This is a genomic window from Citrobacter sp. MGH103 (assembly GCF_001034475.2).
In the GTDB taxonomy this organism is placed as follows: domain Bacteria; phylum Pseudomonadota; class Gammaproteobacteria; order Enterobacterales; family Enterobacteriaceae; genus Citrobacter; species Citrobacter freundii.
The window spans coordinates 1,267,594-1,325,264 of the sequence record NZ_CP073043.1 but is presented as its reverse complement, the minus strand read 5'-3'; the positions used below and the strand labels follow the sequence as shown (position 1 = coordinate 1,325,264).

Below are 57,671 nucleotides of genomic sequence, written 5' to 3'. Positions count from 1 at the left end.
ATGGCGGCTGGGAAGGTACCCGTCCTTTCCGCATCGTGGCAAAAACCCCACGCAGTGCACTGATCACCAGCTTTGAGTTTGAACCTGTCGATGGTGGCGCAGTAGCTGAATATCATCCGGGACAATACCTGGGCGTCTGGCTGAAGCCGGAAGGTTTCCCGCATCAGGAAATTCGTCAGTACTCACTGACCCGTAAACCTGATGGCAAAGGCTATCGTATTGCCGTTAAGCGTGAAGACGGTGGTCAGGTTTCCACCTGGCTGCACAACTATGCGAATGTTGGCGACGTTGTTCACCTGGCAGCACCTGCGGGCGATTTCTTTATGGACGTCGCGACCGACACCCCGGTATCTCTGATCTCCGCAGGCGTGGGACAAACCCCAATGCTGGCGATGCTGGACACGTTGGCGATAGCGAAGCATACGGCGCAGGTTAACTGGTTCCACGCGGCAGAAAATGGCGATGTACATGCCTTCGCTGATGAAGTAAATGAACTCGGCAAAACGCTGCCACGCTTTAGTGCGCACACCTGGTATCGTGAGCCAACCGAAGCCGATCGCGCGAAAGGTGCGTTTGATAGCGTAGGTCTGATGGATTTGAACAAGCTGGAAAGCGCAATCAGCGATCCGGCGATGCAGTTTTATCTGTGCGGTCCGGTTGGTTTCATGCAGTTCGCCGCGAAGCAGCTGGTCGGCCTGGGCGTGAAAAACGAGAACATTCATTACGAATGCTTCGGTCCGCATAAAGTCTTGTAATGTATTACGCGAGTAGGCCGGATAAGGCGTTTACGCCGCCATCCGGCAATCACTCGGCCTGATGCGCTACGCTTGTCAGGCCGACAAATTAACGGCGCGGCTTAGATTGCCGCGTCGTCTTCTTCACCGGTACGAATACGAATAACGCGAGCCACGTCGAAGACAAAAATCTTACCGTCGCCGATCTTGCCGGTCTGGGCAGTACGGATAATGGTGTCGACGCAGGTATCGACGATGTCGTCGGTAACCACAATTTCAATTTTTACCTTCGGCAGAAAATCCACCATATATTCCGCGCCACGGTACAGCTCGGTATGGCCTTTCTGACGGCCAAAGCCTTTCACTTCCGTTACCGTCATCCCGGTGATACCGACTTCTGCCAGCGCTTCGCGGACGTCGTCCAGCTTGAAGGGTTTAATAATCGCATCAATCTTTTTCATGCTATTCCTTGAAAAGGTCGCCTGTCTTTTGATCGAATAAAGCTAACATAATCCGCAGATTTATTCTTTGAAATCGTTTGCATCCAGCTCGTGTCGAGAAAGCAACTTATAGAATTCGGTGCGGTTGCGCCCCGCCATTCTTGCCGCGTGAGTCACATTGCCCTTGGTGATTTGCAGCAGCTTACGCAGATAGTTGAGCTCAAACTGGTTACGCGCCTCAACAAATGTCGGCAGCGCGGTGTTTTCCCCTTCCAGCGCCTGCTCCACCAGCGCGTCGCTGATCACTGGCGAAGAGGTCAACGCCACGCACTGCTCAATTACGTTGACCAGTTGACGCACGTTGCCCGGCCAGCTGGCGGTCATTAACCGCTTCATGGCATCGGTTGAAAAGGCGCGTACGAACGGTTTGTGCCGTTCAGCAGACTGGCGCAGCAGATGGTTCGCCAGCAGCGGAATATCTTCCGTACGCTCGGCCAGAGCAGGGATCTTCAGGCTCACCACGTTGAGGCGATAGTACAAATCCTCGCGAAATTCGCCCCGAGCCATCGCTTTGGGTAAATCGCGGTGGGTCGCAGAAACGATCCGCACATCAATGTCGATATCGCGGTTACTGCCCAACGGTCTGACTTTTCGTTCCTGCAATACGCGCAGCAGTTTCACCTGTAACGGCGCAGGCATATCGCCAATCTCATCGAGAAAAAGCGAGCCGCCTTCCGCGGCCTGAAACAGCCCTTCACGATTACTCACCGCGCCGGTAAAAGCGCCACGCGCATGACCAAACAGTTCAGACTCCAGCAGTTGTTCCGGCAGCGCGCCACAGTTAATGGCAATAAAGGGCTTGTGGTTGCGCGGGCTGGCGTTGTGAATAGCCTGGGCGAAAACTTCTTTCCCGGTTCCGCTTTGGCCGTTGATCAAGACACTAACATCCGACTGCGCCACCATTCGCGCCTGTTCCAGCAGACGTAGCATCAGCGGGCTGCGGGTGACAATGGACTCACGCCAACTGTCATCAGTAGCAGGCGCAGACTGTTCCAGCGCCCCGTCAATCGCGTGATATAACGCATCCTTGTCGACTGGCTTAGTGAGAAAACTGAAGACCCCTTGCTGGGTCGCCGCAACGGCGTCCGGGATGGAGCCGTGAGCGGTCAGGATAATCACCGGCATGCCCGGCTGCACTTTCTGGATTTCAGTAAACAGCTGCATGCCGTCCATTTCATCCATGCGCAGATCGCTGATAACCAGATCCACTTTTTCACGGTTCAGTACCCGTAACCCTTCCTGCCCACTTTCCGCGGTCACGACGCTGTAGCCTTCGCTGGTTAGTCGCATTCCAAGTAATTTCAACAGGCCCGGATCGTCATCCACCAACAGCAGATGCGCGGGCTTACGGCTTATCATGGCGTAACCTCATCGGCAGACGGCGCTGCGCCTTCTTCGTTATCAGGCATAGTGAGTTTATCGTTCCCGTGCGGCGCATCAGGATTGTAGTTACCGGCGGGTTTGCGCGTTGAAAGCTGGCGCTCAATATCGGTCAGATTCTCCAGCTTGCGGGTCGTGAGATCGAGCTGGGACTGCAAATGCTGTTGCTGTTGCCGCAGCGTATCGAGATCGCTGTCTGACGACTGCTGGAGCTTACTGTAGCGCAGGCGCTCTTCGGCAAGCTGTAACTGCAACATTTGATTACGGAACCAGGCCTGATAAAGCGGTCGAACCTGACTCGGAATTTGTGGGCTTAACGCGTCGAGACGCGTAACTGCCTCTCGCCGTTCAGGCGGGGTAATGCGGGCGTTATCAAGCAGGATCCCGCGTTTGAAAGCGCCCTGCCAGGTATCCGTGAGCTGAGCACTGGCTTCACTGCGCGCCTGTACCGGCATCATGCGATCGGCACAGTCCATCGCCCGCAGCCAGTACAACGGGTTGGTTTCTGTGGACTGGCCAGACAGCGACCAGATATCCGTACAGTCGGTTGCAAGGTAGTCCGCCAGTTGATTAGGCGGAATTTTCTCCTGCGAAGGATCGCCGATAATATGATTCACCGCGTTCGGGACGCAACCAACCAGTGCCAGGCACGGCAGGCTTGCGAGGATGACGCGATGAAGAAAATGTCGTTTAAGCATTCGGGCAACAACGTATGGCATACTCACCAGACTTAGGTTTATTTTAGTGATTTTTCGCAGCAGCTAGCGGCAGTTCTATGCGAAAACAAACGTTTTGCGCATGGTCATCAACCAGATACAGTTTGCCCCGCATACGGCGAATGCAATCTCTGGCAATGCTTAGCCCCAACCCGCTTCCTTTTACCGCCCCTTTTCGCTGATGGCTACCCTGGAAAAAAGGCTCGAAGATCATGGTCTGTTCTGCTTCTGGGATCGGTGTGCCGGTATTCATTACATCGATGTATACCATTGATCCATGCAAACTGCTGCGGATCCAAATGTTACCGGATTCAGCGCCGTAGTGCACCGCATTGGAATAAAGATTGTCCAGCACGCTCATCAACAGCATCGGTTCTGCCAGGCAGACGTTCACCGCAAGCGCAACATCAGTATGTATCATTTTGGCGCGAGCGGGCAGGCTATGCGCAGAAACAACGCTTTCCACCAGCGGCGCGATTTCCACACTTTCAAGCTCAGCCTCGTCATCCGCCAGCTTGCGGTTGTAATCGAGAAGCTGCTCAATCAGTTTTTGCAAGTTGCGGCTGCTGTCATCGAGGATGCCGACCACCTCTTTTTGCTCCGGTGTTAACGGGCCCACTACCTGATCGGCCAGCAATTCGGTACCTTCACGCATACTCGCCAGCGGTGTTTTCAGCTCATGAGAAAGATGGCGTAAAAACTGATGCCGCTGCGACTCAAGCCAGGAGAGGCGTTCGCTTAACCAGATAATACGCTGCCCCACGGATCGCAGCTCACGGGGCCCAGTTAATAATACGCTATCGCCCAGCGAGCGCCCTTCTCCCAGACGATTGATCATCCGTTCAATGCCCTTCACCGGACCGATAATCATACGGGTAAACAACAGCACCATCGCCAGGCTAAGGAGAAACAGCACCAGTGCCTGCCAGCCAAAAAACTGCCCGCGTTCGGCTATTTCCTGCTGTAACTGCTGGCCACGAGAAAAGACGACGGTACGCGTCGCTTGCACCATCTCGGTATTGGCATTAGCGAACGCTTCCAGCCGTGCAGCCGACACACTGTCAGGGCCGCTGTTTTTACACTGCAACTGCGCGAGATCGTTAAGATCCTGACGCAACGCCTGGTAGAGCTTGGTATCTGGCAACACCCCCGCATGCGCATCCAGCATATCACTGTAGCGTTTACGCTGACTTTGGTAGACCTTGGCCAACGTTGAGTCATCAAGCACACAGTATTGCCGATAGCTGCGCTCCATCTCCAGCGCAGCATTGGTCATCGCTTCACTGCGTCTGGCGTCAATCAGCGTGGTGCGGTTCGTCAGCGCAGCCTGCGCGCTCAGGGCATTCAGACTTTGCCATGCCTGCCAGGCCAAAACTAACAACGGCAACAGGATCAGCAAAAATGCCAACATCACCAATTGACGTAAAGATCGGGGGAAAACTGACCAGCGCTTCAAGGCGTTACTCTCAATGGACAGGAATAGGTTGATGCTAACTGAGGGGAACGCCAGATACAACAAAGCCAGGATTAACCCGGCTTTGTTGCGGAATAAGGCGGTGCCTAACTCGACGTTTCGCCCGGAGGTTGATATGAGCTTCGCTAATATCAGATGTTGGACGGCAGGCACCTTGTTGTGCGTCATTCGAAGTTTATGTAGCACGTCCCGAAGGGGCTGACATAAGAAGGTGAATGAGCCACTGGTTAATATTATGCAGCATCTGTGCCAATATTCAAAACACTTTATTAACACAATGATAAATATAGAAAATATGATTATTTATATGAGAAATGATATTGTCTATTTTTCGCCCACACCGTCGCCAATCAGCAACACCCGTAACACTTAAAAATAAATTCGTTTTAAATCAAATAATTAAATGTCTCTTTTTGGCGACAATGTAACCTTACCTATGTCGGCATTTCCCGACACTTTACTTTTAGGTGCAAGCGCTGAGTTTATTGCCGGATAGCGGCGTGAACGCCTTATCCGGCCTACAACCGCATTTCCCCGTAAGCCTGATAAGCGTAGCGTTATCAGGCAGCAGACAAAAAAAAGCCCCTCACAAGAGGGGCTTGATGATCATAGGCTAATTATCCAAGCTGTTTACGCGCGTTGCGGAAGATACGCATCCACGGGCTGTCCTCGCCCCAGTTTTCCGGGTGCCAGGAGTTGCTCACGGTACGGAACACGCGTTCCGGGTGCGGCATCATAATGGTGACGCGACCATTTTCAGTGGTCACAGCAGTAATACCATTCGGCGAACCGTTCGGGTTAGCCGGGTAAGCCTCGGTCACCTTACCGAAGTTATCGACGTAGCGCAGTGCCACCAGACCTTTGCTCTCAAGCTGAGCCAGATGCGCACCGTCACGCACTTCCACACGACCTTCACCGTGAGAAACGGCAATCGGCATCATCGACCCCACCATATCGGCAAGCAGTAAGGACGGGCTTTGCGTCACTTCGACCAGGCTGAAGCGGGCTTCAAAGCGGTCGGAGTGGTTACGCACAAAGCGCGGCCACAGGTCGCTTCCTGGGATTAGCTCACGCAGGTTAGACATCATCTGGCAACCGTTACACACCCCGAGCGCCAAGGTTTGCGGGCGATGGAAGAAGGTTTCGAACTCATCACGCACGCGGTTGTTGAACAAAATTGACTTCGCCCAACCTTCCCCTGCGCCGAGTACATCGCCGTAAGAGAAGCCGCCGCAGGCTACCAGCGCCTGGAAGTTACCCAGGCCGATGCGTCCCCCCAGCAGATCGCTCATGTGTACATCGATGGCGTCAAAGCCCGCACGGTGGAAAGCTGCCGCCATTTCGACGTGGGAGTTAACGCCCTGCTCGCGCAGCACGGCCACTTTCGGACGCGCACCGGTGGCGATATACGGCGCGGCAACATCGTCGTTAATATCGAACGTCAGTTTGACGTTGAGACCCGGATCGGCATCGTTGGTTTTAGCGTCGTGTTCCTGATCGGCGCATTCCGGGTTATCGCGCAGACGCTGCATCTGCCAGGTGGTTTCCGCCCACCACATACGCATCGTGGTGCGACTTTCGCTGAACACCGAATGTCCATCGGCTTCGACCACGAAGCGGTCGCCCTGCACGGCTTTCCCCAGATAGTGCACGCAATCGGCCAGGCCATGTTGAGCCAGCAACGCCTCAACCGCTTCACGATCACCTGCGCGAACCTGAATCACCGCGCCCAGCTCTTCGTTAAACAGCGCCGCCAGACGATCTTCACCCAGAGAGTGGATATCAGCTTCAATACCGCAGTGACCAGTGAAGGCCATTTCCGCCAGCGTCACCAGCAAGCCACCGTCGGAGCGATCGTGGTAGGCCAGCAGCTTACGCTGTGCGACCAGCGCCTGAATGGCGTCGTAGAAGCCTTTCAGTTGCTCTACGTTACGCACATCGGCAGGCTTATCCCCCAGTTGACGGTAAACCTGCGCCAGCGCCGTCGCACCAAGCGCGTTGTGACCCAGACCAAGGTCAATCAGCAACAGGGCGTTGTCTTCAGTAGAAAGCTGCGGGGTAATGGTGTGGCGCACATCTTCCACGCGGGCAAAGGCGGTGATCACCAGCGACAGCGGCGAGGTCATTTCACGCTGTTCGTTGCCTTCCTGCCAGCGGGTTTTCATCGACATAGAGTCTTTGCCCACCGGAATGGTCAGGCCAAGCGCCGGACATAATTCTTCCCCAACGGCTTTTACCGCTTCGTACAGTCCGGCGTCTTCGCCAGGGTGACCCGCAGCCGCCATCCAGTTGGCCGACAGTTTAATGCGTTTGATATCGCCAATCTGCGTTGCCGCAATGTTGGTCAGCGCCTCACCGACAGCCAGACGCGCAGAGGCTGAGAAGTCGAGCAATGCGACTGGCGCGCGCTCGCCGAGAGACATCGCTTCGCCGTAGTAGCTATCGAGGCTTGCGGTAGTGACCGCGCAGTTGGCGACCGGGATCTGCCATGGACCAACCATCTGGTCACGCGCCACCATACCGGTAACGGTACGGTCACCGATAGTCACGAGGAACGTTTTCTCCGCGACAGTCGGCAGATGCAGCACGCGGTTAACCGCATCTGCAATCGAGATTTCACTACGATTCAGTGCATCGCCTTTGGCTTTCAGCGTCTGCACATCGCGGGTCATTTTCGGTGTTTTACCCAGCAGCACATCGAGTGGCATGTCGATCGGCTGGTTGTCGAAGTGGCTGTCGCTCAAGGTCAGATGCTGTTCTTCGGTTGCTTCACCGATGACCGCGTACGGCGCGCGCTCGCGCTTACACAGTTCGTCAAACAGCGGCAATTGATCGGCAGCAACCGCCAGCACGTAGCGCTCCTGGGACTCGTTACACCAGATTTCCAGCGGGCTCATACCCGGCTCATCGCTGAGGATATCGCGCAGCTGGAACTTACCACCGCGACCGCCATCGCTTACCAGCTCCGGCATGGCGTTAGACAGACCTCCCGCGCCAACGTCATGGATAAACAGAATTGGGTTCGCATCACCCATCTGCCAGCAACGGTCGATAACTTCCTGGCAACGACGTTCCATTTCCGGGTTATCACGCTGTACAGAAGCGAAATCAAGATCGGCATCAGACTGACCGGAAGCCATAGAGGAGGCTGCCCCGCCGCCAAGGCCAATGTTCATCGCCGGGCCGCCGAGGACGATCAGCTTGGCGCCAACGACGATCTCGCCTTTCTGCACGTGATCGGCACGGATGTTACCGATCCCGCCTGCCAGCATGATCGGTTTATGGTAACCGCGCAGCTCTTCGCCGTTATGGCTGTTGACCTTTTCTTCATAGGTACGGAAGTAGCCGGTCAGCGCCGGGCGACCAAATTCGTTGTTAAACGCCGCGCCGCCCAGCGGGCCTTCGGTCATGATGTCGAGCGCGGTGACAATACGATCCGGCTTACCAAAGTCCTCTTCCCAAGGCTGTTCAAAGCCAGGAATACGCAGGTTGGAGACGGAGAAGCCTACCAGCCCGGCTTTCGGTTTTGCACCACGACCGGTTGCACCCTCATCGCGGATTTCTCCGCCGGAGCCGGTTGCCGCACCTGGCCACGGAGAGATAGCCGTCGGGTGGTTATGAGTTTCTACCTTCATCAGGATGTGGGCTGGTTCCTGATGGAAATCGTAGCGGCCGGTTTTGTGATCGGCAAAATAGCGGCCCACTTCAGAACCTTCCATTACCGCGGCGTTGTCTTTATAGGCAGACAGCACGTGGTCCGGCGTGGTTTCGAAGGTATTCTTGATCATCTTGAACAGCGACTTAGGCTGTTGTTTACCGTCGATAACCCAGTCGGCGTTAAAAATCTTGTGGCGGCAGTGCTCGGAGTTGGCCTGCGCAAACATGTACAGTTCAATGTCGTTCGGGTTGCGCCCCAGTTTGGTGAACGCATCCTGCAGATAGTCAATTTCGTCTTCCGCCAGCGCCAGACCCAGACCCAGGTTAGCGTCGATCAGCGCCTGACGTCCCTCACCCAGTAGATCAACGCTGGAGACCGGCGCCGGTTGGTGATGGACAAACAGTTTTTCGGCATCGTTCAGCGCAGAGAAAACCGTTTCCATCATGCGGTCGTGCAGTTCGTCGGCCACCATCTGCCATTGCTCAGCGGTCAGCGTAGAGGCTTCTACATACCAGGCAATGCCACGTTCCAGGCGGCTAATCTGATGCAGACCGCAGTTGTGGGCAATATCAGTCGCTTTAGAAGACCACGGGGAGATGGTGCCAGGGCGAGGCGTAACCAGCAGCAGTTTTCCTTCCGGGGCGTGGCTTTGCAGAGCAGGACCATATTTCAGCAGGCGTGCAAGCTGCGCGTGCTCATCTTCATTTAACGGTGCATTCAGATCGGCAAAATGGACGTACTCGGCGTAAATATTGTGGACCTGGAGGTTGGCAGCCTGAAAACGTGCCAGCAGTTTGTTAATACGGAATGCAGACAGTGCAGGTGAACCACGCAGAATTTCCATCATAAGTCTCTCGTCTTCTAAGCTTTCGGTGTGCCCAAGTGGGGAAACGGGCGTCATTATAAAGAATCTACCGCGCCGACGAAACCGTTTGCGTCGAAATAAAATCACGACCGTCACTTATCATCAAATGCGGTCAGATTTCTGAATAAGTTGCCAACTGACGCAAGTTTAAGCAAAATGCCGTTCATTAATGACGACTTCACTTCTTAATCAGCACCACAGCAGGCAGAGAAAACGTACGGTTCAGAGAATTAACTAATTGAAAAAATTAAAGATTAATTATCTGTTCATCGGCATATTGACGCTGTTGTTGGCAGCGGCCCTTTGGCCATCTATTCCCTGGTTCGGTAAAGCCGAAAATCGTATCGCCGCCATTCAGTCGCGGGGAGAGCTGCGCGTCAGTACCATCGACTCGCCGTTAACTTACGCGACCCTCAACGGCAAAAAATTCGGCCTGGATTATGAACTGGCCCAGGAATTTGCCGACTACTTAGGCGTGAAGTTAAAAGTTACCGTACGCCAGAACATCAGCCAGCTTTTTGACGACCTGGATAACGGCAATGCCGACCTGTTAGCCGCAGGCCTGGTCTATAACAGCGAGCGGGTGAAAAATTACCAGCCAGGCCCGACCTATTATTCGGTTTCACAACAGCTGGTGTACCGGGTTGGGCAATATCGCCCGCGCACGCTTGCCACCGTGAACGAAAGCCAACTGACTATCGCCCCGGGGCACGTGGTGGTTAACGACCTCCAGCAGCTAAAAGAGAAAAAATTTCCCGATCTGAGCTGGAAAGTTGATGACAAAAAGGGCACCACCGAATTGCTCGATGATGTAATCGCCGGAAAGCTGGATTACACCATTGCAGATTCTGTCGCCATCAGCTTATACCAACGCGTGCATCCTGAGCTGGCCGTGGCGCTGGACGTCTCTGACGAACAGCCGGTGACCTGGTTTAGTCGTCTGGACGATGACAACACGCTGTCTGCCGCCTTGTTGGATTTCTTTAACACCATGAATGAAGACGGTTCTCTGGCACGGCTGGAAGAGAAATATCTCGGGCATGGCGATGATTTTGACTATGTCGATACCCGCACCTTTTTGCGCGCCGTAGACAGCGTGTTGCCGGACCTTAAGCCGCTGTTTGAGAAGTATGCGCAGGAGATAGACTGGCGACTGCTGGCTGCTATCTCATATCAGGAATCACACTGGGACGCGCAGGCCACCTCTCCAACCGGCGTACGCGGACTGATGATGCTGACCAAAAATACTGCTCAGAGTCTCGGGCTGACTGACCGTACCGATGCCGAACAGAGCATCAGCGGCGGCGCGCGATACTTGCAGGATATGATGAGTAAAGTACCGGATACCGTCCCCGAAGGAGAACGCATCTGGTTTGCCCTTGCAGCCTATAACATGGGTTATGCGCACATGCTTGATGCGCGGGCGCTAACGGTGAAAACCAAAGGCAATCCGAACAGTTGGTCCGACGTAAAACAGCGGCTACCGCTGCTCAGCCAAAAGCCGTATTACAACAAGCTGACCTATGGCTATGCGCGTGGCCACGAAGCTTACGCCTATGTGGAAAATATCCGTAAGTACCAGATTAGCCTGGTGGGGTATCTGCAGGAGAAAGAAAAACAGGCGCAGGAAACGCAGCAACTGGCTCAGGATTACCCGGCGGTGTCGCCGGCTGAGCTGTTGGGTAAAGATAAATTTCCGCTTTCAGCCTTTCTGACTCAGACGTCGTCAAACTACCTGTCGCACTCCCCTTCCCTGCTATTTTCGGCACAGAAGAAAGAAGGCCAGTAGTCTGATTGGTATTTACTGATTAGCGGATTTTTTCAGGGCCTTGATTTCCTGCCGACGCATGCGAAAGAAATCACTGAGCAACGTGGCACATTCATCCCGCAGTATCCCCTCTGTCACTTCAACCCGATGATTCATCCCTGGGTGATGCAGCACATCCATTAATGACCCGGCAGCGCCCGTTTTCGCATCGCGTGCACCAAAAACCACTCGGCCGATACGGCTGTGAACCATCGCGCCTGCGCACATCACGCACGGCTCCAGAGTGACGTACAGCGTGGCATCTAACAAACGGTAGTTTTGCAGCACCAGGCCGCCCTGGCGCAGCGCCATAATCTCAGCGTGGGCAGTCGGATCATGATGACCTATCGGGCGGTTCCAGCCTTCGCCAATCACTCGATTGTTATGTACCAATACCGCACCCACCGGGACCTCACGCTCATCCCAGGCGCGCTTAGCCAGCGTTAAAGCATGACGCATCCAGTATTCGTGGCTAAATTCAACATCTGACAAAGGGGTTACTCCACCAATAAAAGCGGGCGCATTATACACAGACGCTATCGTTTACTCTATTCGAGTTGTTGCAGCTCTCCGCGCGGCGTGACGCGCCAGCGATGCTGGCAAAAAGAGAGTAACGGATTATCCTGCTTACTGTCGCTGTAGCCGCTGTAGAGAGACAACGGTGCGCCAATCTGCCGCTCCAGTTGAGTGACTTTCTCATGACCCAGGCAGCGCAGAGTCAACACCCAGCCGCCGTATCCCCGCGCCATTTTGCTGGCGATCAGATTGACTCGCGGTAGCCACGGCGTGTCGAAGTAAACCTGCTCGACCAGCGACTGCGGAGAGCCAGTGATAAGCCAGATGTCAGCGTCAGAGCTTAACAGGTAGGTTGTCAGACGCTGCTGAACGAGCGGAAACGCCGTCACGTTACTGCGAAACCAGCGCACAAAGTTGGACTGATGCGCTTTCAGACGCGCCTCGCTGCGACCAAAAGTGCATCCCCACAACAGCAGGCTCATTGGCCAGCGGGCGGCGCGCCCTTGTATCAGCAATGCCAGCGCAATCACCGGTAGCAGAGGCAGTACCAGCAACACGTTCAGCGGCTGACGACGCAGCAGATAACGTATAAAACTCCCGAACATATCCTGCTGGTGTAACGTGCCATCCAAATCAAAAAAAACTACGCGGCGCGGGTGATTGGTCAAACCTTAGTCCTCTGGATCGTTGAACCCCAATAGCCAGGTAAACAGGAACCCGGCGATAACTGCTACCAAATAGCCTAACAGATAGAACATCACTTTTCCGGCAACAATCGTCAGTGCCAGCGGTAATCCGGAGATGCCAAACGTGATAACCGTCGCCACTTTCCAGTAGCTAATTAGCGCCCCGCCTACCGCTCCGCCAAGGCAGGCACCGATAAACGGTCTACCTAACGGCAGCGTGACGCCAAAAATCAGCGGCTCGCCAATGCCCAGCAGTCCAACCGGCAGCGCGCCTTTGATCACTTTTTTAAGCCGTGCGTTACGGGTTTTCATCAGTACGGCAATGGAAGCACCAATTTGTCCGACGCCGGCCATCGCCAGGATAGGAAAGAGCGCGTTATAACCATGCGCCTGTACCAGTTCAACGTGGATCGGCACCAATCCCTGATGAAGTCCGGTGAGCACCAACGGCAGGAAAGTGCCAGCCAGCACGGCTCCCACCAGGAAACCGCCGCGATCGATAGCCCAGGATGCACCGTGAGCAATAGACTCAGAAATCCAGCCGCCAAGCGGTTGCAGCGCCACAATAGCGATAGCCCCGGTAATAATGGTGGTCAGCAATGGGTTGAGAATTAGCTCCAGCGATTCCGGCAACAGCTCGCGGAATTTGCGTTCGATCCAGCACATCAACGCCACCACCAGCAGCACCGCGATTACCCCGCCGCGCCCCGGCTGCAACGCTTCGCCAAACAAGGTAATTTGCGCCAGTTGCGGGCTGGAGAGAATACCGGCCATCACGCCCCCCATCGCCAGCGAACCGCCGAAGACTTTGGCAGTATTCACCCCGACAAGGATGTTCATAATGGCAAACACGGCGCTGCCAAATATTCCCATCAGTCCAAGCATATTTGGATAGTGGGTCGCAAAATCCCCCACGATATCCGGTCGCTTAAGGATGTTAATAATGCCGGTAATCAAACCGGAGGCGATAAACGCCGGAATAAGCGGGATAAAGACGTTCGCCAGCTTACGCAGCGCATCGCTCATGGGCGCTTTGTACTTCGCTTTGGCCTCTGACTTCGTGCGCTCGATATCATTCTTATCAGCGCCTTCGCCACCATCGGCAATCAGAGAGCGCATAGCATCCACCACCTTGGCCGCCTTACCGGGGCCGACAATGATCTGGTGCTGCGCGCCCTGTTTCACATAGCCGCTGACACCGGGCAGTTGCCTGAGACGAGGGATATCGAGCTGTCCATCATCCTGAACTTCAACCCTGACGCGGGTCATACAGTTTTCCAGGCGCAGAATATTTTTCTCTCCGCCAACGCCCAGTAGAATATCGCTGGCCAGCACCACCGTCTTATCCATATACACCTCTTAGTGTTCTAACGCCGCGCGTAAAAAACCCTGGTGAGCGGCAAGCTTTTCGCGGGCGGCAGCGGCGTCAAGGCCGGTGAGCGCCATTAAAATAGCTGGCTTAACGTCAAAATCAGTCTGCTTTAGCAGCGCTTGCGCCTGTTCACGCGCAATTCCCGTGGCTTCAACCACCATACGGCACGCCCGATCGACCAGTTTGACGTTGGTTGCCTGCATGTCCACCATCAGGTTCTGATAAACCTTACCGAACTTCACCATCGCTCCGGTGGAGATCATATTGAGCACCAGCTTTTGCGCGGTGCCGGATTTCAGTCGTGTTGACCCGGTCAGCGCCTCTGGCCCCACTACAGGAGAAATGGCAATATCCGCTTCATGCGCGATAGGGGAATCCGGATTGCAAGAAATAGCCACCGTCGTACAGCCCACCGAACGCGCATATTTCAGCCCACCAATTACATACGGCGTGCGACCAGATGCTGCCAGCCCCACCACCAGATCCTGCGCGGTAAGATTGAGCGCACACAGATCGTCTTCACCTAACTGTGGGTTATCTTCCGCACCCTCAACCGCCTTCAGCAGCGCGCCCGGCCCCCCGGCAATCAATCCAACCACCAGACCGTGTGGAACGCCGAAGGTCGGTGGGCATTCAGACGCATCCAGTACCCCGAGACGCCCGCTGGTCCCCGCTCCCATGTAAATAATGCGACCACCTGCTTTTAGTGCGTTAGCTGCCGCATCAACCGCACACGCAACTTGAGGCAGAGTTGCTTTTACTGCTTCGGCTACCAGCGTATCCTGTTGATTAAAACGATGAACCAACTCCAGCGTGGAGAGCGCATCCAGGTCCATGGTCTGTGGATTGCGGGTTTCTGAAACTAATGCACCGAGATTCATTTTTTGTTCCTTAGGAATTTTTAATTCATAATAATCTGCCATAATGGAATATTATATTCATCCAGGCGAATGAAATTTTGTTTTGTAATCGCCATCACGTTTTCGCCAGGAGACAGCATGAACTGTATAATTCGCATTCGTCAGCGTTACCCGGACCTCGCGCAAAGCGATAAAAAATTGGCAGATTATCTCCTTTCCCAGCCGGATACTGCGCGTCATCTCAGTTCGCAGCAGTTGGCCGCGGAGGCGGGCGTCAGCCAGTCCAGCGTGGTGAAGTTCGCGCAAAAGATGGGTTTTAAAGGATTTCCTGCACTCAAACTGGCGATCAGCGAAGCGCTGGCCAGCAATCCCAACCCCCATTCCATTCCGGTACATAATCAGATTCGCGGTGACGATCCTATGCGTCTGGTGGGGGAAAAGTTGATTCAGGAGAACGTGGCGGCGATGCATGCGACGCTGGACGTCAACAGCGAAGAGAAACTGATGGAGAGCGTCACAATGCTGCGTTCAGCCCGACGCATTATCGTGACCGGGATTGGCGCATCGGGTCTGGTGGCACAGAATTTTGCCTGGAAGTTGCTGAAGATTGGTTTTAACGCGGTGGTGGAACGCGATATGCACGCCCTGCTGGCGACGGTGCAAGCCCTTTCGCCCAACGATCTGCTGCTGGCCATTTCGTATACCGGAGAGCGCCGCGAGCTCAACCTGGCTGCAGATGAAACGTTGCGCACCGGCGCGAAAATCCTCGCCATCACTGGATTTACACCGAACGCCCTGCAGCAACGGGCAAGTCATTGTCTGTACACGATTGCCGAGGAGCAGGCCACCCGCAGCGCAGCGATTTCCTCCACTCATGCGCAAATGATGCTCACTGATTTACTGTTTATGGCGCTGGTGCAGCAGGATCTGGAGCATGCTCCGGAACGCATTCGTCACAGCGAAGCTCTGGTAAAAAAACTGGTCTGAGCAAAGAATGCGCGTATAATGCCCGCCCGGTTTGTGATGTTTTGAGAGTTTCCTGATGGCCCTGTTAATCACTAAAAAGTGTATCAATTGCGATATGTGCGAGCCCGAATGCCCGAATGAGGCGATTTCGATGGGTGATAGCATTTACGAGATTAACAGCGACAAGTGTACGGAATGCGTAGGCCATTACGACACGCCAACCTGCCAGAAGGTGTGCCCGATCCCCAATACTATTTTGAAAGATCCGGCACATGTCGAAACAGAAGAGCAGTTGTGGGATAAGTTTGTGCTGATGCACCACGCCGATAAACTTTAACCGCGTCGCCATCCGGCAACGTGCAGAATCTAACTCTCGATAATCACCGTGGCGCAGGCGTAGTGACGCTCATCGGCCAGCGTCACATGCATATGCGCGACGCCGAGTTTTTCCGCCAGTTTTAACGCCTCTCCCCATAATCGCAGACGCGGCTTACCGAGTTCGTCATTAAAGACTTCAAACTGATTAAACGCCAGCCCATTGCGAATACCCGTGCCAAAGGCTTTTGCTGCCGCCTCTTTGACTGCAAAACGCTTCGCCAGAAAACGCACCGGCTGCTGATGCGTTTCCCAGATTGCCCATTCGTTGTCGCTGAGCACACGTCTTGCCAGGCGGTCGCCGGAACGGGAAATTACCGCTTCGATGCGGGCAATCTCCACGATATCCGTGCCTAATCCCAAAATCGCCATTAGCCACGCGCTTCCAGCATCAGGCGCTTCATTTCGACTACGGCATCTTTCAGACCGCTCATCACCGCGCGCCCGATAATGGCATGGCCAATGTTCAGCTCATGCATTTCCGGGATCCGTGCGATAGCTTTAACATTGTGATACGTCAGACCGTGACCCGCATTCACCTTCAGGCCAAGGCTTACAGCATAGGTCGCCGCTTTGGCGATACGCGCCAGTTCGCTGGCCTGCTCTGCGTCGGTTTTCGCATCGGCGTAACAGCCGGTGTGAATTTCAATAAACGGCGCGCCAACTTCCGCAGCGGCCTTAATCTGTTCTTCGTCGGCATCGATAAACAGCGAAACCAGAATGCCTGCGTCCGCCAGGCGTTTGCAGGCATCGCGCATCTTGTCACGCTGACCGGCGACGTCCAGACCACCTTCAGTGGTAACTTCCTGACGTTTTTCCGGCACCAGGCAGCAAAAATGCGGCTTAGTCTCAACGGCAATCGCCAGCATCTCTTCGGTGACTGCCATTTCCAGATTCATGCGCGTATCCAGCGTCTGGCGCAAAATACGCACGTCACGGTCGGTGATATGGCGACGGTCTTCACGCAGATGTACGGTAATACCGTCCGCGCCCGCCTGTTCAACGATAAACGCTGCCTGAACCGGGTCCGGATATGCGGTACCGCGTGCATTACGTAACGTGGCAATGTGGTCAATATTGACGCCTAACAGTAATTCAGCCATGACAATCCTCGTTAATCATTATTTGTTTTTACTGCGCGTTTTGGCATAAATTGCCGGAACAGTTCCCGGCTTTTTAACGGCTTACCACCAAGATACGGCTTTAACGCCATGCGGGTAAAGCGTTTAGCGGCGCGTAACGTATCGACATCAGGAAATTCACGCGACTCAAGTGCTTTGAGATGGCGTCCGGTAAAGGTGTTGTTATCAATAACGACGCTGGCAATAAACCCTTTTTCTTCCCGGTAACGATAGGTCATGGTGTCGTCTACCGGCTCGCCGCTGCCCGCACAGTGGGTAAAATCGACGCCGTACCCCAGATGTCCAAGTAAGGCCAGCTCAAAGCGACGCAATGCAGGTTCTGGCGAACCCGTAGCACCAGCCAGCGCCTGAATACAGTTCAGGTAATCGAAAAAGAGTTCAGAAAAGCGGGTTTCGTACTCGAGTACGCGCGAGACAAGCTCGTTGATATACAAGCCGCTGTACAGCGTGATACCGCTAAGAGGGAGTGCCAGAGAAACGGCTTCAGCACTACGTAGGGTTTTGACCTCTCCACGCCCACCAAAGCGAAGCAACAACGGGGTAAAAGGCTGGAGCGCGCCTTTGAGATTAGAACGTTTGGAACGTGCGCCTTTAGCCACCAGGCGCACGCGACCCGACTCTTCCGTGAAGACGTCCAGCACGAGACTGGTTTCGCTCCAGGGGCGACTATGCAAGACAAAGGCTCGTTGCCATCCTTCCATATACTCGCCGTTTTTCAGAAGATGGGTTTAGACGTCGTCGCCGTAACCGAGGCTACGCAGCGCGCGTTCGTCATCGGCCCAGCCGGATTTCACCTTCACCCACAGTTCGAGGTGAACCGGCGCTTCGAACATCTCCTGCATGTCTTTACGCGCTTCGATGCCGATGGTTTTGATCTTGGCCCCTTTGTTGCCAATAACCATCTTCTTCTGCCCTTCACGTTCAACGAGGATCAGACCGTTAATATCGTAACCACCGCGCTCATTGGAGATAAAACGCTCAATTTCCACAGTAACGGAGTACGGCAGTTCAGCCCCCAGAAAACGCATCAGCTTTTCACGGATGATTTCAGAGGCCATAAAGCGCTGAGAACGGTCGGTGATGTAATCTTCCGGGAAGTGATGAATAGCTTCCGGCAAATGCTTACGCACGATGCCCGCAACGGTATCGACATTCAAGCCGGTTTCGGCAGAAATCGGCACGATATCAAGGAAGTTCATCTGGCTTGCCAGGAACTGCAGGTGCGGCAGCAGATCGGCTTTTTCCTGAACGTTGTCTACTTTGTTCACAGCCAGAATAACCGGGGCTTTGCCATCACGCAGCTTGTTGAGCACCATTTCGTCGTCCGGCGTCCAGCGGGTGCCTTCCACAACGAAAATAACCAGTTCAACATCACCGATCGAGCTGCTCGCCGCTTTGTTCATCAGGCGGTTGATCGCTCGTTTTTCTTCCATATGCAGGCCCGGGGTATCAACATAAATCGCCTGATACGCGCCTTCAGTATGGATGCCAACAATACGGTGACGTGTTGTCTGAGCCTTACGTGAGGTAATAGAAATCTTCTGCCCAAGCAGATTATTCAACAGGGTGGATTTGCCGACGTTCGGGCGACCGACGATGGCAATAAATCCGCAGTAAGTTTTCTCTTCGCTCATTCCAGCTCCAGTTTTTTTAACGCCTGTTCGGCGGCAGCCTGCTCAGCCTTACGACGGCTCGAACCTGTGCCAACCACCGGTTCACTCAGGCCGCTGACCTGGCAGTGGATAGTAAATTCTTGATCGTGTGCTTCACCACGGACCTGTACCACCAAATAAGACGGCAGAGGCAGGTGGCGACCCTGCAAATATTCCTGCAGGCGCGTTTTCGGATCTTTTTGTTTGTCGCCTGGGCTAATTTCATCCAGACGAGTTTGATACCAGTTCAGGATTAATTGCTCAACGGTTTGAATATCGCTGTCGAGGAAGACGCCACCGATCAAGGCTTCAACGGTATCGGCCAGGATCGATTCACGACGGAAGCCGCCGCTTTTCAGCTCACCAGGCCCCAAACGTAAACATTCACCGAGGTCAAACTCACGGGCTAATTCAGCCAGCGTATTGCCGCGAACCAGCGTTGCGCGCATGCGGCTCATGTCACCTTCGTCCACTCGTGGGAAACGGTGATACAGCGCATTAGCGATAACAAAGCTCAAAATAGAGTCGCCCAGAAATTCTAAACGCTCGTTATGTTTGCTGCTGGCGCTCCGGTGAGTTAATGCCTGCTGCAACAGCTCCTGATGATTAAAAGTGTAGCCCAGCTTCCGTTGAAGCCGATTAATTACGATGGGGTTCATGCGATACCAATAAATGAATGCGTCAACAATTCAGCACACGAAACAGACCTGATATACGCACTTTGCGGAGCCATCTGGCTTCGCCTGCATGCTTTTATATACAAACCAACGCTGTTTCGTGTGCCGTGGCAACCTGTCGGTGCCAACCTAAAACTTCGGGGGAATATTCTATACACAACGACAAGGGATGTCGTTAGTCTGCGGGAATTTATCCGAGAAATAATTCACGCTGCCGCCGTAATGACGACAACGTGAACGATTATCGGCGATTAGTGAATGCCACCAATACGGCTTAAACGCACACCGGTCGGCCATTCACCTTCTTGCTTATCGAAACTCATCCAGATAGCGGTCGCTTTACCCACCAGATTCGCTTCCGGCACAAATCCCCAGTAACGGCTGTCCGCACTGTTGTCACGGTTATCACCCATCATGAAGTAGTGCCCTGGCGGGACGATCCAGGTTGCCAGTTGCTGACCAGGCTGGCGGTAATACATTCCCACCTGATCCTGCGCGATTGGCACGGTCAGAATGCGGTGCGTGACCTCACCCAGCGTTTCTTTACGCTCAGAGAGACGAATACCGTTCTCTTTCGTTTCGTTCAGCGGAACTTCAAAGAAGCCACTGGTCGCTTCCCCACCGTTACGGCGCGCAAAGGTCTGTACGAAATCACTTGGCTGAACATCCGAATACGTTACCGGCAGCGCGTTTTCACACGCCTGACCGGAACGGCATCCTGGCTGAATGGTCACTTCTTTCGCCACTGGATCGTACGTTACTTTGTCTCCCGGTAAACCGACAGCACGTTTAATGTAGTCCAGGCGCGGATCTTCCGGGTATTTAAACACCACGATATCACCGCGTTTCGGATGGCCGGTTTCGATCAGCGTTTTCTGGTAAATCGGATCTTTAATCCCGTAGGCGAATTTCTCCACCAGGATAAAGTCACCGATAAGCAGCGTCGGCATCATCGAACCTGACGGGATCTGGAACGGCTCATAAATAAATGAACGTACCACCAGCACAATCGCCAGTACCGGGAAAACAGATGCCCCGGTTTCCAGCCAGCCCGGCTTAGGGGATACTTTTTTCAGCGTTGCTTTATCCAGTGAATCACCTGCAGCAGCTTGCGCTGCTGCCTGACGCTCCCGGCGTTTTGGTGCGAAGATGAATTTATCTACGCACCATAAAATGCCCGTCACCAGTGTGGCAATCACCAGAATCAGGGCAAACATGTTCGCCATGCCAACTCCTTAAGATTATTTGCTGTCTTTACCGACATGCAGAATGGCGAGGAACGCTTCCTGCGGCAGTTCGACGTTACCGATCTGCTTCATGCGCTTTTTACCCTCTTTCTGTTTTTGCAGCAGCTTTTTCTTACGGCTGATATCACCGCCGTAGCATTTCGCCAGAACGTTTTTACGCAGCTGCTTCACGGTTGAACGCGCGATGATGTGCGTACCAATGGCCGCCTGGATCGCGATATCAAACTGCTGGCGAGGGATTAGATCTTTCATCTTCTCAACCAGTTCGCGGCCACGGCTCTGGGAGTTGTCGCGGTGAGTAATCAGCGCCAGCGCATCGACACGTTCGTTGTTGATAAGGACATCAACACGCACCATGTCAGACGCCTGGAAGCGTTTGAAGTTATAGTCCAGCGACGCATAGCCGCGAGAGGTCGACTTCAGACGGTCGAAGAAATCGAGTACTACTTCCGCCATCGGGATTTCATAGGTCAGCGCCACCTGGTTACCGTGGTAAACCATGTTCGTCTGGACGCCACGCTTCTCGATACACAGGGTGATGACGTTGCCAAGGTAAGCCTGCGGCAGCAGCATGTGACACTCAGCGATCGGCTCACGCAGTTCGTAGATGTTGTTCAGCGGCGGCAGCTTGGACGGACTATCGACGTAGATAGTCTCTTTCGCCGTGGTTTCGACTTCGTAGACTACGGTCGGCGCGGTAGTGATCAGATCCAGATCGTATTCACGCTCCAGACGTTCCTGGATGATCTCCATGTGCAGCAGACCAAGGAAGCCACAACGGAAGCCGAAGCCCAGCGCGGTAGAGCTTTCCGGTTCGTAGAACAGGGAGGCGTCGTTCAGGCTCAGCTTGCCAAGCGCGTCACGGAAGTTTTCATAGTCGTCAGAGCTCACCGGGAACAGACCGGCGTAAACCTGTGGCTTCACTTTTTTAAAGCCTGGCAGCGGTTTGTCTGCCGGGTTACGCGCCTGCGTCAGGGTATCGCCAACCGGCGCGCCGAGGATGTCTTTAATCGCACAAACCAACCAACCTACCTCGCCGCATTTCAGCTCGGTACGGTCAACCTGTTTTGGCGTGAAGATCCCCAGGCGGTCGGCGTTATAGACCTGACCGGTGCTCATTACTTTAATTTTGTCGCCTTTACGCATGGTGCCGTTTTTAATACGCACCAGCGACACCACGCCAAGGTAGTTGTCGAACCAGGAGTCGATGATCAGCGCCTGTAATGGGCCTTCCGGATCACCTTCCGGCGGCGGAATGTCGCGTACCAGACGTTCAAGAACGTCAGTGACGCCAACGCCGGTTTTCGCCGAGCAGCGAACGGCATCTGTCGCATCGATACCGACGATATCTTCGATCTCTTCCGCTACGCGTTCAGGATCGGCGGCCGGCAGGTCGATTTTGTTCAGAACCGGCACCACTTCCAGATCCATTTCCATGGCGGTATAGCAGTTAGCCAGGGTCTGTGCTTCTACGCCCTGCCCGGCATCAACCACCAGCAGTGCACCTTCACAGGCGGCAAGCGAACGGGAAACTTCATACGAGAAGTCAACGTGGCCCGGGGTGTCGATAAAGTTAAGCTGATAGGTTTCACCATCAGATGCTTTGAAATCGAGCGTCACGCTCTGCGCTTTGATAGTAATACCGCGCTCACGCTCAAGATCCATCGAGTCGAGAACCTGCGCTTCCATTTCACGGTCAGACAGGCCACCGCAGATCTGGATAATACGGTCAGACAGCGTCGATTTACCGTGGTCGATGTGAGCTATGATTGAAAAGTTACGTATGTTCTTCATATAGTGTAATTATTGTGCCTTACGCCCGCCTGAGCAGGCTCTGAGAAGTCGCTGTTCTGAGCTTAACGTCTGTTTAAGTGAAACGCCGCATTCTACACTACAACGCTGAGGCGAGGAAATGTTCATAGAGCAAGGATAGCGGGAACTGGAAACAACTTTGCAAAGTCGATGAAACTTTTGTCGGATGGCGACATAAACGCCTTATCCGGCCTACGCCTGCATCTGAGGACGCTGTAGGCCTGATAAGCGCAGTGCCATCAGGCAAAGATATCACTGCTGGGTTTCGACGCGAATAAGATCGGGTGGGAGAGCAACGTTCAGAATGACCGGCTGCCAGGCTTCGCGTTCAGCAAGCTTACGAGAGTATCCACGAGCAATCAGGAATCCGCCCACGCCCCCCAGCACTGCTCCGCTTAATGCCGCAAGATCGGAACCAAACAGCACCTGGAATAGCGCCGCGAAAAGAAACAGTCCCGCCAACGGAGACATGTAGACCAGCATCGCCGAACCGAGCAGGCTACCTTCGGCAATGCCCAGTTCAACTTTTTGACCAGGGGTCAAGGGTTCGTCGCAGGGCACCACGATGGTGTGTGTGGTCTGTGGTCCCAGTTTGTTCAGCACGCGGCTCCCGCATCCGGCCCGGGAAGCACAGCTGCTACATGATGCTTTAACATCACAGCTGACCGTCGCCAGACCATTTTGCCAGGAGACGACCGTCGCCCACTCTTTAATCATTGTGCTGCCCTGAACTTAATATTGTCCGCGATACGCTTCGCCGTTTGCGGCGGAAGCTCACCGACAATAGTGATTTCGGCATTATCTCGCACGCTGGTGCTAACCGTGCGGCGTCCAGTGCGCAGCAGCTGATCGGCGCTGTTTTGCGTCGCGCGGTTTACGTTCACGGAGAAACTGAACAGACCATCGGAATAAAGCCGTGATTCGATCGGCATGTTATCCATCGTCGGCAGCGGACGTCGACTGCTGGACACCTCGCTGAAGCCTTGCGGCAACCACGACGGACTCCAGTTGAAGTTGGTTTTCTCACCCGCAGGAACTGACAGCAACGGCGGCAGATTGGCTTTCGCCAGCGTCTGCATGCTGTCGCTGACACCGTTGTTAACAGTAAACGCGATGACGCGGAACTGTTCCAGCGTTTCGCCATCACGGTCAAGAAGATCAACACGCATTGGCAGCTTGGTCTCAGTGTCCATCCAAACGATATAGCTGTAACGGGTGCCGTCACGCGCCACAACGCGGATCACTTCACAGAGCCTGTCGGCAATACGGGTGCGGCCTACTGAGATAAAATCATAGTAGGGAGCAAGACGTTTGAAGTCGGTGTAAATCAGGGAGGGCAGTGAGTCAACGATATAGTCGCCGTTCAGCGTGAACGGTTCGAGACCTGGCTCAAAATAGCTGATTTCGTTGCCACGTTGCACCACTTCCCGGCGCGGACCATCCATTTGCAACAGTTGCGCGAGCGGACGGTTATCCTGGCGGGCATGGCGATAACGTAGGGATTCAACACCCTGCTTATTGATGCTGACAAATGACAGCTCATAGGTGAGCGACTGGCTGGCCAGATTCATCTGCTGCAACAACGCCCCGGACGCAGGATTGGCCGAGGCGTTGACAGAGAAGAACAGGCTACCAGCCACAAGTGACATGGCAAACCAAAGTTGCTTCATTACTGCGATTGCGTTCCTAAAGTTTGAATTCCTGGCACCTGCACAGCGGCTTGCTGTGTCTGGGCCTGCTCAAACTGAAGCTGTTCAGAGTGCAGTCGACGTTGCAGTTCGTAATCCTGCAACATGGCATTAATACGACGACGCTGCTCCTGTACCTGCTGTTGTTGACCGCCGCTGGCCGTCGCATCAGAAGGTACACCCAGGCTTACCGGACTGGCTTTACCCATCATCGGTAATGTATTAAATACCGGCGTTTCGGGCTGCTGGGACGTTTCAGATTGACCATTATAGTGCTGGACGCCAACAATAACTGCAAGTGATACACACGCGGCCACACCCATTTGAGTAAGCTGCGCGGCCCACGGACGCATTTTCTTCCAGAACGGCATTTTCTGCCACTGGTGCGGTGCTGGCTGGGCCTCAGGAATCAATGGCGCCGTCTGACGTACCGGCTCATCCTGGATGGCGGCCATTACGCGGGCGGAAATATCGAAATGGAGAACGTCGGCAGTATCACCTCGCATGGAATCGCGAATCAGGTGATAACTCTCCCAGGTTTTTTGCATTTCCGGGTCGTGAGCCAGCTCTTTGAGCAACTCAGTATCCAGCGTTTCGCCATCCATTAAAGCGGAAAGTTTTTCTTTCTGCATGCCTAATACCTTTTCCAGTATCCCGCTATCGTCAACGCCTGATAAGCGGTTGAACTTTATTATCAATAGCTTCCCTCGCTCGGAAGATACGTGAACGCACCGTACCCACCGGACAATCCATGATAGCGGCTATCTCTTCATAGCTCAGGCCATCCAGCTCCCGCAAGGTTATTGCCATGCGTAAATCTTCCGGGAGGGACTCAATAGTTCGGAAAACTATCTGTCTCAGTTCTTCTGACAACATTAAGTTCTCAGGGTTCGAAATTTCTTTCAGCGCACCGCCACTTTCGTAATTTTCTGCTTCAATCGCATCTATATCACTGGAAGGTGGACGACGCCCCTGAGCGACCAGGTAATTCTTCGCTGTATTGACCGCAATACGATACAGCCAGGTATAAAAAGCACTATCCCCCCGGAACGAGTCCAGCGCACGATAGGCTTTGATAAATGCTTCTTGTACTACATCGGGTACATCACCCGACGGTACATAGCGAGAAACCAGACTCGCCACCTTATGCTGATAGCGTACTACCAGTAGGTTAAAGGCTTTCTGATCTCCCTTCTGGACCCGTTCTACCAGGACCTGGTCCGTTAACTGCTCGCTCATCCGAGGTAAAGTCTCCCCAAACCAAATTTCCACGCGCCTTCGAAACGCCACTCCATCAGCTTCACTATGAGCAAGCAAATGCTTAGAGTGCTCAAGTTTCGTAAAGTTCCGTTACGCATTGTTTTTTGTTTGTCATGTTGTAGACAGGTCTTATCTCTCATTATAAGTCTACATAACCCGATCAACGCACTATCTGTACAGAAATGCCCATTTCACCGCTTGCAGAGTAACCCAACGGGCACTTTATTTCATCACATAATCTGATGCTAACGGCCTGCTTCACAAAATATTTTTGCCTATTTCACCCTCATCATGTTTTTCTTTCATGTTTAGTCATTGCAACACGTTTTAAAATAAAACGTGCAGTATCGCGCAATGTGGTGCTATGGTGACCAAACACTGTTTAGTAAATTAAACAAAAATCATGAATACGACTCCTGAATTATCCTGTGACGTGCTGATCATTGGCAGCGGGGCTGCCGGACTCTCACTGGCGCTGCGCCTGGCTGAAAAACATCAGGTTATTGTCCTGAGCAAAGGGCCGGTCAGCGAAGGCTCGACATTTTATGCCCAGGGCGGTATTGCCGCGGTTTTCGATGAAACCGACAGTATCGACTCCCACGTTGAAGATACGCTGATTGCCGGGGCCGGGTTGTGCGATCGCCATGCGGTTGAATTTGTCGCCAGCAATGCCCGTACCTGCGTTCAATGGCTTATCGATCAGGGCGTCTTATTTGATACGCAGGTTCAGCCTAACGGTGAAGAGAGCTATCACCTGACCCGTGAAGGCGGTCACAGCCATCGACGTATCCTGCACGCTGCGGATGCTACCGGCAAAGAAGTCGAAACCACCCTCGTCAGCCAGGCACAAAATCATCCCAACATCCGGGTTCTCGAGCGCAGTAATGCTGTCGATCTGATTGTCTCCGATAAAATCGGTCTGCCGGGAACGCGTCGGGTTGTCGGTGCCTGGATCTGGAATCGTAATAAAGAAGCCGTAGAAACCTGCCATGCTAAGTCGGTAGTGCTGGCCACTGGCGGCGCGTCAAAGGTGTATCAATACACCACCAATCCGGATATTTCCTCGGGTGACGGAATTGCAATGGCCTGGCGTGCGGGATGCCGCGTCGCCAACCTGGAGTTTAACCAGTTTCACCCAACAGCGCTGTATCATCCGCAGGCGCGCAATTTTCTGCTGACCGAAGCGCTGCGCGGCGAAGGCGCGCACCTGAAACGCCCGGACGGTTCACGCTTTATGCCCGATTTTGACGAGCGTGGCGAACTGGCTCCCCGCGATATTGTCGCCCGCGCCATTGATCATGAAATGAAGCGCCTGGGTGCAGATTGCATGTTCCTCGATATCAGTCATAAACCGGAAGAATTTGTTCGTCAGCATTTTCCGATGATTTATGAAAAGTTGCTGGGACTGGGCATTGATCTAACCAAAGAACCTGTTCCCATCGTGCCTGCCGCGCACTATACCTGCGGCGGCGTGATGGTTGATGACTTTGGCCGTACCGATGTCGATGGGCTGTATGCGATCGGCGAAGTGAGTTACACCGGCCTGCATGGCGCCAACCGGATGGCATCGAACTCATTGCTGGAGTGTCTGGTTTACGGTTGGTCCGCGGCTGAAGATATCGACAGGCGTATGCCTTATGCACGCGGCGTCAGCACGCTCCCGGGCTGGGATGAAAGCCGGGTAGAAAATCCAGATGAATTGGTTGTTATCCAGCATAACTGGCATGAGCTGCGGCTGTTCATGTGGGATTACGTCGGTATTGTGCGCACCACTAAACGTCTGGAACGCGCCCTGCGTCGTATCACCATGCTGCAACAGGAAATCGACGAGTATTACGCCCATTTCCGTGTGTCGAACAACCTACTGGAGCTGCGCAATCTGGTGCAGGTTGCCGAGCTGATTGTCCGCTGCGCGATGATGCGCAAAGAGAGTCGGGGCCTGCACTACACGCTGGATTATCCAGAACAGCTTCCAGAGGCGGGCCCGTCAATTCTCTCGCCGCTCAGTCATCACATAAACAGATAGAACGCCTGGGTCAGCGCCGTATAACCTTCAGAGTAACGTTGGTCTGGCCCACGGATCACCAGCCTGTCGCTAAAGCACTCCCCGGCCTGCGGGGAGAATGCCAGCAATACCCGATGCGGTAGACGGGCCTCGGTTTCTGCTACATCCGTGCGCAATCGCAGATGCCAGCCCATGCTAAGCGCCTGCTGAGTAAATGCGTTACCAATCTGCTCCGGTAGCACCACACAAAAAAAACCGTCTTCCGTAATGCTGTCCGCCGCCAACGTAAGCAACGCCTGGTGATCGAGCGAGGTGGTATAGCGGGCCTGCTCGCGCTGCGGTGTAGCGCATTCCACGCCCTGTTCATAATAGGGAGGATTGCTGATTATCAAATCAAAACGCACGGTCTGACGCGGTATCCACTGTTGCGCATCTTCTGTATGAACACTCACGCGATGCATCCACGGAGATTGCGCGATGTTCTCCTGCGCCTGCTGCGCGGCGTCGACATCAAGCTCCACGGCGTCAATGATGACGTTTTCATCAGTGCGCTGAGCCAGCATCAGCGCCAACAGGCCGCTCCCGGTACCAATATCCAGGATCCGCTTTACGCCCGCAACGGGGGCCCAGGCCCCCAATAAAATACCGTCCGTTCCGACTTTCATTGCACAGCGATCGTGTGCCACAAAAAACTGCTTAAAAGTAAATCCATTACGTTTCAGTACGGATGTAGACTGGGGCATGAAGAACAACCTTCCTGGAAAAAAAACGATAACATAGGATAAAAACAATACCTGAGAAGGTATATCCATACAAACAGATGAAGATTGCAGCCGTAACGTCTATAATCAGCGCCCCACTCAGAGGTAGAACATGACTGTAACGACTTTTTCCGAACTTGAACTCGATGAAAGCCTTCTGGATGCCCTCCAGGAAAAAGGTTTCACTCGCCCGACCGCCATTCAGGCTGCCGCCATTCCGCCTGCGCTCGATGGCCGTGATGTACTCGGTTCTGCGCCGACAGGCACCGGTAAAACGGCGGCATATTTGCTGCCAGCGTTGCAGCACCTGCTCGACTTCCCACGCAAGAAATCTGGTCCGCCGCGCATTTTAATCCTGACGCCAACGCGCGAACTGGCGATGCAGGTTGCTGAACACGCCCGTGAGCTGGCGAAAAATACGCATCTGGATATCGCGACCATTACCGGCGGCGTGGCTTACATGAACCACATGGAAGTCTTTAGCGAAAACCAGGACATCGTGGTTGCCACCACGGGTCGTCTGCTGCAATACATTAAAGAAGAAAACTTCGACTGCCATGCGGTTGAGACGCTAATTCTCGATGAAGCAGATCGTATGCTGGACATGGGTTTTGCCCAGGACATCGAACATATCGCCGGTGAAACCCGCTGGCGTAAGCAAACCATGCTGTTCTCCGCCACGCTGGAAGGCGATGCGATTAAAGATTTTGCCGAGCGTCTGTTGGAAGATCCGGTCGAAGTCTCAGCGGATCCGTCCACCCGCGAACGCAAGAAGATCCATCAGTTTTACTACCGTGCCGATGACATCGAGCACAAAACTGCGCTGTTGATCCATCTGTTAAAACAGCCGGAAGCGACCCGCTCGATTGTCTTCGTACGTAAACGCGAGCGTGTGCACGAGCTGGCAGGCTGGCTGCGCCAGGCGGGCATTAACAACTGCTATCTCGAAGGCGAGATGGTGCAGAACAAACGCAATGAAGCGATCAAACGCCTGACCGATGGCCGCGTGAACGTGCTGGTAGCCACCGACGTTGCCGCTCGCGGGATCGATATTCCTGACGTCAGCCATGTGTTTAACTTCGACATGCCGCGCAGTGGTGATGCCTATCTGCACCGCATTGGCCGTACCGGTCGCGCAGGTCGTAAAGGTACTGCGATCTCTTTGGTTGAAGCGCACGACCATCTGCTTCTCGGCAAAGCGAGCCGCTATATTGACGAACCGCTGAAAGCACGCGTCATCGACGAACTGCGTCCAACCACGCGCGCGCCAAGTGAGAAATCCAACGGTAAACCATCCAAGAAAGTGCTGGCGAAGCGCGCCGAGAAAAAAGCGAAAGAGAAAGAGAAACCGCGGGTGAAAAAACGTCACCGCGATGCAAAAAATATCGGCAAACGTCGTAAGCCGAGCGGAGCTGCTACCCAGCAGTCCGACAAAGAGTAAACCGAATGCCGGGCCGTTTAGCCCGGCATTTTTTCACGTGATGCAAAACTCTCTTCAATACACTCAAGAAACACCCGCATCGCCGGACTAACGACTTTTCCGGCATGATAACCACACAATGCCGTAATTAACTCAGGTTGTTCACTGTACGGTAATTCAATCAATTCCCCAGAACGTAGCTCCTTCTCAACGGCAAAACGCGGCAAAAAGCTGACCCCAAGATTTGCCGATACGCACTGCTTAATGCTTTCAATGCTCCATAGTTCAATGGTATTTTCCAGCGTAATCTGTCGTTTACGCAGTAGCCCCTCGAAGCGCTGTCTGAAAATACATTGCGGCTCATTAATGATAAAACTGCAGGGAATGTGCTGGTTATATTGAGTAAAATCAACGTGCTGGAGCAGCGGCGAAGCAACTAATGCCAGTGACTGATCGCCAAGCGGCATCAACTCAAGGGCATCGTCATTACCCACCCGATAAAACACCCCCAGATCGACCTCATCACTGAGCAACGCATCGCGAATGACATAACAATTGAGTGACTGCAAAGACAACCGCACATGGGGCGCACGTTGTTTAAATCGCTGTAAAACCTGCGGCATTTTATACGCCAGCAGCGTTTCGCCCGTCGCGACACGTAGCTCGCCGCTCGGCTGCGCATCCTGATGTGCTGACTGTCGAATCGATGCCATCACGCGCGTCAGGTCATGGATATGCGGCATCAGCCGTTTTCCCTCACTGGTGAGACACATCCGGCGTCCAATTTTTTCAAACAACTGCACCGAAAGTTCTTGCTCAAGCTGTTGAATATGAAAGGTAACTGTTGATTGCGTACAACACAGTTTTTGTGATGCCCGCAGGAATGAGCCCTCTTCCACCACTGTTTTTAACGTAATAAACCGACGTAAATCCATTCGCACTAACCCATCGAAAATATCGAATTCAGAATGCAAAAACATTCATTTTTTTAAATGTTTTGTCTCGGGTACTGTCTACCAAAACAGAGGAGATAACAAGTGACCCCTACCCTTTTAAGTGCATTCTGGACCTATACATTGATTACCGCGCTAACCCCCGGACCAAACAACATCCTTGCGCTCAGTGCCGCGACATCACACGGTTTTCGTCAGAGTACGCGCGTACTGGCCGGAATGAGTTTGGGCTTTTTAATCGTCATGCTGATGTGCGCCGGGATTTCATTTTCACTGGCGGTTATGGATCCTGCCATTATCCATTGGCTCAGTTGGGCTGGGGCAGCTTATATCCTGTGGCTGGCGCTGAAGATCGCCACCAGCCCGGCTACAAACGATGGTTTGCTGTCAGAGCCGATTAGCTTCTGGGCGAGTTTTGGCTTGCAGTTTGTTAACGTCAAAATCATTTTGTACGGCATTACTGCGTTATCCACGTTTGTATTACCGTACACTCAGGACGCGCACTGGCTGATTGGGGTGAGTATTCTGTTGGCGCTGATCGGCACCTTCGGAAATGCCTGCTGGGCGCTGGCGGGCCATCTTTTTCAGCGCGTTTTTCGCCGTTACGGCCGGCAGTTGAATATCATTCTGGCGCTGCTGTTGGTGTATTGCGCGGTAAGGATCTTTTACTAACGGATGCAAAAAAGCGGAAGACACACTGGCATCTTCCGCTTTTTGATTCTTTGCTAAACGGGGCTATTCCCCGTGAGCCTTACAGGCTCTCAGTAAAGGTACGAGCAATAACGTCGCGCTGCTGTTCTGGGGTCAGAGAGTTGAAACGCACTGCATAACCAGAAACACGGATGGTCAACTGCGGATATTTTTCCGGATGCTTAACTGCATCCTCCAGCGTTTCGCGACGCAGAACGTTCACGTTCAGGTGCTGACCACCTTCCACGCGGACTTCCGGCTGTACGTCTACCGGTACTTCACGGTATTCGATTTCGCCCAGTTTGCTGACAGCAACGACTTCATCAGCATTGAAACCTGCTTTCGCAACGATGCAGCGTGCTTCGCCTTTTTCGCTGTCCAGCAGCCAGAAAGAGTTCAGCAGGTCGTCGTTTGCAGCTTTAGTAATCTGGATACCTGTAATCATTTGATGCCTCCCCGGCAAAATTATTTGATCTCGGTTGGCCGTCATACGGCCAATTGGTAAAACCATTGTTGCTTGAGTGTATATATACCCCTCACACACCCTTGAATCTTTGATTTAAATCAATAAAAACCACACATGAAAAGTGGTGATAGATAGATTTTATTGTTTTACATCAACTTACGCCGTGTACATAGCTAAACTTTTTACATAAATTTTCAACTATCTTTAAGGGGTAGACCATTGAGAAACGTACAGAATTTTGCGACGTCGAAAGAAGCAGTTAAGCTAGGGGGATTGAAAATTCGCAGGAGAGCGAGATGGCCACCGAATTAACCTGGCACGATGTGCTGGCTGAAGAAAAACAGCAGCCTTATTTTGTTAACACACTGCATACTGTTGCCGGCGAGCGTCAGTCAGGAATGACAATTTATCCGCCGCAAAAAGATGTGTTTAACGCGTTTCGTTTTACCGAGCTTGGTGACGTGAAAGTTGTCATCCTGGGTCAGGATCCTTACCACGGCCCAGGCCAGGCACACGGTCTCGCGTTCTCTGTCCGCCCCGGCATTGCCACTCCGCCTTCGTTGCTGAACATGTACAAAGAGCTGGAAGCAACAATTCCCGGCTTCACCCGCCCCACGCACGGATATCTGGAAAGCTGGGCACGCCAGGGGGTACTGTTACTCAACACCGTACTCACCGTTCGCGCCGGTCAGGCACATTCTCACGCCAGCCTTGGATGGGAAACCTTTACCGATAAAGTCATCAGCCTGATTAACCAACATCGGGAAGGCGTGGTTTTCCTGCTCTGGGGTTCTCACGCACAGAAGAAAGGCGCGATTATTGATGCGCAGCGTCACCATGTGTTGAAAGCGCCACACCCATCACCGCTCTCTGCGCATCGCGGTTTCTTTGGTTGCAATCACTTTGTACTGGCTAATGAATGGCTGGAACAACGAGGTGAAAAACCGATTGACTGGATGCCGGTATTACCCGCAGAAAGCGAGTAAAAAAATGCCAGCGATTCGCTGGCATTTTTATTATCAGGCTTTGTTCTGACGCCACCACTCCGCGAGCAACACGCCGGTCGCGACAGAAACATTGAGCGTTTCTACCTTGCCGGTACCGTCAATCGCCACACACAGGTCGTCGGCTGAACATGCTGCTTCTGGCAGAGCTTCACGCTCACGCCCTAATACCAGCACCATTTTTTCCGGCAGCGCGGTAGTAAACAGCGGTTTACCTTTCACGCTTGAGGTCATCACTACCGTGTAACCCGCGTTACGGAAATCGTCCAACACATCGACAATGCTGTCACCGGTAATCGGCTGAACATGCTCTGCTCCACCTTCAGCGGTACGGATAGCCGCCCCCGATTCCAGCAGCGCCGCATCCTGAACCACCACGCCTTTCACACCGAAGTGCGCGCAGCTACGCATCATACCGCCCAGGTTATGCGGGTTAGCGATATCTTCCAGTGCCAGCACGCAATCCTGTGCCCCTGCCTGACCGACCCACTGCTTAACGGTAGTACCGTTACGTTTTTTGATCAGGAAACAGACGCCACCGTGGTGTTCAGTGCCAGAGGCTTTCGCCAGCTCGGCTTCGTCAACCACGTGATAGGCTTTGCGGTTTGCCGCCATCCAGCGTAATGCTTCTTTAAAACGCGGGGTTACGCTCTGAACAAACCAGGCGCGGACGATAGCGTCCGGACGACTCTGGAACAGAGCCTGACAGGCATTCTCACCATAAACGCGGGTTTCTTCCGCGCGCTGACGGCGTAATACTTCAGGATCGATAAAGCTCTTACCGCTAATACCGCCGTGATCGGCTTTATCCGCTGCGTCATCATTCGGTGCGCGGGAAACGGTACGCCACGGTGAATCTTCACGTCTGCGGTCGCGTTCTACATCGCGGTCACGCCCGCGTTCACGACCACGTTCGCTGTTGGGACCCTTTCGTTCATCACGGGCAGGGCGACGACCGCCTTCGGCTCGGGAAGTACCGGGGCGACCGCCGCCTTTGCCAGTACGTGGATTTTGGGTACGTTTATCCGAGTCATCGTCACTGCGGACGTACATCACTTTGACCTTGCCGTTTTTGTTCTTCAGTTCGTCGCTCATGTTTTTCTCCACCTGCTCTGCGCGAAGCGCGCAGATTACCCGATGTGCACGTCGTTAGCCATTATTTCATTTAAAAGCTAAGGACTATTGTACTCATTGAATAAAACGCATTGTTGTTTAGAACAGACTCTCCGATAATATGTAACATAATAGAAACATACTGGCGTTTATGCCGTGAAGTCCACTCCACTCATCCAGAGGTTAGTTATGAATACCGTTTGTACCAGCTGCCAGGCTATCAACCGCATCCCTGACGATCGTGTCCAGGAAGCGGCTAAATGCGGACGCTGTGGTCACGACCTGTTTGATGGGGAGGTGATCAATGCGACCGGTGAGACACTGGATAAACTGTTAAAAGACGATCTCCCGGTTGTCGTTGACTTTTGGGCCCCCTGGTGTGGTCCATGTCGTAACTTCGCCCCGATTTTTGAAGATGTCGCGGAAGAGCGTAGCGGCAAAGTGCGTTTTGTTAAAGTGAATACGGAAGCCGAGCGTGAACTCAGCGCCCGTTTCGGTATCCGCAGCATTCCGACCATCATGATCTTCAGAAAAGGTGAAATCGTCGACATGCTTAACGGCGCTGTACCAAAAGCCCCGTTTGATAGCTGGCTTAACGAATCATTATAATCTCTACGGGGCGCATCTTGTGCCCCGTTTTCACCTCTGCGACAATAGCGTTTTTCAACGTGTTTCCCCATGACCGATAACGCTGTTCTTCAGTTACGCGCTGAGCGCCTCGCGCGCGCCACGCGTCCTTTCCTTGCCCGAGGTAATCGCGTTCGCCGCTGTCAACGCTGCCTGCTGCCGCAGAAGCTCTGCTTGTGCGCAACTCTGGCGCCCTCTGAGGCAAAAAGTCGCTTTTGTCTGGTGATGTTTGACACCGAGCCGATGAAGCCCAGCAACACGGGGCGTTTAATTGCTGATATTCTGCCCGATACCACGGCTTTTCAGTGGTCACGCACCGAGCCACCGCAGGCGCTGCTGGAACTGGTAAAAAATCCGGATTACCAGCCGATGGTTGTATTCCCGGCCTCCTATGCGGGTGAAGAGCGTGAAGTGATTTTCACGCCACCAGCCGGTAAGCCCCCATTGTTTATCATGCTCGACGGCACCTGGCCTGAGGCGCGTAAAATGTTCCGCAAAAGCCCGTACCTCGATAACCTGCCGGTGATCTCTGTTGATTTATCACGCCTTTCTGCTTACCACCTGCGTGGCGTTCACGCCGAAGGGCAATATTGCACAGCCGAGGTGGCCATCGCCTTGTTGGATCTGGCGGGAGATACGCAAGCCGCAGAAGGGTTAAGCGATCATTTTACTCGCTTTAAAACCCGCTACCTGGCAGGAAAAACTCAACATCAGGGAAGCGTCACAGCAGATTTATCAGAAAACGTTTAAAATCATTCGGTCACTGGTGTCATTAAGGAAGCCGATATGAGTCAGCGTGGTCTGGAAGCACTATTGCGACCGAAATCCATTGCGGTGATTGGGGCGTCAATGAAGCCTAATCGCGCAGGTTACCTGATGATGCGTAACCTGCTTGCTGGCGGTTTCAATGGACCTGTTTTACCGGTGACGCCCGCATGGAAAGCGGTGTTGGGCGTACTGGCGTGGCCCAATATCAACAGCCTGCCTTTTAGCCCCGATCTCGCCGTGTTGTGCACCAATGCCAGCCGTAACCTGGCATTACTCGAAGCACTTGGCGAGAAAGGTTGTAAAACCTGCATTATTCTCTCAGCACCCTCGGCGCAGCACGCGGAGCTGCTGGCCTGCGCATCACGCTACAACATACGTCTTCTGGGTCCCAACAGCCTGGGACTTCTCGCACCCTGGCAAGGACTTAACGCCAGCTTTTCCCCCGTCCCGATTAAGCGCGGCAAGCTGGCTTTCATCTCTCAATCCGCCGCCGTGTCCAATACCATACTCGACTGGGCACAGCAGAGAGAAATGGGCTTTTCTTACTTTATCGCGCTGGGGGATAGCCTGGATATCGACGTTGATGAGCTACTGGATTACCTGGCACGCGACAGTAAAACCAGCGCGATATTGCTGTATCTCGAACATTTAAGTGATGCCCGGCGCTTTGTTTCCGCCGCCCGTAGCGCCTCGCGCAATAAACCTATTCTGGTGATTAAGAGCGGTCGCAGCCCTGCAGCGCAGCGTTTACTGCATACCAGCGCCGGGATGGACCCTGCGTGGGATGCAGCTATTCAGCGCGCCGGTTTACTGCGCGTACAAGACACTCACGAGCTGTTCTCAGCAGTCGAAACCTTGAGCCACATGCGTCCACTACGTGGCGACAGGCTGATGATCATCAGCAATGGGGCCGCGCCTGCCGCACTGGCATTAGATGAACTGTGGTCAAAAAATGGCAAGTTGGCGACGTTGAGTGAAGACACCTGCCAGAAATTACGCGATGCATTGCCTGAACATGTTGATATCGCCAACCCACTGGATCTGCGTGATGACGCCAGCAGCGAACACTACGTTAAGACGCTGGATATTTTGCTCGCCAGCCAGGATTTCGACGCGTTGATGGTGATTCATTCACCCAGCGCAGCCGCTCCCGGAACCGAAAGCGCACAGGCATTGATTGAAGCGGTAAAGCATCATCCCCGAGGAAAATTCGTCTCGTTGCTGACCAACTGGTGCGGAGAGTTTTCCTCTCAGGAAGCCCGCAGACTGTTTAGCGAAGCCGGGTTACCAACCTACCGCACGCCTGAAGGCACTATCACTGCATTTATGCATATGGTGGAGTACCGGCGTAACCAGAAGCAACTGCGTGAAACGCCAGCGCTACCCGACAATCTGACCACCAACACCGCCGAAGCGCATAATCTGTTACAACAGGCGATTGCAGAAGGCGCAACGTCACTGGATACTCATGAAGTTCAGCCTATTTTACAGGCCTATGGCTTACATACACTGCCGACATGGATCGCCAGCGACAGCGCAGAGGCCGTACATATCGCGGAGCAAATCGGCTACCCGGTGGCGCTCAAGCTGCGTTCTCCTGATATCCCGCATAAGTCGGAAGTTCAGGGGGTAATGCTCTACCTGCGTACAGCAACAGAAGTGCAGCAGGCTGCCAATGCAATTTTCGATCGGGTAAAAATGGCCTGGCCGCAGGCACGCATTCACGGTTTATTAGTACAAAGTATGGCGAATCGCGCTGGTGCTCAAGAGCTTCGCGTCGTCGTTGAACACGACCCGGTATTTGGTCCGTTGATTATGCTGGGTGAAGGTGGCGTTGAGTGGCGGCCGGAAGAGCAAGCCGTGGTGGCCTTGCCGCCATTGAACATGAATCTGGCGCGTTATCTGGTGATCCAGGGGATCAAAAATAAAAAGATCCGCGCTCGCAGCGCACTACGTCCGCTGGATATCGCCGGGTTGAGCCAACTTCTGGTGCAGGTCTCCAACCTGATCGTCGACTGCCCGGAAATTCAGCGTCTGGATATTCATCCGCTGCTGGCCTCCGCCGAAGAATTTACCGCGCTGGACGTTACGCTGGATATTACCCCTTTCACGGGAGATAACGAAAGCAGGCTGGCTGTACGTCCCTACCCCCATCAGCTTGAAGAGTGGGTGGAGTTGAAGAACGGCGAGCACTGTCTGTTCCGCCCCATTTTACCGGAGGATGAACCTCATCTACAGCAGTTCATTTCTCAAGTGACAAAAGAAGATCTTTATTATCGCTATTTCAGTGAGATCAATGAATTTACCCACGAAGATTTAGCCAATATGACGCAGATCGACTACGATCGGGAAATGGCTTTTGTTGCAGTGCGTTGTAAAGATAATCACGAAGAGATCCTCGGCGTAACGCGAGCAATCTCGGATCCTGATAACGTAGATGCTGAGTTTGCCGTACTTGTTCGTTCCGATCTCAAAGGGCTTGGACTGGGTCGCCGATTGATGGAAAAATTAATTGCATATACCCGAGATCACGGACTTATACGTTTGAATGGTATTACGATGCCAAACAATCGTGGGATGGTCGCCCTGGCCCGAAAACTCGGGTTTGTTGTTGACGTCCAGCTCGAAGAGGGAATTGTTGGGCTAACGCTTAATCTGGCCCAATGTGAGGAATCGTGAGTAAGGTACTGGAAATGTTGACCACATTAATGGGTACTGGTGGTATCATTGCCCGCTTATGTCGTCTGCATAGCACAGAGGACCCTTCAATGAACAGAGAAGAAATGCACTGTGATGTTGTCAAAATTTAAGCGTAATAAACATCAACAACACCTTGCCCAACTACCCAAGATTTCTCAGTCAGTTGATGATGTAGATTTCTTTTATGCTCCCGCTAATTTCAGGGAGACTCTGCTGGAAAAAATAGCCAGCGCGACGCGACGGATCTGCATTATTGCGCTGTACCTGGAACAGGATGACGGTGGTAAAGGCATACTTGACGCTCTCTATGCGGCAAAACGGCAGCGTCCTGAACTGGATGTCCGGGTGCTTGTCGACTGGCACAGAGCTCAGCGCGGTCGTATTGGGGCTGCGGCATCCAATACTAATGCTGACTGGTATTGCCGAATGGCGCAAGAAAACCCTGGTATCGATATTCCTGTTTATGGCGTTCCGATTAACACCCGTGAAGCACTTGGCGTCCTGCATTTCAAAGGCTTTATTATCGATGACAGCGTCCTGTACAGCGGAGCCAGTCTGAACGATGTTTACCTGCATCAGCATGATAAATATCGCTATGACCGTTATCAGTTGATTCGCAATGCGCAAATGGCCGATATCATGTTCGATTGGGTTACGCAGAACCTGATAAAGGGTCGCGGCGTTAACCGCCTTGATGATATCAACCGACCTAAAAGCCCGGAAATTAAAAACGACATCCGCCTGTACCGCCAAGAACTGCGTGATGCGTCATTCCATTTTCAGGGTGATGCTGATAACGAACAGCTTTCGGTTACGCCTCTGGTGGGCCTTGGGAAATCCAGTCTGTTAAATAAGACCATTTTCCATCTTATGCCCTGCGCGGAGCACAAACTCACAATCTGTACCCCTTATTTCAACCTGCCCGCCATACTGGTGCGCAATATCATTCAACTGCTGCGTGAAGGGAAAAAGGTTGAAATCATTGTCGGTGATAAAACCGCCAACGACTTTTTCATTCCAGAAGATGAGCCATTCAAGATCATCGGCGCGCTGCCTTATCTGTATGAAATAAATCTGCGCCGTTTCCTGAGCAGATTGCAGTATTACGTGAATACCGACCAGCTGGTCGTACGCCTATGGAAAGATGATGACAACACCTATCATCTGAAAGGTATGTGGGTTGATGATAAATGGATGCTGCTCACCGGCAACAACCTTAACCCTCGCGCCTGGCGTCTGGATCTGGAAAACGCAATCCTTATCCACGATCCTAAGCAAGAGCTGACTCCCCAGCGCGATAAAGAGCTGGAGCTTATCCGTACGCATACTACCGTCGTTAAGCACTATCGCGACCTGCAAAGTATTGCTGACTATCCAGTCAAAGTGCGTAAGCTTATTCGTCGACTACGCCGCATTCGTATCGACAGATTAATTAGCCGTATTCTGTAATCAAGACCCCGTCCAGTGACGGGGTTTTTCATATGGAGGCAACGGTGCGCCTGTTCATTCTTACCAGCATTCTGGCCATTTCTGGCTGCAGCCACATGGCTAACGACCAGTGGAGTGGGCAAGACAAAGCTCAACACTTCATCGCCTCCGCCATGCTTGCCGCAGCCGGCACTGAATATGCCCAACATCAGGGCAACAGCCGCGATCGCAGTGCGGCTATCGGCCTGATGTTCTCAGTCAGCCTGGGCGCATCAAAAGAACTGTGGGACAGCCGTCCCGCAGGGAGCGGCTGGAGCTGGAAGGACTTCGCCTGGGATGTTGCAGGCGCGTCTACCGGCTATGCGGTCTGGCAACTGGCACATTACTAGAGGCGCAGACCTTTCCCCTTCCCATGCAGCATCAGCGATACTAAAAACGCGACAACTGCCAGCGCGGTGACGTACCAGAAGAATGTCGTTTCCATACCGACAGACTTCAGGGATAACGCCACATATTCAGCTGAGCCACCAAACAGGGCATTAGCCACCGCATAAGATAAGCCAACTCCCAGAGCACGCACCTGCGCCGGGAACATCTCAGCCTTCAAAATACCGCTGATTGACGTATAGAAACTCACGATTAACAGGGCACACATCACCAGAGCAAACGCCATATACGGGGATGTTACGCTTTGCAATGCTGTCAGAATGGGAACAGTGAAAATCGCAGCCAACGCGCCAAAACACAGCATTGAAGTACGCCGGCCAATCTTATCTGACAAAGCGCCGAACAGCGGTTGAACCAGCATGAACACACACAGTGCCGCCGTCATAATCCCGCTGGCTACGTTGGCATGCATACCAGCGGTATTGACCAGGTATTTCTGCATGTAGGTTGTGAACGTGTAAAAACACAACGAACCCGCGGCGGTAAAGCCAAGCACCATGACAAAGGCTTTGCGATTACGCCACAGACCTTTCAGGGAACCCGCTTCTTTCAGCGCGCGAACGTCCTGTTTCGAGGTTTCATCCAGTTGACGACGCAGCCATAGCGCAACAATAGCCAGCACGGCGCCCAACGCAAATGGAATACGCCAACCCCACGCTCTGAGCGCAGAGTCTTCTAACGTGTGCTGTAATATGACCACAACCAGCAATGCCAGTAACTGTCCGCCGATTAACGTCACGTACTGGAATGAAGCATAAAAACCTTTCTTACCTTCAACGGCAACTTCACTCATATAGGTCGCGCTGGTTCCGTATTCACCACCTACAGATAACCCCTGGAATAGTCTGGCCAGCAATAATAGCGCAGGGGCCCAGGTACCGATAGTTTCATATCCCGGTAGACAAGCGATCACCAACGATCCCATACACATCATACAAACGGACAGCAACATGGACTTTTTACGCCCGTGCTTATCCGCAATACGGCCAAACAACCAGCCTCCAATTGGTCGCATCAAGAAGCCTGCGGCAAACACGCCGGCGGTTTGTAAGAGTTGTGTGGTGGTATTTCCTGATGGGAAAAAGATATGAGCAAAATAAAGAGAACAGAAAGAGTAGATATAGAAATCAAACCATTCGACCAGATTCCCTGATGATGCTCCGACAATCGCCCATATACGACGGCGGGTATCGCCGTCTGCCAGCGCCCCGTTCTCAGTTACACTACTATCAGCCATTAGAATTGTACCCCTGCCAACGATCGCATGAATTTATCAATGATGGTTGTGTGTTTTTTGGTGAATTAAATGTTATATAATTGTTATATATTATTATGCAGGAAAGATCACGATTTTAATTAGCAGAGAAAGGATTCAGATATGTTCGAGGGAGAGATCCGTGTAGTAGATCGAGACAGTGTGCTTTTGTTAGTCGATTAAGGCGGTTACGTCGAATCCAGCAATCTGCCGCCGGAATTGCGTGATGCGCTGCGCTTATCAGGCCTGCACAATACGTTCAGCCCGGCGGTTTTTACCCCGCACACACGCAAAAAAGCCCATCCGTCAGGATGGGCTTCTTCACTTTATTTGATGCCTGCCAGTTTATGGCGGGCGTCCTGCCCGCCACCCTCCGGGCCGTTGCTGCGCAACGTTCAAATCCGCTCCCGGCGGATTTGTCCTCCTCAGGAGAGCGCTCACCGACAGACCACAGATAAAACAAAAGGCCCGGTCTTTCGACCGGGCCTTTTGTTTTTATTTGATGCCTGGCAGTTCCCTACTCTCGCATGGGGAGACCCCACACTACCATCGGCGCTACGGCGTTTCACTTCTGAGTTCGGCATGGGGTCAGGTGGGACCACCGCGCTACAGCCGCCAGGCAAATTCTGTTATTAACCCGCTTTTCGCCGGTTAATCTTATCTGTATCAAGCTGAATGTCGTCTCTTCGCCAAAACATCTTCGGCGTTGTAAGGTTAAGCCTCACGGTTCATTAGTATCGGTTAGCTCAACGTATCGCTACGCTTACACACCCGACCTATCAACGTCATCGTCTTTAACGTTCCTTCAGGAGACTTAAAGTCTCAGGGAGAACTCATCTCGGGGCAAGTTTCGTGCTTAGATGCTTTCAGCACTTATCTCTTCCGCATTTAGCTACCGGGCAATGCCATTGGCATGACAACCCGAACACCAGTGATGCGTCCACTCCGGTCCTCTCGTACTAGGAGCAGCCCCCCTCAATTCTCCAGCGCCCACGGCAGATAGGGACCGAACTGTCTCACGACGTTCTAAACCCAGCTCGCGTACCACTTTAAATGGCGAACAGCCATACCCTTGGGACCTACTTCAGCCCCAGGATGTGATGAGCCGACATCGAGGTGCCAAACACCGCCGTCGATATGAACTCTTGGGCGGTATCAGCCTGTTATCCCCGGAGTACCTTTTATCCGTTGAGCGATGGCCCTTCCATTCAGAACCACCGGATCACTAAGACCTGCTTTCGCACCTGCTCGAGCCGTCACTCTCGCAGTCAAGCTAGCTTATGCCTTTGCACTAACCTCCTGATGTCCGACCAGGATTAGCTAACCTTCGTGCTCCTCCGTTACTCTTTAGGAGGAGACCGCCCCAGTCAAACTACCCACCAGACACTGTCCGCAACCCGGATTACGGGTCCACGTTAGAACACCAGCCATTAAAGGGTGGTATTTCAAGGATGGCTCCATGCAGACTGGCGTCCACACTTCAAAGCCTCCCACCTATCCTACACATCAAGGACCAGTGTTCAGTGTCAAGCTATAGTAAAGGTTCACGGGGTCTTTCCGTCTTGCCGCGGGTACACTGCATCTTCACAGCGAGTTCAATTTCACTGAGTCTCGGGTGGAGACAGCCTGGCCATCATTACGCCATTCGTGCAGGTCGGAACTTACCCGACAAGGAATTTCGCTACCTTAGGACCGTTATAGTTACGGCCGCCGTTTACCGGGGCTTCGATCAAGAGCTTCTCCTTACGGATAACCCCATCAATTAACCTTCCGGCACCGGGCAGGCGTCACACCGTATACGTCCACTTTCGTGTTTGCACAGTGCTGTGTTTTTAATAAACAGTTGCAGCCAGCTGGTATCTTCGACTGATTTCAGCTCCACGGGTAAACCGCTTCACCTACATATCAGCGTGCCTTCTCCCGAAGTTACGGCACCATTTTGCCTAGTTCCTTCACCCGAGTTCTCTCAAGCGCCTTGGTATTCTCTACCTGACCACCTGTGTCGGTTTGGGGTACGATTTCGTGTTACCTGATGCTTAGAGGCTTTTCCTGGAAGCAGGGCATTTGTTACTTCAGCACCGTAGTGCCTCGTCATCACACCTCAGCGTTAAAAAGGTACCGGATTTACCTGGAACCTCCGCCTACATGCTTAAACCGGGACAACCGTCGCCCGGCTAACATAGCCTTCTCCGTCCCCCCTTCGCAGTAACACCAAGTACAGGAATATTAACCTGTTTCCCATCGACTACGCCTTTCGGCCTCGCCTTAGGGGTCGACTCACCCTGCCCCGATTAACGTTGGACAGGAACCCTTGGTCTTCCGGCGTGCGGGTTTTTCACCCGCATTATCGTTACTTATGTCAGCATTCGCACTTCTGATACCTCCAGCATACCTCACAGTACACCTTCAACGGCTTACAGAACGCTCCCCTACCCAACAACACATAGTGTCGCTGCCGCAGCTTCGGTGCATGGTTTAGCCCCGTTACATCTTCCGCGCAGGCCGACTCGACCAGTGAGCTATTACGCTTTCTTTAAATGATGGCTGCTTCTAAGCCAACATCCTGGCTGTCTGTGCCTTCCCACATCGTTTCCCACTTAACCATGACTTTGGGACCTTAGCTGGCGGTCTGGGTTGTTTCCCTCTTCACGACGGACGTTAGCACCCGCCGTGTGTCTCCCGTGATAACATTCTTCGGTATTCGCAGTTTGCATCGGGTTGGTAAGTCGGGATGACCCCCTAGCCGAAACAGTGCTCTACCCCCGAAGATGAATTCACGAGGCGCTACCTAAATAGCTTTCGGGGAGAACCAGCTATCTCCCGGTTTGATTGGCCTTTCACCCCCAGCCACAAGTCATCCGCTAATTTTTCAACATTAGTCGGTTCGGTCCTCCAGTTAGTGTTACCCAACCTTCAACCTGCCCATGGCTAGATCACCGGGTTTCGGGTCTATACCCTGCAACTTAACGCCCAGTTAAGACTCGGTTTCCCTTCGGCTCCCCTATACGGTTAACCTTGCTACAGAATATAAGTCGCTGACCCATTATACAAAAGGTACGCAGTCACCCCATAAAGAGGCTCCCACTGCTTGTACGTACACGGTTTCAGGTTCTTTTTCACTCCCCTCGCCGGGGTTCTTTTCGCCTTTCCCTCACGGTACTGGTTCACTATCGGTCAGTCAGGAGTATTTAGCCTTGGAGGATGGTCCCCCCATATTCAGACAGGATACCACGTGTCCCGCCCTACTCTTCGAGTTCACAACCTGTGCATTTTGGTGTACGGGACTATCACCCTGTACCGTCGGACTTTCCAGACCGTTCCACTAACACACAAGCTGATTCAGACTCTGGGCTGCTCCCCGTTCGCTCGCCGCTACTGGGGGAATCTCGGTTGATTTCTTTTCCTCGGGGTACTTAGATGTTTCAGTTCCCCCGGTTCGCTTCATTACGCTATGTATTCACGTAATGATAGTGTGTCGAAACACACTGGGTTTCCCCATTCGGAAATCGCCGGTTATAACGGTTCATATCACCTTACCGACGCTTATCGCAGATTAGCACGTCCTTCATCGCCTCTGACTGCCAGGGCATCCACCGTGTACGCTTAGTCGCTTAACCTCACAACCCGAAGATGTTTCGTAAAACATCATCGTGTTGCGAAAATTTGAGAGACTCGAACACACCGCTTTTCATTTCTTATTACGGAGAAATGAAACAGTGTGTCGTTTCAATTTTCAGCTTGATCCAGATTTTTAAAGAGCAAATATCTCAAACGTCACCCGTAGGTAAGTTTTGAGATATTGGGGTCGGCGACTTTCACTCACACATACCAGCAAGTGGCGTCCCCTAGGGGATTCGAACCCCTGTTACCGCCGTGAAAGGGCGGTGTCCTGGGCCTCTAGACGAAGGGGACGTATAAGTCTCAATCGCAAGACGCCTTGCTATTTACTTTTCATCAGACAATCTGTGTGAGCACTTCAAAGGCAGGTTCTTTAAGGTAAGGAGGTGATCCAACCGCAGGTTCCCCTACGGTTACCTTGTTACGACTTCACCCCAGTCATGAATCACAAAGTGGTAAGCGCCCTCCCGAAGGTTAAGCTACCTACTTCTTTTGCAACCCACTCCCATGGTGTGACGGGCGGTGTGTACAAGGCCCGGGAACGTATTCACCGTGGCATTCTGATCCACGATTACTAGCGATTCCGACTTCATGGAGTCGAGTTGCAGACTCCAATCCGGACTACGACATACTTTATGAGGTCCGCTTGCTCTCGCGAGGTCGCTTCTCTTTGTATATGCCATTGTAGCACGTGTGTAGCCCTACTCGTAAGGGCCATGATGACTTGACGTCATCCCCACCTTCCTCCAGTTTATCACTGGCAGTCTCCTTTGAGTTCCCGACCGAATCGCTGGCAACAAAGGATAAGGGTTGCGCTCGTTGCGGGACTTAACCCAACATTTCACAACACGAGCTGACGACAGCCATGCAGCACCTGTCTCAGAGTTCCCGAAGGCACCAAAGCATCTCTGCTAAGTTCTCTGGATGTCAAGAGTAGGTAAGGTTCTTCGCGTTGCATCGAATTAAACCACATGCTCCACCGCTTGTGCGGGCCCCCGTCAATTCATTTGAGTTTTAACCTTGCGGCCGTACTCCCCAGGCGGTCGACTTAACGCGTTAGCTCCGGAAGCCACGCCTCAAGGGCACAACCTCCAAGTCGACATCGTTTACGGCGTGGACTACCAGGGTATCTAATCCTGTTTGCTCCCCACGCTTTCGCACCTGAGCGTCAGTCTTTGTCCAGGGGGCCGCCTTCGCCACCGGTATTCCTCCAGATCTCTACGCATTTCACCGCTACACCTGGAATTCTACCCCCCTCTACAAGACTCTAGCCTGCCAGTTTCGGATGCAGTTCCCAGGTTGAGCCCGGGGATTTCACATCCGACTTGACAGACCGCCTGCGTGCGCTTTACGCCCAGTAATTCCGATTAACGCTTGCACCCTCCGTATTACCGCGGCTGCTGGCACGGAGTTAGCCGGTGCTTCTTCTGCGAGTAACGTCAATCACTAAGGTTATTAACCTTAATGCCTTCCTCCTCGCTGAAAGTACTTTACAACCCGAAGGCCTTCTTCATACACGCGGCATGGCTGCATCAGGCTTGCGCCCATTGTGCAATATTCCCCACTGCTGCCTCCCGTAGGAGTCTGGACCGTGTCTCAGTTCCAGTGTGGCTGGTCATCCTCTCAGACCAGCTAGGGATCGTCGCCTAGGTGAGCCGTTACCCCACCTACTAGCTAATCCCATCTGGGCACATCCGATGGCAAGAGGCCCGAAGGTCCCCCTCTTTGGTCTTGCGACGTTATGCGGTATTAGCTACCGTTTCCAGTAGTTATCCCCCTCCATCAGGCAGTTTCCCAGACATTACTCACCCGTCCGCCACTCGTCACCCAAGGAGCAAGCTCCTCTGTGCTACCGTTCGACTTGCATGTGTTAGGCCTGCCGCCAGCGTTCAATCTGAGCCATGATCAAACTCTTCAATTTAAGTTTGATGCTCGTGAATTAAACTTCGTAATGAATTACGTATGTTCACTCAGAGACTTGGTATTCATTTTTCGTCTTGCGACGTTAAGAATCCGTATCTTCGAGTGCCCACACAGATTGTCTGATAAATTGTTAAAGAGCAGTGCCGCTTCGCTTTTTCTCAGCGGCGCGGGGTGTGCATATTACGCCATCCCGCTGCGAAGTCAAGCATTTAATTTCGCTTTCTTCGCCGGAGTTCTCAGTGGAACCCCGCTGACCCGGCGGCTTGTAATCCGTTGTTCCGTGTCAGTGGAGGCGCATTATAGGGAGTTATTTCAGGCTGACAAGTTAAAAATATAAAAAACTTATCAAGCGATTACTTTTCAATCAATACGTCTATTTCCGCCTGAATTTTAAACAAAAACGAGCCCCGCAGGGCCCGTTTATTGTTGTTTTGTGACTTACTGCACTGCCACGATGCGATCGTCATTCACTTCCAGACGAATCGTTTTGCCCGGAATCAGTTCACCAGACAGAATTTGCTGCGCCAGCGGGTTTTCGATCTGCTGCTGGATAGCACGTTTCAATGGACGTGCGCCATACACCGGATCGTAACCATTCGCACTCAGCAGTTTAAGCGCCTCGTCAGAAATGTGGATTTCATAGCCACGCTCTTCCAGACGTTTGTACAGACGCTGCAGCTGGATCTGAGCAATAGAAGCAATGTGCTGCTCACCCAACGGATGGAATACAACAACCTCATCTATACGGTTGATGAATTCCGGGCGGAAGTTATGGCTCACGACGCCCAGCACCATATCTTTCATGTGGCCGTAATCCAGCTCACCAAAGCGTTCCTGGATTAGATCGGAGCCCAGGTTCGAGGTCATGATGACAACCGTATTACGGAAATCGACCGTTCTTCCCTGTCCGTCAGTCAGACGACCATCGTCAAGCACCTGCAGCAGAATGTTGAACACATCCGGGTGCGCTTTCTCCACTTCATCCAGCAGGATGACAGAGTAAGGACGACGACGTACTGCTTCCGTCAGATACCCACCTTCTTCATAACCGACATATCCCGGAGGTGCCCCAACCAAGCGAGACACCGAGTGTTTCTCCATAAACTCGGACATATCGATACGCACCATTGCGTCGTCACTGTCGAACATAAAGTTTGCCAGCGCTTTGCACAGTTCGGTTTTACCGACCCCGGTTGGACCAAGGAACAAGAATGAACCAATCGGACGATTCGGATCGGACAAGCCCGCGCGGCTACGACGGATGGCGTTAGAAACGGCTTCCACCGCTTCGTTCTGACCAATCACACGGCTGTGCAGCTCCTGTTCCATACGCAACAGTTTTTCCCGTTCGCCTTCCAGCATGCGAGCAACCGGGATCCCGGTCCAGCGCGCCAGCACCTCAGCAATTTCTGCATCCGTGACTTTATTACGCAGCAGACGCATGGTTTTGCCTTCAGACTGGGTGGCTGCTTCCAGCTGTTTTTCCAGTTCAGGAATTTTGCCGTACTGCAGTTCAGACATCCGCGCCAGGTCGCCAACGCGGCGCGCCTGTTCGATGGCGATTTTTGCCTGCTCCAGCTCAGCCTTGATAGTTTGCGTTCCCGAGAGGGAGGCTTTTTCAGCTTTCCACTCTTCCTCTAACTCAGAATACTGGCGCTCTTTGTCGTCCAGCTCTTCGTTGAGCATATCGAGACGTTTTTTACTTGCCTCATCAGACTCTTTCATTAATGCCTGCTGTTCCAGTTTGAGCTGGATAATACGGCGGTCGAGTCTGTCGAGTTCCTCCGGCTTGGAGTCAATCTGCATACGAATGCTGGATGCCGCTTCGTCAATAAGGTCGATAGCTTTATCCGGTAACTGACGATCGGCAATATAACGATGAGACAACGTAGCTGCCGCAACAATCGCCGGGTCAGTAATCTGCACATGATGGTGCAGCTCATAACGTTCTTTCAGGCCACGCAAGATTGCGATGGTGTCTTCCACTGAAGGTTCAGCCACAAACACTTTCTGGAAACGACGTTCCAGCGCCGCATCTTTTTCGATGTACTGGCGATATTCATCAAGCGTTGTGGCACCTACGCAGTGCAGTTCCCCGCGAGCCAGCGCTGGTTTCAGCATGTTCCCGGCGTCCATCGCGCCATCGGCTTTACCCGCCCCAACCATGGTATGCAATTCGTCGATAAACAGAATGACGTTGCCTTCCTGTTTCGAGAGATCGTTCAGCACACCTTTTAAGCGCTCTTCAAACTCACCGCGATATTTGGCCCCAGCCACCAGCGCGCCCATATCCAGCGCCAGTACACGACGGCCTTTTAAGCCCTCCGGCACTTCACCATTGATGATGCGTTGGGCCAGCCCTTCAACAATGGCTGTTTTACCGACACCGGGTTCACCGATTAACACTGGGTTATTTTTAGTACGACGTTGCAGCACCTGAATGGTACGGCGAATTTCTTCATCACGGCCGATAACTGGATCGAGTTTGCCCTGTTCAGCACGTTCAGTCAGATCGACGGTATATTTTTTCAAGGCCTGACGTTGGTCTTCAGCCCCCTGGTCATTCACGCTTTCACCTCCACGCATTTGTTCAATTGCCTGAGTGATATTGGCGGTCGTCGCCCCTGCTGATTTTAATAAGTCGGTCAGCGTACCGCGTGACTCAAGCACCGCCAGAACGAACAGTTCTGACGAAATAAAGTTGTCCCCACGTTTTTGCGCCAGCTTGTCGCAAAGATTCAGTACACGCACCAGTTCCTGAGAAGGCTGCACATCACCGCCGGTACCTTCTACCTGCGGCAAGCGGCTCAATGCCTGGTCAATGGCTGTACGTAACTGGCCAGCATTAATGCCAGCAGACGTTAATAAAGGACGTACCGATCCCCCTTCCTGATTCAGCAAGGCGCTCATTAGATGAAGTGGTTCGATGAATTGATTGTCGTGCCCCAATGCGAGTGACTGGGCATCGGCAAGAGCAAGCTGGAATTTATTGGTAAGACGATCCAGACGCATAACTCCTCCCATAACAGGTCAAAATTGCTACTGGAGATTAAATGAGGTCATCCCTCAATTATTCAAGGTGAATGACCTGAATTATGTGAAAAGAAAATTACACGTACCGGATCGTCTTGATTCTTTAGGTTATATCAGCCAAATAAAACTTGCCATACGACCCGTGGTATTGTCGCGACGATAAGAGAAGAACGTCTCACTTTCACTAAAGGTGCAACGGTCGCCGCCGTGGATGTTCTCCACGCCGACATTTGCCAGCCGCTGACGGGCAAGCTGGTAGATATCCGCCAGATACTTGTCGCCGCGCGGTACAAATGCGAGGTCCGCTTGCGGATCTTTCGTCATGAATGCCTCGCGAACTTCTGCTCCCACTTCAAAGGCGTTTGGGCCTATCGCCGGTCCTAGCCAGGCAATAATGTTTTCAGGTTCGTCGGCAAAACACGCCACCGTCTCTTCCAGCACGCCAGCGCATAATCCTCGCCAACCCGCATGGGCCGCAGCCACTTCCGTCCCGGCGCGATTGCAAAACAGCACCGGCAGACAATCAGCGGTCATTACCGCACACACTGTGCCCGGCGTGTTGCTATACGACGCATCTGCGCGTTTGGAGGCGTAAAGCCCGCCTGTCAGTTTCAGGACATCCTTACCGTGGACCTGCTCCAGCCAGACCGGCTTTGACGGCAGATTGCCCGCAGCAAACAGTCGTTTGCGGTTCTCTTCAACATGCTCCGGGTTATCGCCGCAATGGGCGCCCAGATTCAGCGAATCGTAAGGCGGCATACTGACTCCGCCAATACGGGTAGAACTACACGCCGCGACACCTTGAGGTATCGGCCACTGCGGAACAATTAGCTTACTCATAGCCAGGCAATATCATCCTTATGTTCTTCGAAATCAGCGCGCATCACTTCAATCAATTGCACCATATCTTGTGGGATCGGCGCATGCCATTCCATTTCGATACCGGAAATCGGGTGATACAAACGCAGCATGGTCGCATGTAGCGCCTGGCGGTCGAACTTACGCAGTACGGAGATAAATTCGTCAGAAGCGCCTTTCGGTGGACGTGGACGACCGCCGTAGACCTGATCGCCCACCAGCGGATGAGTGATATGTGCCATGTGCACGCGGATCTGGTGCGTACGTCCGGTTTCCAGACGCAACCGCAGACGCGTGTGCACACGGAAGTGTTCCATAATGCGATAGTGCGTTACCGCCGGTTTCCCCATTGGGTGTACCGCCATGTGCGTACGCTTGGTCGGGTGACGGCTAATCGGTTCCTCAACGGTTCCGCCAGCAGTCATGTGACCAATTGCTACGGCTTCGTACTCACGGGTAATTTCGCGCAGCTGCAATGACTCAACCAGACGTGTTTGTGCCGGAACCGTTTTTGCCACCACCATTAATCCGGTCGTGTCTTTATCCAGACGGTGTACGATACCGGCACGAGGAACATCCGCGATTGGCGGGTAGTAATGCAGTAACGCATTCAATACCGTACCATCAGGATTCCCGGCGCCCGGATGCACTACAAGGTCACGGGGTTTGTTGATGACAAGAATATCATCATCTTCATAAACGATATCCAGTGGGATATCCTGAGGTTCAAAACGAACCTCTTCATCAATTTCTGCATTGATGGAGACACGCTCTCCACCCAACACTTTTTCTTTCGGTTTATCGCAAAGATTGCCATTTACCAGCACGCGCTGGTCGAGGATCCATTCTTTTATGCGCGATCGCGAATAATCAGGGAACAATTCGGCCAAAGCCTGATCTAAGCGTTGACCGAGCTGATTTTCGGAGACTGTTGCGGTGAGTTCTACTCGTTGTGCCATAAACTGCTTCTTCGTTTAACGTTGGGTTTTACGGCTTTGCCGTTTAATATAGTGTGCTATTGTAGCTGGTCTTAACCGGGAGCAGGAACAGAGAATCTCCCGTATTACATTTTGAGGAAAGTCAAAACGTCATGACGCGCATGAAATATCTGGTGGCAGCAGCCACGTTGAGCCTGTTTTTGGCGGGTTGCTCTGGTTCAAAGGAAGAGGTGCCCGATAATCCGCCAAATGAAATCTACGCGACTGCTCAGCAAAAGCTGCAGGACGGTAACTGGAAACAGGCAATAACGCAATTGGAAGCGTTGGATAACCGTTATCCATTTGGACCGTATTCTCAGCAGGTGCAATTAGATCTCATCTACGCCTACTACAAAAACGCCGATCTGCCACTTGCTCAGGCTGCTATCGATCGTTTTATCCGTCTTAACCCGACACACCCTAACATTGATTATGTCATGTATATGCGTGGCCTGACCAATATGGCGTTGGATGATAGCGCACTGCAAGGATTCTTTGGTGTTGATCGCAGCGATCGCGATCCGCAACACGCCCGAGCTGCGTTTAATGACTTTTCCAAACTGGTACGTGGCTATCCGAACAGCCAGTACACTACTGATGCCACCAAACGTCTGGTGTTCCTGAAAGATCGTCTGGCGAAGTATGAATATTCCGTTGCGGAATACTACACTGCCCGCGGTGCATGGGTTGCCGTGGTAAACCGTGTGGAAGGTATGCTACGCGACTACCCTGATACTCAGGCAACACGTGATGCTCTGCCATTAATGGAAAAAGCTTATCGCCAGATGCAGATGAATGCGCAGGCAGAAAAAGTAGCGAAAATCATTGCCGCTAACAGCAGTAATACCTGATTTGCCTCAGAATGCAAAACGGCAGCCCAAGGGCTGCCGTTTTTTTATCCGTTAACGCTACAACTGAAGCGGTTTAGCTCCGACGCATCCCATCAAATATGGCCTGCTTTCAGGTATTCCTCAAGTAAAAAATCGCCTGTTCCTGCGGTGCCTCACAAAAAGGTTTTCTTGACAAAAAGCGACAAAAAAATGTGATTTAGATCACGCATTTTGACATTGGGAACGGTATGCTGGAATCACCAAGACGGGAAAGACAAGAGGTAAAATTTATGACAATGAACATTACCAGTAAACAAATGGAAATTACTCCGGCAATTCGCCAGCATGTCGCAGACCGTCTCGCCAAACTAGAAAAATGGCAAACTCATCTGATTAATCCACATATCATTCTGTCTAAGGAGCCACAGGGTTTCATTGCTGATGCCACCATCAATACACCGAACGGACATCTGGTCGCCAGCGCAAAACACGAGGATATGTACACCGCAATTAACGATTTGATCAACAAGCTGGAACGGCAGCTCAATAAAGTGCAGCACAAAGGCGAAGCCCGTCGTGCAACAACTTCAGTCAAAGACGCCAACTTCGTCGAAGCAGAAGAAGAGTAGTCCCTTACATTGAGTGTATCGCCAACGCGCCTTCGGGCGCGTTTTTTGTTGACAGGGTGAAAACAGTACGGGTACTTTACTGACGTAGCCAAAGGAAAATTACATGAAACTTGTCCCGTTCTTCTTCGCATTCTTTTTTACCTTCCCCTGAATGGGAGGCGTTTCGTCGTGTGATAAAGAATGCGAAGACGAACAATAAGGCCTCCCACAACGGGGGGCCTTTTTTATTGATAACAAGAAAGGCAACACTATGACATCGGAAAACCCATTGCTGGCGCTGCGCGATAAGATCAGCACGCTGGATGAAAAATTACTGGCCCTGCTGGCTGAGCGACGTGGACTGGCCGTAGAAGTTGGTAAAGCCAAACTGCTTTCACATCGTCCGGTACGAGATATCGACCGTGAACGTGACCTGTTGGACCGTCTGATTCAGTTGGGCAAAGCACATCATCTCGATGCTCACTACATTACCCGCCTGTTCCAGCTCATAATCGAAGACTCCGTCCTGACTCAACAGGCTCTGCTCCAGCAGCACCTGAACAAAATTAACCCACACTCCGCGCGCGTGGCCTTCCTTGGGCCAAAAGGATCATATTCCCATCTGGCAGCACGTCAGTATGCCGCCCGCCATTTTGAACAATTTATTGAAAGCGGCTGCGCAAAATTTGCCGATATCTTTAATCAGGTCGAAACCGGACAAGCTGACTATGCGGTGGTTCCGATTGAAAACACCAGCTCCGGTGGGATTAACGACGTTTACGACCTGCTGCAGCACACCAGCCTGTCTATTGTTGGCGAGATGACCATTACGATAGACCACTGTGTACTGGTGTCCGGCACGACGGATCTTGAGACCATTGAAACGGTATACAGCCATCCACAGCCGTTCCAGCAGTGCAGCAAGTTCCTGAATCGCTACCCGCACTGGAAGATTGAGTACACTGAAAGCACCTCTGCGGCAATGGAAAAAGTTGCGCAGGCTAACTCGCCGCGCGTGGCGGCCCTGGGGAGCGAAGCCGGAGGCGTACTGTATGGTTTGCAGGTTCTCGAGCATATTGAGGCTAACCAGTCGCAAAACATCACCCGCTTCGTGGTGCTGGCACGTAAAGCAATCAATGTATCCGACCAGGTTCCGGCAAAAACCACGTTGCTGATGGCAACAGGACAACAGGCCGGTGCGCTGGTAGAAGCATTGCTGGTGCTGCGTAACCATAATCTGATTATGACTAAACTGGAGTCACGCCCGATTCACGGCAATCCGTGGGAAGAGATGTTTTATCTTGATATCCAGGCCAACCTGGAATCGCCCCAAATGCAAAAAGCATTGAAAGAGCTGGGTGAGATTACACGTTCGATGAAAGTACTGGGATGCTATCCGAGTGAGAACGTGGTGCCGGTCGATCCGAGCTAACGTTTGACAATGCCGGATGGCACTACGCTTATCCGGCCTACAATTCATGCGATTTTTGTAGGCCGGATAAGGCGAAGCCGCCATCCGGCATCTTAATTAAGGACGGCTGTCATTCGCCTGGCGTAACAAAGTACGGCTTTCACTCTGGAAGCGTTTCGCATAATCGCCAAACCAATGCTCCACCTTACGGAAACTGTCGATAAACGCTTGCTTATCGCCCTGTTCCAGTAAACCGATCGCCTCACCAAAACGTTGATAGTAGCGTTTGATCAGCGCAAGGTTGCTCTCAGACGACATAATAATATCGGCATAGAGCTGCGGATCCTGGGCAAACAGACGGCCAACCATCGCCAGTTCAAGACGGTAAATCGGCGAAGAGAGCGCCAGCAGTTGCTCCAGTTGAACATTCTCTTCCGCTAAATGCAGACCGTAAGCAAAGGTCGCAAAGTGACGCAATGCCTGAATAAACGCCATGTTCTGATCGTGTTCAACGGCGCTGATCCGATGTAGTCGTGCACCCCATACCTGAATCTGTTCCAGAAACCACTGATAGGCTTCCGGCTGACGTCCATCACACCAAACGACGACCTGCTTTGCCAGGCTGCCACTGTCCGGACCAAACATTGGGTGTAACCCCACCACCGGGCCATCATGTGCAGCCAGCATCGCCTGCAAAGGACCATTTTTCACTGAAGCCAGATCCACCAGGATGCAGTCAGACGGCAGACGCGGTAGTTTGGCGATCACCTGCTCGGTGATGTGGATCGGCACACTGACGATCACCATCCCAGCATCAGAGACGATCTCCGGCGCGCGATCCCAATCCTGCTGTTCCAGGATCCGCACCTGGTAACCTGACAGGGTGAGCATTTTTTCAAACAGACGCCCCATCTGACCGCCGCCACCGACGATCACTACCGGCCGCAGAGAAGGACAAAGCGTTTTAAACCCTTTGTCGTTCTCACTGGAATAGGACTCACGCATAACGCGGCGTAGCACATCTTCAATCAGGTCCGGCGGCACGCCAAGGGCTTCCGCTTCTGCCCGGCGAGAGGCAAGCATAGAGGCTTCCCGTTCCGGCACGTAAATCGGCAACCCAAAACGGCTTTTTACTTCACCAACTTCGGCAACCAGCTCCAGGCGGCGTGCCAGTAAATCCAGCAGCGCCTTGTCGACTTCATCAATTTGATCGCGTAATGCGGTCAATTCAGCAACCATAACCAACCTCTTATGCTACACGCGCCGACAGCTGACCGTTTAAATCTTGACTAATTTCACGCAGCAGCGCATCCGTCATTTCCCAGCTAATGCAGGCATCGGTTACGGACACGCCGTATTTCATTTCGCTGCGCGGCTGTTCAGAAGACTGGTTGCCTTCGTGAATATTACTTTCAATCATCAAACCAATGATCGAGCGATTGCCATCTTTGATTTGTGCAATTACGGATTCAGCCACGGCAGGCTGACGGCGGTAATCTTTATTGGAATTACCATGACTGCAATCTACCATCAGAGAAGGTCGTAGTCCCGCCTGCTCCATCTCTTTTTCGCACTGGGCGACATCTGCCGGGCTGTAGTTCGGCGCTTTACCCCCGCGCAGGATCACGTGGCCGTCCGGATTCCCCTGAGTTTGCAACAGCGCAACCTGCCCGGCCTGATTAATACCAACAAAGCGGTGCGACTGCGCAGCCGCACGCATGGCGTTAATGGCGGTCGCCAGGCTACCGTCAGTACCATTCTTAAAGCCAACCGGCATCGAAAGACCGGAAGCCATTTCGCGGTGTGTCTGCGATTCCGTGGTACGGGCTCCGATTGCGGACCAGCTAAACAGATCGCCCAGGTATTGCGGGCTATTTGGATCCAGCGCTTCAGTTGCCAGCGGCAGTCCCATATTTACCAGTTCAAGCAGCAGCTGACGCGCAATTTTCAGACCTGCTTCAACATCAAAAGAGCCATCCATATGAGGATCGTTAATTAACCCTTTCCAGCCGACGGTGGTACGGGGTTTTTCAAAATAGACGCGCATCACCAGGTAGAGGCTATCGCTGACCTCTGCGGCAAGGGCTTTAAATCGACGAGCATACTCAATAGCCATTTCAGGATCGTGAATGGAGCATGGGCCACATACGACCAGCAGGCGCGGATCGCGACCGGAGATAATATCTGAGATGGTTTTACGCGACTGGGCGATTTGCGCCTCTTGCTCCTGGCTCAGCGGAAATTCAGCTTTCAGCTGCTCCGGGGTCATCAGAACCTGTTCGTCGGTAATATGTACGTTGTTCAGCGCGTCTTTTTGCATGATGGTGATCCTGTTTAGCTCGTTTGCGATAGTTGATCCTCAGCGAGGAGGAAATAACGATACCATAACAGGTAAAGATTTCAATCCACAATCCGTAAATTTTAATTTACACAACGTTATTTTAAGGCAAAAACAGCTCTTATATGTGTACATTTAAATTTACACCACGAATTTTCAGATCCGCTATGCTTAAAAAAACAAGGGAGCACAGGCAATGAAGCAACTCATCAGCATCTTATTTCTATTCCTTCTTAGCGGATGTCAGATAGATCCCTATACCCATGCCCCCACCTGGACTGGTACTGACTGGTATGACGCCGGGATACAAGATGCCATTTCGGGCTATGCCGTTAAAGATAATGAAACTCTTGCCGACAACTTCAATGATCCCGAAGTCGATCGTACGAAATATCTTAAGGGTTACGCCGAAGGACAACGCAAAATCTGCCAGCAAGATTTTGTTTACGCCAGAGGTCTGACCGGGAAAACCTTTCCTGCAAGTTGTGATACGGTCGAAAATATTGACCAGTTACACGATGCCTGGAAAAAAGGAGCAAACGAAGGTACTGCCTCAATAAGATTAAACTAAACAATGGCTTAAATTTTACAGCCAACTAGGATTTAACTTAAATCGCCATCAGCTTTACCCCTGGAATAATGACGACTTAGGAAAATAATGTTATTTTGTCTTAAACAATCTTGAATGTATTTCGACGCTTTACGGCAAACGCTGGTAGGTAACTATTCATGAGCTATTCTTACCGACTCATACTTCTACTGGCACTGCTCCTGACCGGGTTACCGCTGTACGCCCAAAGCGTTACAGAAGAAGCAAAATCTGTACGTGCTATGGTTTCCGGCATCGTCAGTTATACACGCTGGCCTGCACTTTCCGGGCCACCCAAACTGTGTATTTTCTCTTCATCGCGTTTTTCCAGTGTTCTGGAAGATACCAGTACTGGGGCATTACCCTATCTTCCCGTCATCATTCGTACGGAACAAGAAATATTAGTTTCGCAATGTGACGGTTTTTATTTTGGAAAAGAATCACCTACTTATCAGGTGGAAT

The 57,671-nt window shown here is 52.6% G+C and carries 50 protein-coding genes, 1 tRNA gene, 3 rRNA genes and 1 other annotated feature (2 of these 55 only partly in view); of the genes, 19 read left to right on the top strand and 35 right to left on the bottom strand.

Annotated features, from left to right (window positions below):
* On the top strand, positions 1–755 hold the 3' portion of the coding sequence (gene hmpA / locus SK33_RS06305) for an NO-inducible flavohemoprotein (RefSeq protein WP_048218409.1). It extends 436 nt beyond the left edge of the window; only the last 755 of its 1,191 coding nucleotides appear in the window; its start codon lies off the left edge, out of view; its stop codon occupies positions 753–755.
* A 101-nt stretch (positions 756–856) separates the two neighbouring features.
* Here hmpA and glnB read toward each other — a convergent pair whose 3' ends face one another.
* The 5 genes from glnB to purL all read right to left on the bottom strand — a co-directional run bounded on the left by glnB (position 857) and on the right by purL (position 9,309).
* Entirely contained in the window at positions 857–1,195 is a 339-nt protein-coding gene (glnB, locus tag SK33_RS06300) for a nitrogen regulatory protein P-II (RefSeq protein WP_002914032.1), read from the bottom strand.
* 60 nt (positions 1,196–1,255) lie between these two features.
* Positions 1,256–2,590, bottom strand: coding sequence for a two-component system response regulator GlrR (glrR, locus tag SK33_RS06295; protein ID WP_306414126.1), 1,335 nt, complete (start codon positions 2,588–2,590; stop codon positions 1,256–1,258).
* Positions 2,590–3,333, bottom strand: coding sequence for a two-component system QseEF-associated lipoprotein QseG (gene qseG / locus SK33_RS06290; RefSeq protein WP_003037617.1), 744 nt, complete (start codon positions 3,331–3,333; stop codon positions 2,590–2,592). Before qseG ends, glrR begins: the two co-directional genes overlap by 1 nt.
* 22 nt (positions 3,334–3,355) lie before the next feature.
* Positions 3,356–4,786, bottom strand: a complete 1,431-nt coding sequence (gene qseE / locus SK33_RS06285) for a two component system sensor histidine kinase QseE/GlrK (protein WP_162771971.1) — start codon at positions 4,784–4,786, stop codon at positions 3,356–3,358.
* 635 nt (positions 4,787–5,421) lie between these two features.
* Positions 5,422–9,309 (bottom strand): phosphoribosylformylglycinamidine synthase, encoded by a 3,888-nt coding sequence (gene purL, locus SK33_RS06280; RefSeq protein ID WP_048218413.1) that lies wholly within the window; start codon positions 9,307–9,309, stop codon positions 5,422–5,424.
* Between the two features lie 256 nt (positions 9,310–9,565).
* Here purL and mltF point away from each other — a divergent pair, with 256 nt between their 5' ends.
* Complete coding sequence (mltF, locus tag SK33_RS06275; RefSeq protein ID WP_003037607.1) at positions 9,566–11,116, top strand: membrane-bound lytic murein transglycosylase MltF; 1,551 nt, start codon at positions 9,566–9,568, stop codon at positions 11,114–11,116.
* A 12-nt stretch (positions 11,117–11,128) separates the two neighbouring features.
* On the opposite strand, the gene tadA is transcribed toward mltF, so the two are convergent.
* The 4 genes from tadA to murQ all read right to left on the bottom strand — a co-directional run bounded on the left by tadA (position 11,129) and on the right by murQ (position 14,589).
* On the bottom strand, positions 11,129–11,593 hold the full coding sequence (gene tadA, locus SK33_RS06270) for a tRNA adenosine(34) deaminase TadA (RefSeq protein WP_230320583.1): 465 nt from the start codon (positions 11,591–11,593) through the stop codon (positions 11,129–11,131).
* Between the two features lie 89 nt (positions 11,594–11,682).
* Positions 11,683–12,318, bottom strand: coding sequence for a phosphatidylglycerophosphatase C (gene yfhb / locus SK33_RS06265; protein WP_048218414.1), 636 nt, complete (start codon positions 12,316–12,318; stop codon positions 11,683–11,685).
* A gap of 3 nt (positions 12,319–12,321) precedes the next feature.
* Positions 12,322–13,686, bottom strand: coding sequence for a PTS transporter subunit EIIC (locus SK33_RS06260; protein WP_048218416.1), 1,365 nt, complete (start codon positions 13,684–13,686; stop codon positions 12,322–12,324).
* 9 nt (positions 13,687–13,695) lie between these two features.
* The gene (gene murQ / locus SK33_RS06255) at positions 13,696–14,589 is read right to left on the bottom strand and encodes an N-acetylmuramic acid 6-phosphate etherase (RefSeq protein ID WP_003037596.1); all 894 of its coding nucleotides are present in this window, start codon (positions 14,587–14,589) and stop codon (positions 13,696–13,698) included.
* 117 nt (positions 14,590–14,706) lie between these two features.
* On the opposite strand from murQ, the gene SK33_RS06250 reads away from it, so the two are divergent.
* Positions 14,707–15,555 carry a MurR/RpiR family transcriptional regulator gene (locus SK33_RS06250; protein ID WP_048218417.1) on the top strand — a complete coding sequence of 283 codons (849 nt, stop codon included), beginning with the start codon at positions 14,707–14,709 and terminating at the stop codon, positions 15,553–15,555.
* 55 nt (positions 15,556–15,610) lie between these two features.
* Positions 15,611–15,871: a YfhL family 4Fe-4S dicluster ferredoxin gene (locus SK33_RS06245; protein WP_003037590.1), complete on the top strand. Its 261-nt coding sequence runs from the start codon at positions 15,611–15,613 to the stop codon at positions 15,869–15,871.
* A gap of 29 nt (positions 15,872–15,900) precedes the next feature.
* Here SK33_RS06245 and acpS read toward each other — a convergent pair whose 3' ends face one another.
* From acpS to rseD, 12 genes are all read right to left on the bottom strand, one after another.
* Positions 15,901–16,281, bottom strand: a complete 381-nt coding sequence (acpS, locus tag SK33_RS06240) for a holo-ACP synthase (RefSeq protein WP_003037588.1) — start codon at positions 16,279–16,281, stop codon at positions 15,901–15,903.
* Positions 16,281–17,012, bottom strand: coding sequence for a pyridoxine 5'-phosphate synthase (pdxJ, locus tag SK33_RS06235; RefSeq protein ID WP_003037585.1), 732 nt, complete (start codon positions 17,010–17,012; stop codon positions 16,281–16,283). Before pdxJ ends, acpS begins: the two co-directional genes overlap by 1 nt.
* Positions 17,013–17,023: 11 nt before the next feature.
* Positions 17,024–17,752: a DNA repair protein RecO gene (recO, locus tag SK33_RS06230; RefSeq protein WP_003037583.1), complete on the bottom strand. Its 729-nt coding sequence runs from the start codon at positions 17,750–17,752 to the stop codon at positions 17,024–17,026.
* A gap of 27 nt (positions 17,753–17,779) precedes the next feature.
* Positions 17,780–18,685, bottom strand: coding sequence for a GTPase Era (gene era, locus SK33_RS06225; RefSeq protein WP_003037581.1), 906 nt, complete (start codon positions 18,683–18,685; stop codon positions 17,780–17,782).
* Positions 18,682–19,362 (bottom strand): ribonuclease III, encoded by a 681-nt coding sequence (gene rnc, locus SK33_RS06220; protein ID WP_003037579.1) that lies wholly within the window; start codon positions 19,360–19,362, stop codon positions 18,682–18,684. Before rnc ends, era begins: the two co-directional genes overlap by 4 nt.
* Positions 19,363–19,631: 269 nt before the next feature.
* Positions 19,632–20,606 carry a signal peptidase I gene (lepB, locus tag SK33_RS06215; RefSeq protein WP_003037578.1) on the bottom strand — a complete coding sequence of 325 codons (975 nt, stop codon included), beginning with the start codon at positions 20,604–20,606 and terminating at the stop codon, positions 19,632–19,634.
* A 15-nt stretch (positions 20,607–20,621) separates the two neighbouring features.
* Complete coding sequence (gene lepA, locus SK33_RS06210) at positions 20,622–22,421, bottom strand: translation elongation factor 4 (protein WP_003037577.1); 1,800 nt, start codon at positions 22,419–22,421, stop codon at positions 20,622–20,624.
* Between the two features lie 270 nt (positions 22,422–22,691).
* A complete protein-coding gene (gene rseC, locus SK33_RS06205) occupies positions 22,692–23,156 on the bottom strand; it encodes a SoxR-reducing system protein RseC (RefSeq protein ID WP_003037576.1) in 465 nt (154 codons plus the stop codon).
* Positions 23,153–24,109 (bottom strand): sigma-E factor regulatory protein RseB, encoded by a 957-nt coding sequence (gene rseB / locus SK33_RS06200; RefSeq protein ID WP_003037575.1) that lies wholly within the window; start codon positions 24,107–24,109, stop codon positions 23,153–23,155. Before rseB ends, rseC begins: the two co-directional genes overlap by 4 nt.
* A complete protein-coding gene (rseA, locus tag SK33_RS06195) occupies positions 24,109–24,759 on the bottom strand; it encodes an anti-sigma-E factor RseA (protein WP_003037574.1) in 651 nt (216 codons plus the stop codon). Before rseA ends, rseB begins: the two co-directional genes overlap by 1 nt.
* Positions 24,760–24,790: 31 nt before the next feature.
* Positions 24,791–25,366, bottom strand: a complete 576-nt coding sequence (gene rpoE / locus SK33_RS06190; RefSeq protein ID WP_003037573.1) for an RNA polymerase sigma factor RpoE — start codon at positions 25,364–25,366, stop codon at positions 24,791–24,793.
* Positions 25,363–25,485, bottom strand: coding sequence for a rpoE leader peptide RseD (rseD, locus tag SK33_RS06185; protein ID WP_223306697.1), 123 nt, complete (start codon positions 25,483–25,485; stop codon positions 25,363–25,365). Before rseD ends, rpoE begins: the two co-directional genes overlap by 4 nt.
* 305 nt (positions 25,486–25,790) lie before the next feature.
* On the opposite strand from rseD, the gene nadB reads away from it, so the two are divergent.
* Positions 25,791–27,413, top strand: coding sequence for an L-aspartate oxidase (gene nadB / locus SK33_RS06180; RefSeq protein ID WP_003037572.1), 1,623 nt, complete (start codon positions 25,791–25,793; stop codon positions 27,411–27,413).
* On the opposite strand, the gene trmN is transcribed toward nadB, so the two are convergent.
* On the bottom strand, positions 27,398–28,135 hold the full coding sequence (trmN, locus tag SK33_RS06175) for a tRNA(1)(Val) (adenine(37)-N(6))-methyltransferase TrmN (RefSeq protein ID WP_044714660.1): 738 nt from the start codon (positions 28,133–28,135) through the stop codon (positions 27,398–27,400). The genes nadB and trmN overlap by 16 nt on opposite strands.
* Before the next feature lie 130 nt (positions 28,136–28,265).
* On the opposite strand from trmN, the gene srmB reads away from it, so the two are divergent.
* Entirely contained in the window at positions 28,266–29,594 is a 1,329-nt protein-coding gene (gene srmB / locus SK33_RS06170; RefSeq protein ID WP_003037569.1) for an ATP-dependent RNA helicase SrmB, read from the top strand.
* A 17-nt stretch (positions 29,595–29,611) separates the two neighbouring features.
* Here the strand turns inward: srmB and SK33_RS06165 are convergent, their stop codons facing one another.
* On the bottom strand, positions 29,612–30,508 hold the full coding sequence (locus SK33_RS06165) for a LysR family transcriptional regulator (RefSeq protein WP_086504434.1): 897 nt from the start codon (positions 30,506–30,508) through the stop codon (positions 29,612–29,614).
* A 102-nt stretch (positions 30,509–30,610) separates the two neighbouring features.
* On the opposite strand from SK33_RS06165, the gene eamB reads away from it, so the two are divergent.
* Positions 30,611–31,198, top strand: coding sequence for a cysteine/O-acetylserine transporter (gene eamB, locus SK33_RS06160; protein WP_032949823.1), 588 nt, complete (start codon positions 30,611–30,613; stop codon positions 31,196–31,198).
* A gap of 79 nt (positions 31,199–31,277) precedes the next feature.
* Here eamB and grcA read toward each other — a convergent pair whose 3' ends face one another.
* On the bottom strand, positions 31,278–31,661 hold the full coding sequence (gene grcA, locus SK33_RS06155; RefSeq protein WP_003037563.1) for an autonomous glycyl radical cofactor GrcA: 384 nt from the start codon (positions 31,659–31,661) through the stop codon (positions 31,278–31,280).
* Between the two features lie 317 nt (positions 31,662–31,978).
* On the opposite strand from grcA, the gene ung reads away from it, so the two are divergent.
* Complete coding sequence (gene ung / locus SK33_RS06150; protein WP_003037561.1) at positions 31,979–32,668, top strand: uracil-DNA glycosylase; 690 nt, start codon at positions 31,979–31,981, stop codon at positions 32,666–32,668.
* A 33-nt stretch (positions 32,669–32,701) separates the two neighbouring features.
* Here ung and SK33_RS06145 read toward each other — a convergent pair whose 3' ends face one another.
* Positions 32,702–33,781, bottom strand: a complete 1,080-nt coding sequence (locus SK33_RS06145) for a tRNA/rRNA methyltransferase (protein ID WP_048218418.1) — start codon at positions 33,779–33,781, stop codon at positions 32,702–32,704.
* A gap of 207 nt (positions 33,782–33,988) precedes the next feature.
* Here SK33_RS06145 and trxC point away from each other — a divergent pair, with 207 nt between their 5' ends.
* The 5 genes from trxC to SK33_RS06115 all read left to right on the top strand — a co-directional run bounded on the left by trxC (position 33,989) and on the right by SK33_RS06115 (position 39,711).
* Complete coding sequence (gene trxC / locus SK33_RS06140) at positions 33,989–34,408, top strand: thioredoxin TrxC (RefSeq protein ID WP_003037559.1); 420 nt, start codon at positions 33,989–33,991, stop codon at positions 34,406–34,408.
* Positions 34,409–34,477: 69 nt separating this feature from the next.
* Positions 34,478–35,176 carry a tRNA-uridine aminocarboxypropyltransferase gene (gene tapT / locus SK33_RS06135; protein ID WP_003037557.1) on the top strand — a complete coding sequence of 233 codons (699 nt, stop codon included), beginning with the start codon at positions 34,478–34,480 and terminating at the stop codon, positions 35,174–35,176.
* Positions 35,177–35,212: 36 nt separating this feature from the next.
* A complete protein-coding gene (locus tag SK33_RS06130; protein WP_048218419.1) occupies positions 35,213–37,873 on the top strand; it encodes a bifunctional acetate--CoA ligase family protein/GNAT family N-acetyltransferase in 2,661 nt (886 codons plus the stop codon).
* A 114-nt stretch (positions 37,874–37,987) separates the two neighbouring features.
* Positions 37,988–39,343, top strand: a complete 1,356-nt coding sequence (gene pssA / locus SK33_RS06120) for a CDP-diacylglycerol--serine O-phosphatidyltransferase (RefSeq protein WP_008319601.1) — start codon at positions 37,988–37,990, stop codon at positions 39,341–39,343.
* Between the two features lie 32 nt (positions 39,344–39,375).
* Positions 39,376–39,711: a YfiM family lipoprotein gene (locus tag SK33_RS06115; RefSeq protein ID WP_191239131.1), complete on the top strand. Its 336-nt coding sequence runs from the start codon at positions 39,376–39,378 to the stop codon at positions 39,709–39,711.
* Here SK33_RS06115 and SK33_RS06110 read toward each other — a convergent pair.
* The 8 genes from SK33_RS06110 to rluD form a co-directional block, all read right to left on the bottom strand.
* The gene (locus tag SK33_RS06110) at positions 39,708–41,006 is read right to left on the bottom strand and encodes an MFS transporter (protein ID WP_003037551.1); all 1,299 of its coding nucleotides are present in this window, start codon (positions 41,004–41,006) and stop codon (positions 39,708–39,710) included. The genes SK33_RS06115 and SK33_RS06110 overlap by 4 nt on opposite strands.
* A 522-nt stretch (positions 41,007–41,528) precedes the next feature.
* Positions 41,529–41,644: ribosomal RNA gene (gene rrf / locus SK33_RS06105) — 5S ribosomal RNA — on the bottom strand.
* Between the two features lie 90 nt (positions 41,645–41,734).
* Positions 41,735–44,641 (bottom strand): 23S ribosomal RNA (locus SK33_RS06100).
* 219 nt (positions 44,642–44,860) lie between these two features.
* A tRNA-Glu gene (locus SK33_RS06095) sits at positions 44,861–44,936 on the bottom strand.
* Between the two features lie 85 nt (positions 44,937–45,021).
* Positions 45,022–46,563, bottom strand: a 16S ribosomal RNA gene (locus tag SK33_RS06090).
* The 16S, 23S and 5S rRNA genes sit together here with 1 tRNA gene alongside, the layout of an rRNA operon.
* 440 nt (positions 46,564–47,003) lie before the next feature.
* Positions 47,004–49,577 (bottom strand): ATP-dependent chaperone ClpB, encoded by a 2,574-nt coding sequence (clpB, locus tag SK33_RS06085; RefSeq protein ID WP_003031249.1) that lies wholly within the window; start codon positions 49,575–49,577, stop codon positions 47,004–47,006.
* Positions 49,578–49,706: 129 nt separating this feature from the next.
* Complete coding sequence (yfiH, locus tag SK33_RS06080) at positions 49,707–50,438, bottom strand: purine nucleoside phosphorylase YfiH (RefSeq protein ID WP_003031247.1); 732 nt, start codon at positions 50,436–50,438, stop codon at positions 49,707–49,709.
* The gene (gene rluD, locus SK33_RS06075) at positions 50,435–51,415 is read right to left on the bottom strand and encodes a 23S rRNA pseudouridine(1911/1915/1917) synthase RluD (RefSeq protein ID WP_003031246.1); all 981 of its coding nucleotides are present in this window, start codon (positions 51,413–51,415) and stop codon (positions 50,435–50,437) included. Before rluD ends, yfiH begins: the two co-directional genes overlap by 4 nt.
* Positions 51,416–51,546: 131 nt before the next feature.
* On the opposite strand from rluD, the gene bamD reads away from it, so the two are divergent.
* From bamD to pheA, 4 genes are all read left to right on the top strand, one after another.
* Entirely contained in the window at positions 51,547–52,284 is a 738-nt protein-coding gene (bamD, locus tag SK33_RS06070; protein ID WP_003031245.1) for an outer membrane protein assembly factor BamD, read from the top strand.
* A 269-nt stretch (positions 52,285–52,553) separates the two neighbouring features.
* Positions 52,554–52,892, top strand: a complete 339-nt coding sequence (raiA, locus tag SK33_RS06065) for a ribosome-associated translation inhibitor RaiA (protein WP_003031244.1) — start codon at positions 52,554–52,556, stop codon at positions 52,890–52,892.
* A 102-nt stretch (positions 52,893–52,994) separates the two neighbouring features.
* Positions 52,995–53,120, top strand: a sequence feature (Phe leader region).
* On the top strand, positions 52,996–53,043 hold the full coding sequence (pheL, locus tag SK33_RS06060; RefSeq protein WP_100250063.1) for a pheA operon leader peptide PheL: 48 nt from the start codon (positions 52,996–52,998) through the stop codon (positions 53,041–53,043). (Overlaps the previous feature by 48 nt.)
* Positions 53,121–53,142: 22 nt before the next feature.
* Positions 53,143–54,303, top strand: coding sequence for a bifunctional chorismate mutase/prephenate dehydratase (pheA, locus tag SK33_RS06055; RefSeq protein ID WP_003826458.1), 1,161 nt, complete (start codon positions 53,143–53,145; stop codon positions 54,301–54,303).
* Between the two features lie 96 nt (positions 54,304–54,399).
* Here the strand turns inward: pheA and tyrA are convergent, their stop codons facing one another.
* Positions 54,400–55,521 carry a bifunctional chorismate mutase/prephenate dehydrogenase gene (gene tyrA / locus SK33_RS06050; protein WP_003031242.1) on the bottom strand — a complete coding sequence of 374 codons (1,122 nt, stop codon included), beginning with the start codon at positions 55,519–55,521 and terminating at the stop codon, positions 54,400–54,402.
* A 10-nt stretch (positions 55,522–55,531) separates the two neighbouring features.
* Complete coding sequence (aroF, locus tag SK33_RS06045) at positions 55,532–56,602, bottom strand: 3-deoxy-7-phosphoheptulonate synthase AroF (protein WP_003031241.1); 1,071 nt, start codon at positions 56,600–56,602, stop codon at positions 55,532–55,534.
* A gap of 214 nt (positions 56,603–56,816) precedes the next feature.
* Here aroF and SK33_RS06040 point away from each other — a divergent pair, with 214 nt between their 5' ends.
* Together SK33_RS06040 and SK33_RS06035 are read left to right on the top strand one after the other, a co-directional pair.
* The gene (locus tag SK33_RS06040; RefSeq protein ID WP_048218423.1) at positions 56,817–57,191 is read left to right on the top strand and encodes a DUF2799 domain-containing protein; all 375 of its coding nucleotides are present in this window, start codon (positions 56,817–56,819) and stop codon (positions 57,189–57,191) included.
* A 158-nt stretch (positions 57,192–57,349) separates the two neighbouring features.
* Positions 57,350–57,671, top strand: the 5' portion of a protein-coding gene (locus SK33_RS06035) for a YfiR family protein (RefSeq protein WP_003839843.1). 197 nt of this gene lie beyond the right edge of the window; the window shows 322 of its 519 coding nt (coding positions 1–322); its start codon is at positions 57,350–57,352; its stop codon lies beyond the right edge, outside the window.

Coding starts and splice junctions, on each gene's coding strand:
- tadA (WP_230320583.1), bottom strand. CDS start 11,593: ATGCGTCATGCTTTAACGCTGGCTAAGCGCGCCTGGGATGAGCGTGAG.
- rseC (WP_003037576.1), bottom strand. CDS start 23,156: ATGATTAAAGAGTGGGCGACGGTCGTCTCCTGGCAAAATGGTCTGGCG.
- rseB (WP_003037575.1), bottom strand. CDS start 24,109: ATGAAGCAACTTTGGTTTGCCATGTCACTTGTGGCTGGTAGCCTGTTC.
- SK33_RS06040 (WP_048218423.1), top strand. CDS start 56,817: ATGAAGCAACTCATCAGCATCTTATTTCTATTCCTTCTTAGCGGATGT.
- qseG (WP_003037617.1), bottom strand. CDS start 3,333: ATGCCATACGTTGTTGCCCGAATGCTTAAACGACATTTTCTTCATCGC.
- SK33_RS06260 (WP_048218416.1), bottom strand. CDS start 13,686: ATGGATAAGACGGTGGTGCTGGCCAGCGATATTCTACTGGGCGTTGGC.
- yfiH (WP_003031247.1), bottom strand. CDS start 50,438: ATGAGTAAGCTAATTGTTCCGCAGTGGCCGATACCTCAAGGTGTCGCG.
- SK33_RS06115 (WP_191239131.1), top strand. CDS start 39,376: ATGGAGGCAACGGTGCGCCTGTTCATTCTTACCAGCATTCTGGCCATT.
- SK33_RS06130 (WP_048218419.1), top strand. CDS start 35,213: ATGAGTCAGCGTGGTCTGGAAGCACTATTGCGACCGAAATCCATTGCG.
- era (WP_003037581.1), bottom strand. CDS start 18,685: ATGAGCGAAGAGAAAACTTACTGCGGATTTATTGCCATCGTCGGTCGC.
- acpS (WP_003037588.1), bottom strand. CDS start 16,281: ATGGCGATTTTGGGATTAGGCACGGATATCGTGGAGATTGCCCGCATC.
- pssA (WP_008319601.1), top strand. CDS start 37,988: ATGTTGTCAAAATTTAAGCGTAATAAACATCAACAACACCTTGCCCAA.
- SK33_RS06145 (WP_048218418.1), bottom strand. CDS start 33,781: ATGAGCGACGAACTGAAGAACAAAAACGGCAAGGTCAAAGTGATGTAC.
- tyrA (WP_003031242.1), bottom strand. CDS start 55,521: ATGGTTGCTGAATTGACCGCATTACGCGATCAAATTGATGAAGTCGAC.
- lepA (WP_003037577.1), bottom strand. CDS start 22,421: ATGAAGAACATACGTAACTTTTCAATCATAGCTCACATCGACCACGGT.
- SK33_RS06110 (WP_003037551.1), bottom strand. CDS start 41,006: ATGGCTGATAGTAGTGTAACTGAGAACGGGGCGCTGGCAGACGGCGAT.
- raiA (WP_003031244.1), top strand. CDS start 52,554: ATGACAATGAACATTACCAGTAAACAAATGGAAATTACTCCGGCAATT.
- nadB (WP_003037572.1), top strand. CDS start 25,791: ATGAATACGACTCCTGAATTATCCTGTGACGTGCTGATCATTGGCAGC.
- aroF (WP_003031241.1), bottom strand. CDS start 56,602: ATGCAAAAAGACGCGCTGAACAACGTACATATTACCGACGAACAGGTT.
- lepB (WP_003037578.1), bottom strand. CDS start 20,606: ATGGCGAACATGTTTGCCCTGATTCTGGTGATTGCCACACTGGTGACG.
- grcA (WP_003037563.1), bottom strand. CDS start 31,661: ATGATTACAGGTATCCAGATTACTAAAGCTGCAAACGACGACCTGCTG.
- rseA (WP_003037574.1), bottom strand. CDS start 24,759: ATGCAGAAAGAAAAACTTTCCGCTTTAATGGATGGCGAAACGCTGGAT.
- glnB (WP_002914032.1), bottom strand. CDS start 1,195: ATGAAAAAGATTGATGCGATTATTAAACCCTTCAAGCTGGACGACGTC.
- trxC (WP_003037559.1), top strand. CDS start 33,989: ATGAATACCGTTTGTACCAGCTGCCAGGCTATCAACCGCATCCCTGAC.
- SK33_RS06165 (WP_086504434.1), bottom strand. CDS start 30,508: ATGGATTTACGTCGGTTTATTACGTTAAAAACAGTGGTGGAAGAGGGC.
- rluD (WP_003031246.1), bottom strand. CDS start 51,415: ATGGCACAACGAGTAGAACTCACCGCAACAGTCTCCGAAAATCAGCTC.
- pdxJ (WP_003037585.1), bottom strand. CDS start 17,012: ATGGCTGAATTACTGTTAGGCGTCAATATTGACCACATTGCCACGTTA.
- tapT (WP_003037557.1), top strand. CDS start 34,478: ATGACCGATAACGCTGTTCTTCAGTTACGCGCTGAGCGCCTCGCGCGC.
- rnc (WP_003037579.1), bottom strand. CDS start 19,362: ATGAACCCCATCGTAATTAATCGGCTTCAACGGAAGCTGGGCTACACT.
- SK33_RS06245 (WP_003037590.1), top strand. CDS start 15,611: ATGGCCCTGTTAATCACTAAAAAGTGTATCAATTGCGATATGTGCGAG.
- trmN (WP_044714660.1), bottom strand. CDS start 28,135: ATGCCCCAGTCTACATCCGTACTGAAACGTAATGGATTTACTTTTAAG.
- rpoE (WP_003037573.1), bottom strand. CDS start 25,366: ATGAGCGAGCAGTTAACGGACCAGGTCCTGGTAGAACGGGTCCAGAAG.
- murQ (WP_003037596.1), bottom strand. CDS start 14,589: ATGAATCTCGGTGCATTAGTTTCAGAAACCCGCAATCCACAGACCATG.
- pheA (WP_003826458.1), top strand. CDS start 53,143: ATGACATCGGAAAACCCATTGCTGGCGCTGCGCGATAAGATCAGCACG.
- rseD (WP_223306697.1), bottom strand. CDS start 25,485: ATGCGTAACGGAACTTTACGAAACTTGAGCACTCTAAGCATTTGCTTG.
- SK33_RS06250 (WP_048218417.1), top strand. CDS start 14,707: ATGAACTGTATAATTCGCATTCGTCAGCGTTACCCGGACCTCGCGCAA.
- srmB (WP_003037569.1), top strand. CDS start 28,266: ATGACTGTAACGACTTTTTCCGAACTTGAACTCGATGAAAGCCTTCTG.
- bamD (WP_003031245.1), top strand. CDS start 51,547: ATGACGCGCATGAAATATCTGGTGGCAGCAGCCACGTTGAGCCTGTTT.
- purL (WP_048218413.1), bottom strand. CDS start 9,309: ATGATGGAAATTCTGCGTGGTTCACCTGCACTGTCTGCATTCCGTATT.
- ung (WP_003037561.1), top strand. CDS start 31,979: ATGGCCACCGAATTAACCTGGCACGATGTGCTGGCTGAAGAAAAACAG.
- clpB (WP_003031249.1), bottom strand. CDS start 49,577: ATGCGTCTGGATCGTCTTACCAATAAATTCCAGCTTGCTCTTGCCGAT.
- recO (WP_003037583.1), bottom strand. CDS start 17,752: ATGGAAGGATGGCAACGAGCCTTTGTCTTGCATAGTCGCCCCTGGAGC.